Source organism: Candidatus Centipeda massiliensis (assembly GCF_900290285.1).
GTDB lineage: Bacteria > Bacillota > Negativicutes > Selenomonadales > Selenomonadaceae > Centipeda > Centipeda massiliensis.
In genome coordinates, this window is sequence record NZ_LT985754.1 from 449,857 (window position 1) to 507,527 (window position 57,671).

Here is a 57,671-nt window from a genome sequence, read left to right on the forward strand (position 1 = left end):
TCCAGATCCATACGACGGTGATGGACTGGAATGCGCACGAGCTTGAGGCGATGACGGACTTCGCCGTGGAGATCGGCGCAAAGGCGCACCACTTCTTCTTCCTCGTGCCGACGGGACGCGCGGAGACGATCGAGGAGGAGTCGCTGCGTGCAGAGGCGTATGAGGATGTCCTCTCGCGCATCATGAAGAAGCAGCAGACGGTGGACATCGAGCTGAAGCCGACGTGTGCGCCGCAGTTCCTGCGCATCGCCGACCAGCTCGGCGTGGATACGCGCTTTACGCGCGGATGTCTGGCGGGGCTGACGTACTGCATCATCAGCCCGCGCGGCAAGGTGCAGCCGTGTGCGTACCTCAACCGCGAGCTGGGCGACGTGCGCGAGACTCCGTTCGATGAGATCTGGGCGCGGAATGAGGTGTTCCAAGAGCTACGCACGCTCGACTACGGCGGCGGCTGCGGCTCGTGCAGCTACAAGAAGTCCTGCGGCGGCTGCCGTGCACGTGCCGCGTACTACCATGACGGCGACTTCATGGCGGAGGAGCCGTGGTGCCTGTATCACGGGCGGCGCGGTGAAGCATAGATAGACGTACGAAAACCCCCGACGAGTGTCGGGGGCTTTTGTGTGGAAAAATTTACTTGCACGTCGAACAAATGAATGTATAATAGAGACAGAGAACCCTCTGATAAGCTATGGCGGCTACATTCTTCACCTTCCCGATCCTGTAAGTGGGAGGTGTTGCGATATGAGTTACTACGAGTTCATCCTTGCGTTGATCCTCGTCACTGGCTACATTATCTGCGTGAAAAAGAAATAACCGCCCTACCTACCAAGCACGAGCGGTTATAACCGTGTAATGTGAAGAGGTAGCCGTCTTGTCACGGTTCTCTTTTTGTGTCTTTATTATATCAGATACGAGGCTGCGATGCAAGTCATTCCTTTACGCTCAGCGCACGCATGGCGTTGAAGATAGCGAGGACGGTGACACCGACATCGGCGAAGATCGCCGCCCAGAGCCCTGCCCAGCCGATTGCACCGAGGACGAGGACGATGCCCTTGATGCCGATGGCGAAGGTGATGTTCTGCCATGCGATGCGCATGGTCTTGCGTGCAATGTCGATGGCGGTCGCGATCTTTCGCGGCTCGTCAGTCATGAGGACGACATCCGCCGCCTCGATTGCCGCGTCCGAGCCGAGTGCACCCATGGCGATGCCGACATCGGCGCGTGCGAGGACAGGGGCATCGTTGATGCCGTCGCCGACGTAGGCGAGTGTTCTGCCCTCCTGCTGCGCTGCGAGACGTGTCTCTACCTGCGCGACCTTGTCCTGCGGGAGCAGCTCAGCATGGACGGTGTCGATGCCGAGGCGCTTGCCGACACTCGCGCCGATTGGGCGTGTGTCGCCCGTGAGCATAACGGTCTCACGGATGCCGCGCTCCTTCAGGGCGCGGATCGCCTCCGCCGCGTCCTCCTTGATCTCGTCTGCGACGTGGACGACACCTGCGAAGCGCCCGTCAATGGAGAGGTAGACCGCGCCCGTGTGGGGGACGGGAGGGATGTTTACCGTGTTCTTTGCTGTGAGGAGGTCATGTGTACCGAGCAGGATGAAATGCCCGTTGATATGCGCGGAGATGCCGCGGCCTGCGTTTTCCTCCATCGCGTGTACGTCCGTGTCCTCGGTTGTGCCGCCGTTGCCCGTGAAGGCACGGAGGATGGAGCGGCCGATGGGATGGGTGGAGTAGCGCTCGGCGTTCGCCGCGTAAAAGAGCACGTCTTCCTCTGCGAATCCCTCGGCGGGGATGACGCTCGCGACGTGGAAGCTGCCCTTTGTGAGCGTGCCGGTCTTGTCGAATACGACGGTGTCCGCCTTTGCCAGAGCCTCCAGGTAGTTGCCGCCCTTGATGAGGATGCCCGCGCGGCTCGCACCGCCGATCCCCGCAAAGAAGGAGAGCGGAACGGAAATGACGAGAGCACAGGGGCAGGAGATGACGAGGAAGGTGAGTGCGCGGTAGATCCACATGGAGAACGGATCACCCGTGACGAGCGGCGGGATGAGGGCAAGGAGCACTGCGCCGATGACAACGGCGGGCGTGTACCAGCGGGCAAAGCGCGTGATGAGCGTCTCGGTGGTCGCCTTCTTATCCGTCGCCTCCTCCACAAGCGAGAGGATGCGCTCGACGGTCGATTCCTCGTATGGGGTTGTGACCTCCACCTCGAGTACGCCGGTCTGATTGATGCAGCCGCTGATGATCTCGTTGCCCGCGCGTACTGCGCGGGGCATGGATTCACCTGTGAGCGCGGAGGTGTCGAGCAGCCCCTCGCCCTTTCGGATGATCCCGTCGAGCGGCACGCGCTCCCCCGGGCGGACGATGATGGTCTCGCCGACCTCGACCTCGTCGGGGAATACCTCCTCCTCCGCACCGTTGCGCAGGACGCATGCCGTGTCGGGACGGATGTCCATGAGAGAGGAGATGGAGCGGCGGGAGCGGTGAACGGCGTAGCCCTGGAACCACTCTCCGATCTGATAGAGCAGCATGACGGCAACGCCCTCGGAGTAGTCGCCGAGGGCAATTGCGCCGAGGGTGGCGACTGCCATGAGGAAGTTCTCGTCAAAGACGCGTCCTTGGCGGATGTTCACCGTCGCGCGCCAGAGAATGTCCCAGCCGATGAGAGCGTAAGCTGCGAGGAGGAGCACAACGCCAACGATTGTGTCTTCGAGGATCATTCCCGGGATGAAGAGTGCTGCTGCTCCGCCGATGCGCATGAGCATTCTCTTTTGCTTCTTCGTCATTGCTGTCTCCCCTTTCTCCGAATTAAGCCTCGAGTACGGCGTCCGGCTCGATGGTCTTGGCGATCTTCTTAATTTCTGCGACGATCTCGTCGAAGCGCGCGTCGTCCGCGTCGAGCGTCATGCGCTCGCTGAGGAAGTTGATGCGCACCTTGTTCACGCCCGCGATCTTTGCCGCAGCATCCTCAATCTCTTGAGCGCAGTGAGCGCAGTCGATATCGCGAAACTTGAATGCCTTTTTCATGGGTATCCGCTCCTTTATTTAAATGATATATGAACAACTATTCACATATTGTGATTATAAGGGAGGAGGAAGTGTTTGTCAACATGCAGTATTTTTATTTTTGCAAGAAAAAGTGGCTGCTGCACGAGCGCCCCTATCGGCTCGCTGCGTTCGCCACTTCCCCCGCTCTGGCGGGGGAAGCTGATATGCCGTGATTCACGTAACCAGCCTCCCCCGTCGAAACGGGGGAGGGGGACCGCGTAAGCGGTGGAAGGGGGGCTTGTAGCGCGATATCGCTGACATAATAACAAAGGCTGTCGCACGAAGCTAGAAAACTTCGTGTGACAGCCTTTTCTTTGAAGAATATCTTACAGCTTAAACTTCGACGCGATGTCGTTGAGCTTTGTCGCGGTCTGTGCGAGTGCCTCGGCGTTGTCGCTCACGTCATGCAGGCTCGCGCTCTGCTCCTCGGAGGCGGCGGCGACAGTCTCGGCGTTCGCACCGGTCTTTTCAGCGACGGCGCTGATGTTCTGGACGTTGCCGACGACATCCTGCATATCGTTCGCCGTGTGGTCGACCGCCTGGCTGATCTGCTCGATGTTCGCGCGGACATCTTCGAGGCGGCTGCGGATGGAGTCGAAGCTCTTTTCCGTTGCAATCGTGACTTCCTCGCTTGCCGCGGCCTTCTCCTCGGCGCTCTCGATGGCATTGGCGGCGACTTGAATGCTCTCGACCATCTTGGCAATCGTCTGCTCGATCTCGTTTGTGGCGGCAGAGCTCTGCTCCGCGAGCTTCCTGACCTCCTCGGCGACGACAGCAAAGCCGCGTCCTGCCTCGCCTGCACGCGCCGCCTCAATGGCCGCGTTGAGTGCGAGGAGGTTTGTCTGACCCGCGATTTCACGGATGGTAGTGACGACGTTCTTGATGGCATCGGAGCTCGTGACGAGCTTTTCAGAGACCTGTGCAATCTCGGTCATGGCGTTGCTGACAGTATCATTCTGCTGGACGAGCTGATGGATGTACTTCATACCCTGGTTCGCGTCGTCCACCGCGTCGCATGCGGTCTGGTTCGCATGGACACCGCTCGCGCTCATCTCCTCGGTGCGCGCGCTGACCTGCTCAATGGCGGTCGTAATCTCGCTGATGCTGCTGTTGTTGTGTACCGCATCGGAGGCGACATCCGTGATCGTGTGGGCGATGCTCTCGGAGACCTGCATCTGTGACTGGACAGAGTTCGAGAGGTCGCCGCTTGCCTTGGTGAGGTTGTCCGCCTCCGTCTGGATGGAGCGGACGATGTGGTGCAGCGCATCCTTCATTTCGAGCATTTCGTTTGCCATATCGCCGATCTCGTCGTTCCACAGCGCACGTGTGCCCTGGAACGAGAGGTCAAGTTTGCCGAGCTTGCCGACTTCACCGCGCAGCTTGGTAAGACGGCCGGCGAGTTTCCGTGCGTACCATGTCGCCGCCGCGCCAATCACGATAATGCCAACGATGCTGATGGTGAGCACGATCATAAAGATGTGATCGACGTTGCTGTTCAGCTTCTCAAGCCGCTGCTCCTGCACAGCAGTCTGGGTCTCGGCTGCCTTGTCAAAGAGTGCGTCGATCTCGTCTGTCTTCTTGCGCAGTTCGGTGGATGCCGCCGTCGCCGCCTCAATGTCGTTGCGCTGGTAGAGGGCGATGATGTTCTTCGTCTTCTCTGTATAGTCGTGCACTGCCTTGCGCAGTTCCTCGCCGCGTGCCTTCGCGTCGGCGTTGACCGCATTGTCGGCAAACGTGCTGAGATTCGCGTCCGCCTTCTTGAGCGCGTTCTCCGTATCCGTTGCACGGCTCGAATCGCGCGTGATGATGTAGCCGCGCAGCTCGCTCAGCCCTTGATGAAAGTCATCCTCCGCCTCAAGCAGCGTGATGCTGTTCTTGACCGTCACGGAAAGCAGATGCTGATAATCGGCACTCGTCGACTTGAACTCATAGAGTACGACGGCGAGCAGCACGATCATCAGTGCGATGACGCTGCCGACGAGTCCCGTGAGCTGCAGCCCGATGGGCATTCGCTGTCCCATAGTGATCTCCTCCTCATTCTTTTTCCCGTACCGCATGGCTGTTCCCGTGCAGTCACGCAGCATAAACCGTGTGCGTGGTTATTTTGCACCCGATGAGGCGCTATGTCAATGATTTTTTTAATCGAAAGAAAAAAATTTTAAAAAAAGGGGCTTTTCACTATTGCGTCCACGGCATGAATATGATAAATTTACTTCCGTAATTTCTGCTTTGACCGTGCATCGAGTGTCCGCTGAGGACAATGGGGGCGGTGCATGGCTGCGTTTGGAACGATTAGCCGACCTTGGTGGGGGAGCACCTCGGGACTTGGCCGGTTGATTAGTGTCTGCACGACGGAATTGTTTATCATAAAGAGAGATTGTGCATGGACGACCAAATGATAGCAGAAATATGGGCTGGCGCATTGTCAGCCTTTTTTTTGCCCAAAATACGGTACAATACTGTTGCATCACCCATGATTTGTCGATACCCATAATATAGGACGACATTGCATTACACGGAGGTAATGGTATGGCACTTTTTGAGGGAATTGGAAGAATCGGCGACTATGCGCAGATGAAGAACCTCAGGCGCGAGATGAAGTACCGCATCAAGACGGGGCAGAGCCTTGCACAGGCGATGGGGACGCCCGTACAGCCGAGCAGAGTGCGAGCGGATGAGGCGCAGAAGACGAACAAAAACAGCGACGCGAACCGCGAGCTGCAGATTCGGCAGAAGCTGCGGCAGGGACAGAAACTCTCTGCGACGGATAAGCAGTACCTGAAGGAGAACAACCCCGACCTTTATGAGAAGGTCGAGCGGATCGAGGAGCGCCGCGAGGTGCTCGCGCGTGCGCTGAAACGTGCCAAGACGAAGGATGAGGCGCTGCGTGCGGTCGCACAGGCGAACATCGCCGTGCTTGCCGAGATGAAATCGGGCAGCGGTGATGCGCCGAGCTTTCACGGCATCGGCAGCGGCTCCGCTGAGGGAAGTGCGCCCTCGCCCGTGATGACGGAGGGCGGTGCGGATGCTGCGGGAGATGCACTCGATGCACCGCTGACGGAGGGCGGCGCTGCCGCACCGACGAGTGGAGAGATGCAGGGGGCACTCGGTCGTGAGGCGCTCGGAGAGGAGGGCGCGGGCGCACAGACGGCACAGACGGCGGAGCATACGGCGGCTGCGGACGCCCATGACGCGGAGGCAGAGAAGAAGGGCTTCCAGCCGGGACCCTCAACGCGCGACCAGTACGGCAACCGCCGCGTACTCTCGCGCGCGGAGATGGAGAATATGCTTCGCCAGGCGCAGGAGTCCGGCAAGCTCACCCCGCTCGACAGCGAGAAGGTCTACCTCCTGCGCGCCCTGCAGCGCGAGTGGATGGAGTACGCGAACTCCGAGGACTATCAGAGCCTCCCCAATACCGCGCTCGACGCGGCAGAGGAGGAGGAGCGCGGCGTGCGCCGCAAGAGGTGCGCAGATACGGACATCATATCGATGCGCCCCGCACCGCGTCCTGCCGAGATCCTCGCTGCGCACCGCTACTATCATGCGGCGTACGGCGGGGAAGCATTTGAGGCAAAAGGATGATTTCTTTAGAAAGGATCCATTATGTTTACATTCAAAGGGGAGGGGTTCCCCGCTTTTCACGGTATTGTCCCGCAGATTCATGAGGAGGCGTTCGTCGCCCCGCAGGTGTTCCTCTCGGGCGATGTGCGCATCGGGCAGTATGCAAGCCTCTGGCCGGGCGTGGTTGCACGCGGGGATGTGGACTACATCTCCGTCGGATTTTGCAGCAACATACAGGATCTTACCTGCCTCCACGTCGCGGACGATGCCCCCTGCATCATCGGGGACTATGTGACGGTCGGGCACTGTGCGTGCATCCATGGCTGCGAGATCGAGGATCACGTGCTCATCGGCATGGGGGCGACTGTTCTGACGGGGGCGAAGATCGGACGCGGCTCGATTGTCGCGGCGGGTGCCGTCGTCAAGGAGAACGCCGTCATCCCGCCGAATTCGCTCGTGGCGGGCGTGCCTGCAAAGATCGTGCGTGAGAATATGGATCGCGTCGCGACCATCCACGCGCAGGCGCTCAAGTACAAATGCGAATGGTCTGTGGAGTACGGCGTCTATCCCGAGATTGGCGGGGAACGCTACCACGGCGAAAAGATCATCTGATGGCGGCGGAAGAGGATCTCGTCCGGCAGCCACACGGCAAAGAGCAGCAGATCAAGATGGAGATCGTCTCCATGATTCACGGCGGCGAGTCGCCCTACGATGTCATCTTTCACGTCGCCAAATGGCTTGAGCAGACATCGGGGGAGCCTGGCTATGCGCAGTATGTCGAGGATGCCATGCGCGCCGTGTACGGCTGTGCGCTCGAACATGTCCGCCCGATGGAGGACGAGCTGCACGATGTGGAGGCACGGCTCGTGCGCATCCGCGCCGCCTACGATAAGCCGGAGTTCACTGAGGAGGAGAAGAAGCGGATCCGCTTCGCCATTGACCTCCATGTGAAGAACATCGCGCGTCTCAAGGAGTGCATTGCACGCGCCAAGGCGAACGGTGAGGCAGCGGAGATCGTGAAGAATTAGGGAAGCACTGATAAATTCAGCACCACCGTCTTGGCACATCTTTTCCGCCCTCTCTTTGTCGACAAATCCTCCACATAGCCCTTGCTATGCGTCCGGTTTGTCTCCTTGACAGGACGAAAAATCTGCACCAACTCGGCGGACTTCATTTTATCAGCGATTCCCTAGGGAAACACTGATAAAATTATACATAAAAATCATAAAGCTCATACCTTGCGTGTATGAGCTTTTTTGTGATAAAATACAGGCACAGCCTACAAATTGTAGGATGATTTCGAGAACTGTTGAAGATGTCGGCAGGAGGAGAGTATCATGAAGATTTCTACCGTCAAGAAAGTTTTTGCGGTCGGGGCGATCCTTGCGGCGGCAGCAGTACTCCTTGCGGGGTGCAACGGTACCTCCGATGTGGAGGGGAAGAAGTTCCTCAACATCGGCACAGGAGGCACGGCGGGGACGTACTATCCGATTGGCGGCGCCATTGCGGAGGTGCTGAACAAGGAGATCCCGGGGATGAGTGCGAGCGCCCAGAGTACGGGCGCCTCCGTTGCCAACATCAATATGTTGGGCGACGGTGAAATCGACCTCGCGACGGTGCAGAATGACATTGCATACTATGCCGCACATGGGACGGAGATGTTCAAGGACAAGAAGGTCGACGGACTGCAGGGCATTGCCTCGCTCTATCCCGAGACCTGCCAGTTCGTGACGCTGAAGTCCTCTGGCATCAAGAGCCTTGCAGAGCTCAAGGGAAAGCGCGTTGCTGTCGGGGCGGTGGGCTCAGGGGTGGAGGCAAATGTGCGCCAGATCCTCGCAGCATACGGCGTGACCTATAGCGACATCGACGCGCAGTACCTGTCCTTCGCGGAGGGCGCGAGCGCGCTCAAGGACGGCAACGTGGATGTCGCCGTGCTCACGGCGGGCTATCCGACGGCGTCCGTGCAGGACATTGCCTCACAGAATCCCGTGCGGCTGCTCCCCGTGGAGGAAAAGATCGCGGACGATCTGATCGCGCAGTATCCGTTCTACACGAAGACGGTCATCCCTGCAGGAACGTATGCGGGTTTTGATGAAGAGGTGTCAAGCGTCGCTGTCATGGCGATGCTCGTCGCCGGCCCCACGGTGAATGCCGATCTCGGCTACAGCATCACGAAGGCGATCTTCGGGAATCTCGATCGCCTACAGGCTGCGCACGCCGTCGGCAAGCAGATCACGAAGGACACGGCAAAGGCGGGGATGTCCCTGCCGATGAACGCAGGTGCGGAGAGGTATTTCGACGGCAAATGAGTGCAGCCGTGCTGCGCGTCCTTCGACGGCGATGCGGAACTGTCTTGTATACCCATGTATACCATCATACAAGGAACCCCCTGCTTGCGTGCGGAGGGCTCCTTATGATAAGATACGTTTATTATCGCCGCATGCGACGATAGTTCGAGAACTTTTCATATTTTATCATGGAGGGAAAGAACATGAATATCTCTACCGTAAAGAAAATTTTTGCGGCAGGTGCGGTCCTTGTATTCTCTGCCGCGCTTCTCACCGGCTGCGGCGGCAATTCCGCCTCGTCGGGAGATAAGAAGTTCCTCAACATCGGAACCGGCGGCACAGCGGGCACCTACTATCCGATTGGCGGCGCGATTGCCGAGGTGCTGAACAAGGATATACCGGGCATGAACGCGAGTGCGCAGAGCACGGGCGCATCCGTTGCGAACATCAATATGCTGCGCGACGGTGCGGTCGACCTCGCGACGGTGCAGAACGACATTACCTACTACGCCGTGAACGGGACGGAGATGTTCAAGGACAAGAAGGTCGACGGCCTCCAGGGCATCGCCTCACTCTATCCTGAGACCTGCCAGTTCGTGACACTCCAGTCCTCCGGCATCAAGAGCCTCTCCGAGCTCAAGGGCAAGCGTGTCGCCGTCGGTGCGGCAGGCTCGGGCGTCGAGGCGAATGTGCGTCAGATCCTTGCGGCGTATGGCGTCAGCTATGACGATATCGATGCGCAGTTCCTCTCGTTCGCCGAGGGTGCCAGTGCGCTGAAGGATGGCAATGTGGATGTCGCCGTGCTCACGGCGGGCTATCCGACGGCGTCCGTGCAGGACATTGCCTCGCAGAACCCCGTGCGGCTGCTCCCCGTGGAGGAAAAGATTGCGGACAAGCTGATCGCGGAGTATCCGTTCTACACGAAGACCGTCATTCCTGCGGGCACCTATGCGGGCTTTAATGAGGATATTCCGAGCGTTTCCGTCATGGCGATGCTCGTCGCCGGCTCCACGGTGAATGCCGATCTCGGCTACAGCATCACGAAGGCGATCTTCGGGAATCTCGATCGCCTACAGGCTGCGCACGCCGTCGGCAAGCAGATCACGAAGGACACGGCAAAGGCGGGGATGTCCTTGCCGATGAACGCAGGTGCGGAGAAGTACTTTAACGAGAAATGAGAGCCTATGCGATAGCGCTTTGCGCAGCGGTTCTTCTCGTTGCGCTTGATATTTTGAGCGCACCGGCACTCTTTCTTCAGGCGGACGGAAAGAAGATCGTGCTCGCGCGGCAGATCCGCGATGAGGTACCCTTTACGATCCACTTCATCCACTCCGTGCAGAAGACTCCCGTCGAGGAGTTCCTGACCGCACACGCGGACGGGCATTTTCACCTCGCGGGCACGCGCTATCAGTCGCACGGCGTGGGACTGCCGTTCCTCTCCGAGGAGGGAACGTTTCGGCAGGAGGGGGACTACTTCGTCCTCGATATGGAACGCGACTACAAGGAGCTGAGTCTCCGCACGGGCGTCGGCACGGAGCTGACCATCACGGCGGGGGAGCGCACCATCCCTGTCTATGAGATGTACCCCGTCGGCACGCGCATCGATCTCGTTGTCGCACCGCTGTATACGTATTTTCTATGATGTTACCGAGGCTGCCGGTCGGCGGCCTCATCTTTCTTTTGTTGACCTTTTGCGAAATATTGTGGATATGAATCGAGCTTAGCCGGATGGGTGCGAAATCCCTAAGCAAAACCTAGAGAAGCAAGTGAGAAAAGTGTGCGGTACGCCCCCCTGTGGATTTTATTCGTTCAAGCGCAGCGCGTTTGGAATCCGCAGGTATTGGGGAATCACGAACGCAATGATGCTGTTCAGATTGGTGCAGATTTTCCGTCCTATCAAGGAGATAAACCGGAAGCATAGCGGTGGCTATGCTGAGGATTTATCGACGCAGAGAGGGCGAAAAAGATGTGCCAAGATGGACAACTGAATGCGTCCGTGATTCCCTCGCGTACAAGCGCACGATCACTTGCGCAACGAGGTTTCTGCGTGGGATTCGCACTTATCATGAACGATATCAAGGATGTGAACTCTCTATGACCGATCACAAGACTGCCGAAGCAGTCCTCAAGAAATACGACCGTGAATCGAATACCGTCCACTATGCGGGCTGGCCGAAGAAGATTGTCGCCGCCATCGCCATTACATTCTCTGTCTTTCAGCTCTATACGGCGACCTTCGGCGTGCTCGATGCCCAGCTGCAGCGCGCCATTCATCTCGGCTTTGGGTTGGCGCTCGCCTATCTCCTCTATCCCTTTCGCCGCGCATGGACGCGGGACAACTTCTTTCATCCCATCGACATCCTCTTTGCCGTCCTCGGCGCGGCGGCACCCGCCTACATCGTCATCCAGTACCGTGAACTCGTGACGCGTGCAGGCAGTGTATCAACGCCGGATGTCGTCGTGGGCGGGCTCGGGATCCTGCTCGTCATCGAGGCGACGCGGCGCGTCGTCGGGCTGCCAATGGTGACCGTTGTCCTCTGCTTCCTCGCGTATGCCTTCCTCGGTCCCTATATGCCGGGCGTTTTGGCGCACCGAGGTCTCTCGGTCGAGCAGCTTGTCAGCCACCTCTACTTTACGACGGAGGGCATCTTCGGCATCCCGCTCGGCGTCTCCTCTACGTTCATCTTCCTCTTTATCCTCTTTGGCGCATACCTTGAGAGCACGGGACTCGGCAAGTTCTTCATCGACCTCGCAAACGCCGTTGCGGGGTGGGCGAGCGGCGGTCCCGCGAAGGTCGCCGTTCTCTCAAGCGGTCTGATGGGGACCGTCTCGGGCAGCTCCGTCGCAAACGTCGTCGGAACGGGGTCACTTACCATCCCGATGATGAAGAAGCTCGGCTACCATCCGAACTTCGCGGGCGCCGTCGAGGCGGCGGCATCCACGGGCGGACAGCTCATGCCGCCGGTCATGGGGGCGGCAGCGTTCCTCATGGCGGAGTTTGTCGGCGTCTCCTACATCGAGGTGGTCAAGGCGGCAGCGATCCCCGCACTCCTCTACTTTACAGGCGTCTGGCTCGGCGTGCACTTCGAGGCAAAGCGGAAGAAGCTCAAGGGCATTCCGCGCAATGAGCTGCCAAACCCGCTGACCCTCATCAAGGAGCGCGGACATCTTGCGATCCCGCTCGTCGTCATCGTCTACCTTCTCGTCTCGGGCTACACGCCCATGCGTGCGGCACTGGTCGCCATTGTCCTTTCCATCGCCTGTGCCATGTTGCGCAAATCCACGCGCATGAAGCCGATCGAGATCGTCTACGGGCTTGAGCGCGGTGCGAAGGCGGTACTCGGCGTGCTCATCGCCTGTGCGGCGGCGGGCATCATCATCGGTGTCGTCACGAAGACGGGCGTCGGGCTGCGCCTCGCCTCCGGACTCATCGAGATGGCGGGCGGCATGCTGCTTCCCGCGATGTTCTTCACCATGATTACGGCAATCGTCCTCGGCATGGGCGTGCCGACCACGGCGAACTACGTCATCACCTCGACCATTGCCGCGCCCGCGCTCGTGCAGATGGGCGTGCCCATCCTCGCGGCGCACATGTTTGTCTTCTACTTCGGCATCATTGCCGATGTGACGCCGCCCGTCGCGCTCGCCGCTTATGCGGGGGCGGGCATCAGCGGAGGCAATGCGCTCAAGACGGGCGTACACGCGTCGAAACTTGCGATTGCGGCGTTTATCATTCCGTACATCTTCGTCCTCTCACCCGTCATTCTGATGGTCGACGCAACCCCGCTGACACTCATTGTCGCGACGCTCTCCGCGCTCGCGGGCATGATCGCCGTCAGCTCCGCACTCTGCGGCTTCCTCGCCGATCACTGTCGCCTGTATGAGCGCGTCCTGCTCATCGTCGCCGGCCTTCTCATGATCAAGCCAGGCGGCACGACCGATCTCATCGGCTGCGCACTCTTCGCCGTCATCCTTGCCATGCAGTATATGCGCGTGAAGAAGGCGGCGATATAAACTTCGTCATTGCACGATAAAAGAGCCTTTCCTGCATCGTGCGGGAAAGGCTCTTTGTGTGTTCTTTTTTAGTTTTTGTCGTTCGGTGTGATGTCGATCGGAGCGTCCTCAAGCACCTGCTGCTCCTCTTCGGGCTTACGCCTGCGGAGGAAGAAGAATGCACCCGCGCCGATGAGGATGACGACGAGGACGATGGTGCCGATGATCGCCGTTTTGTGCCAGAGGCGAAACGCGACCTCGATCTTCGACGACTCACCCGTCACGAGCGTCTTGCCGAGGTTCCATGTGAGCTGCTTGCCGTCGTTCTCCGAGCGGTCGGCGTTCGAGTTTGTGGGCACAACGGGCAGCGTCATCTGATACGTGAACGTGATGTTGCTCGCGAATGCACCCGCGCCGCCGCCGTTCTGGCTGCCCTCAAAGAGAAGGTCGAAGTTGTAGTCCGTGTAGAACAGGCTCTTGTTCACGGTGATGCCCGTATTCTTGCCCTCGTTTGCCTTGAAGAAGTCATTCTCCGCGAGCTTGTCGACCGAAGCGTAGTGCTCCGTGATCTCGTAGCCCGACATATTCTCCTTCGTCACGGGCGTGACCTGTGCGTCGGGATTCTTCGTCGTCGTCGCCGTCTTGCTCTGCTCGACAATCTCGGCGAGCATCGGCACACTGACGAGCGTGGTCTTGAGGTCGGCGCTGCCGTCCTCGTTGATAACGACATTTACGTCGCCGCTGAAGCAGCCGCTTGTGAGCGCGAGCGCACCGATCATCAGTGCCCCAAGCAGCGTGCGCATACGGTTTCTGCACGTTTCGATAAACATAAAATACCTCCCAAATATCTCCCAAACAAAGTCATTTTCATTCTACATGAGCGCATCGCATTTTGCAAGGTGACGATTGGCACAAAGTTTTTTTGCACAAGAGTTGACAAGAAAACATATATGTTATATATTTACACGCATATAAAAAATATATGTATTATAAAAGGGGGATGGGACAATGGCAGCGAACACGGGAGCAGGAAGCCACGGGCATGAGCACGCCCACGGTCACGATCATGTGCATGGGCATGCACACACCCACACGCATGACGGGCATACGCACGAACATCATCACCACGATCATGGCCATGCACATGGGCACAGTCATGACCACGATCATGCGCATGAGCACGGCACATGGCAGCCGCACACGCATGACGCGGCGCATCCGCACGTCCACGGCGGTGTGAACGACTACATGAAGGCGGTCTCGGACTACCGCAAGACGTTCCCGTCGAAGCAGGATGTTCTCGAACAGACACCCGATCCCGCCGTGCGCGAGATGTTGCTGCACATGGAGCAGATCGGCTGTGATACGGCGTTCGACCGCTTTGACAAGCAGCAGCCGCAGTGTGCGTTCGGCATGGCGGGGGTTTGCTGCAAGAACTGCAACATGGGACCGTGCAAGATCACACCGAAGAGCCCGCGCGGGATCTGCGGCGCGGATGCCGATCTCATTGTTGCCCGCAACCTCCTGCGCAGCGCGGCGGGCGGCGTGGCACAGCACGGTGCTCATGCACGCGAGGTTCTGCTCTCTCTGAAATTCGCAGCCGAGGGTAGGCTGAAGCTGCCTCTGCTCGGCGAAAAGCGCATCCGTGAGGTGTGCAAGGCGTTCGGCATCGAGACGCGCGGGCAGTCGACGAAGCGTCTCGCGAGCAAGCTCGCTGACGTGCTGCTTGAGGATCTTGCGCGTCCCGTTCCCGGTGAGTATCGTTCCATTGCGGCACTTGCGCCCGCCGAACGCAAGGAAGTGTGGGAGAAGCTCGACATTCTTCCCATCAGTGCGTACAACGAGGTGTTTGATGCGTTCCACCGCACAGGCTGCGGCACGGACGGCGACTGGCAGAGCACGATGAAGCAGTTCCTGCGCTGCGGTCTGGCGTTCTGCTACACGGGCGTGGTCGCGGCGAACATCGCGACGGATGCGCTCTTCGGCGTCGGGCATCGCGCGACCTCGAAGGTCAACGTCGGTGCGCTCAAAAAGGGCTGGGTCAACATCGCCGTCCACGGGCATCTGCCGACGCTTGTCAGCGAGATCGTCCGCATCGGCAAGACGGAGGAGTTTGTTCGGCTGGCAAAGGAGCACGGCGCGGAGGGCATCCAGTTCTACGGGATCTGCTGCTCGTGCCTTGCGGCGATGTACCGTTACGAGGGGGTGATTCCACTCTCGAACGCAGTTGGCGCGGAGCTGGTGCTCGGCACGGGGGCGCTCGATCTCTGGGTCGCTGACGTGCAGGACGTGTTCCCGTCCATTATGGATGTGGCACGCTGCTTTAAGACGACGGTTGTCACGACGAGCGATGCCGCGCGTCTGCCGGGCGCGGAGCACTACGCCTACGATCACCACCACTCCAATGTGGAGGACACGGAGAAGATCGCACGCAAGATTGTGACGCGCGCCATCGAAAGCTTTGCCGCACGGCGCGACATCCCTGTCTTTATCCCGGCATACGAGGTGACGGCAGAGATCGGATTCAGCGCGGAGTCCGTGCGCGAACGCTATAACGGCTACGGCGCGCTTGCGGAGGCGCTGAGGTCTGGGAAAATCCGCGGCATTGTGAACATGGTCGGCTGCAACAATCCGCGCGTCGTCTACGAGCGTGCGATTGTGGACATCGCCGAGGAGCTCATCAAGAACGATGTTCTCATCTTTACGAACGGCTGCGCCTCATTCCCCCTGCTGAAGCTCGGCTATTGCAGTCTGTCCGCACTCGAAAAGACGGGTGCAGGGCTGCGTTCCGTCCTCGGGGAGGATCAGCCGCCGGTCTGGCACATGGGCGAGTGCGTGGACAACACGCGTGCCTCGACCATCCTCGGAGGAGTGGCGGCGGAGGCAGGCGTTGCAATCAAGGATATGCCATACGCCTTCACCAGCCCCGAGTGGGCGAACGAAAAGGGGCTGGATGCCTCGCTCGCGTTCCGCCTGTTCGGCATCGACTCCTATCACTGCGTCGAGGCTCCGATTCACGGCTCGACGAATGTCATGAACTTCCTCAAGCGCGACACAAAGGAGACGCTCGGCGCAGTCATGACCGTGGATACGGATGCGAAGCGTCTTGCTGCGAAGATTCTCGCGGATCTTGACGCACAGCGCGCGGCACTCGGCTGGGCGGAATGCGCACCCATTGCAGCGGCGGCAGACAGCTCGGCGGAGCTTGCCGAGACGGCAGAGGAACTGGCGGAGGTCGGTGCATGAGGCGGCTCGTTCTCGCCGCATTCATACTCATCCTCTGTGCTGCGGCGTTCGTTGGATTCCGCTCAGCAGAGGAGCGCGACCCGCGCACCGTACGTATCGCCTATCTGCCGACCACCCATGCCCTGCCGCTCATCGCGCAGCAGGAGAGGGAGACGGCGGACGGTCCTGTGCGCGTGGAGCTGATTCGCTATGGCTCGTGGCCGGAGCTGATGGATGCGCTGAATACGGGACGCGTCGACGGCGCGTCCGTCCTCATCGAGCTTGCCGTCAAGGCTCGCGAACAGGGCATTGATGTGCGTGCAGCCACCCTCGGCCACAGGGATGGCAACATCATCGTTGCACTCCCCACGGTGCAGTCGGCGGAGGATCTGCGTGGCAAGGTCTTTGCCATCCCGCACAAGCAGTCCACGCACAAGCTGCTCCTCGACGAGCTGCTTACGCGCAGCGGCATGACCGAGGCGGATCTCACCGTTGTCGAGATGACACCGCCCGAGATGCCCGCCGCACTCGCGCAGGGACAGATCGCGGGCTACTGCGTCGCCGAGCCGTTCGGGACACAGGCGCTCCTGCTCGGTACGGGCCACATCCTCGCACGCAGCGACGAGCTGTGGGAGGACAGCCCGTGCTGCGCCCTCGTCTTTCACGGCGATTTTGCAGAGGAACACACGGAGCTCGCCCGCGCGGCGGTACGTGCCTACCTCGATGCGTCGGAGCACTTGACGGAGCATCCGGAGGAGCAGGCGAAGATCGCAGGGCACTTTCTCAAGACGCAGCCCGATGTCCTCGCCGCCTCCTTCGACTACATCTCCTACGAGAGTCCCATCCTCAGCCGTGCCGCGTATGACGATCTTGCGTACCGTATGAGGGCGGAGGGGCTGATCGCGCGAATTCCCTCCTATGAGGAGTTTGTGGATCAGCGATTATTGCCGTAAATGAAAGGACTGTAGCCTATGCAGACACTGCGTCACCTCCTCGGCGGCGCCGCCGTCACCATTCTCCTCTGGCAGATTCTCTGTACGGTCGGCGACTGGAATGAGGCGCTGTTTCCATCACCGCCGAGAACTCTCGCGGGACTTGGTGAGCTGATTGCGAGCGGCGTACTTGCCTACGATATCGCCGCGAGCCTCCTCCGCTTCGCCGTTGGCTACCTCTCCTCCGTCCTCATCGCACTCGTGCTTGGACTGGTGCTTGGATGGTACAGTCGCGTCTGGGCGTATCTCAGTCCCATTGCACAGGTGCTGCGCCCCGTCTCGCCCGTCGCATGGCTGCCGTTCATCGTCCTTTTCTTTGGCATCGGCGAGGCACCTGCGATTGCCATCATCTTCCTCGCCGCATTCTTCCCTGTCCTCCTTTCGACCATTGCCGCCGTACAGAAGATCGAGCCCGTCTACCTGCGCGTTGCGCAGAACTTCGGCATCGGGCAACCACAGCTTTTCACAAAGATCCTGCTGCCCGCCGTATTCCCGCAGGTTGCAACAGGACTGCACCTCGCGCTCGGTACAGCGTGGGTCTTTCTCGTCGCGGGCGAGATGGTCGGTGCACAGTCGGGGCTCGGCTTCCTCATCATCGACGCGCGGAACAACCTCCGCGCCGACCTTCTGATGGCGGCGATTCTCGTCATCGGCGTGCTCGGGCTGGCGCTGGACAGTGTCATGGGGCTGGCGGAGCGTCGGCTCTATCGGCGTTGGGGCATGGGAGGAAAGGCATGAGCTACATTGAGATCGCGGATGTTTCCCGCGTTTACCACAAAAATGGAACGGAGTTCCACGCCCTCCACCATGTGAGTCTCGCGATTGAGCGCGGCGAGTTTATCTGCCTGCTCGGTCCCTCGGGCTGCGGCAAGTCGACGCTCCTTGCGGCACTTGCGGGCTTTGACCGCGTGACGAGCGGCAGCATCCGCATTGCGGGCGAGGAGGTGTGTGCGCCGCATATCAAGAACGTCACCATTTTTCAGAACTACGGGCTGCTCCCGTGGCGCACAGTCGAGAAAAACGTGGAGCTGGGACTTGAGAGTCTCAGTACGCCGCCTGCAGAGCGCACGGAAATTGCGCGGAAGTATCTCGCTGTCGTCGGGCTCGAACACTTTGCACACAGCCATCCGCCCGAGCTCTCGGGCGGGATGCAGCAGCGTGTCGCCATCGCTCGGGCACTTGCCGTCGATCCCGACATCATCTTTATGGACGAGCCGTTCGCCGCGCTCGACGCGATCACGCGCATGGGACTTCAGGACGAGATCTCGGCGATCTGCCGCAACGAGGGAAAGACCATCATCTTTGTCACGCACGACATTGACGAGGCCGTTGTCCTCGCCGACCGCGTCGTTGTCATGACACCGAACCCGGGGCAGGTGCGCTGTGTCATTCCTGTCGACCTCCACGGTCGTCGCGACCGCACGAGTGCCGATTTCCTCCGGATTCGCGACCGCATCTTCGCCGCATTCGAGATGAAGCCGAAGGATGGCACCGAATACTATATATGATAAAAGTCCTATATTTTTTCATATTATAGAAGGAAAAACGACAGGGACAGCGAATAGTAAGGGAGAAGAAAAGCAACCATAGAGGATAGGGAAGGATGGAAAATATGTCGATGAGAATACAGAGTCAGGCACAGGCCGCCTACGTTGCAACACAGCAGGCACTCGCCCCGCTCACGGGGAAAAAGGCGGAGGCAGTCAAGACTCCGGACGAGCCGCAGAAAGCCGCCGGCGGGCTGAACGCTCCCGCATACAGCGTCGAGATCAGTGATGCGGCGCGTGAGAAGTACGCTGCCGCACAGCGCGGCGCGGCGGCGGAAGACCAGCAGGGCGCGAGCACGACAGCAAAGCCGACGCTGACGGCACCAGACGGGGCACGCGCCGCCAAGACGGCACCGGTAGCTGCAAACAATGCAAGCGCTGTGAAGGCGCAGGAAAATCCGACCGATGAGCAGGAGCAGCCTGTGCCCGCCGATGACGATGCGGCGGCGGAGGTCGGCGCTCCGAACGAAGAGGATGGGGACAAGCAGAGCAGTCCGCTCGAAGCACGCCTCCAGAAGCTGCGCAAAAAACTCGCCGACGCCAAGCGCGCCGCTGTCCCCGACGACGAGAAGAAGTCACGCGTCGCAGAGATCAAGCGTCAGATTCAGACACTCGAAGGACAGATTGCCGCACAGAAGAGCCACGGTGCGTGATGTTTCTCGGTTAGCTGTGCGGTGCTGCACAGGTGACCGCGGGGGCTGGGGCTGTTGCGCGAAGTTTTCTAACTGCGTGCAACAGCCCCTCGTGCAATTTACCGCCGATCCGCAGGAGAAGCTGCCGCAGATCGTCTACTGGCTCATGGGCTCGCTTGCAAGTGTCAAGTTCGATGGGCTGCTGCTCATCCTGCCCGCGTATCTTGCGGCACTCACGCTGCTGTTCCTCTATCGTTGGCGCATCAACATCCTCGGCATGGGCGAGCAGGAGGCACCGTCGATGGACGTTGCCGTTCGGCGTGACCGCGCCGTCATCATTCTCGCCGCGACGCTCGTCACTGCGCTCGTCGTCAGCATCTCCGGCATCATCGGCTGGGTCGGCATCACTCATCTCGCGGAGCAGCCCTATACGAACATCTCGGGCGGCGAGCGTCAGCTCGTCCTGCTTGCGGCGGCGCTTACGCAAAGCCCTGCGTTCCTCATCCTCGACGAGCCGACGGCGCACCTTGACTTTGGCAACGCACACCGCTTCTTGGGTCTCGTCCTGCGCCTCCACGCGCAGGGCATCGCTATCCTGATGACGACGCACTTCCCCGATCACGCGCTTTACCTCGCGGCGGAGACACTTGTCTTAAAAGATAAGACCCTCTGGAAGCACGGCGCTGCGGCGGATGTCATCGACGAGGAGGGCATGACCGCGCTCTACGGACTGCCCGTGCATATCGGTCAGATCGGCACGCGCACGGTCTGCGTCGGCGGGGATATTGCGTGAAGTTCGCGTCTTGAAATTTGAAATGTGCTGTGCTATACTATGCCTAGGCAAGGACGAACTGATACAGGCGTCACAAACGACGAAGCCCCCGTAAGAAAGGCGATTCTTACGGGGGCTTCTCGCACATTTATGGGGCGTGCTCACCTTGGGCTAGCTACTCAACGAAGGCAGCTGTCTAGCCACTGGCAAATATAATAGGCTATTATACTTGCTATGACGGCCTGCGCAAAGGTACGAACTGACATGACATCACCCCCTCTGCTACTTGAGTGTTGGGGCGAGTAGCATGAACAGTATAGCACAATATTTATTGTCGAGAAAGGAGGAGGATACCTCATGGCACACGATGATGAGCCGAAGATGCTCTTTCCCGAGATATATGATCGTCGGCATTTGAATGCGCTGTATCGTGAGATTCCTCTTACGGACAACAAGTCGCGTTTGCTGCGGAAGTATTTTAATGCGATGGCGAATCTCTACGGCATTATCACGCTGCGTGAGGCACTTGCGGTCATTCGGCATTTCAGTCCGCGCACGCCTCTGACGGATGAGGAGTTTCTTGCCTTTGCGGAGATTGCCCGCCACGAGTGCGAGGAGTACTGGATTTTGGGGCTCGATGAGCTCTATATTGATGCGCCTGTGAGCGATCCGCTCGACCGTGAGATCATCCATCTGCTGCTGTTTGACTCGGAGGATGACCGCTATCATGCAACGCTGAGGAATCAGGTGGACAAGCCCCTGTACATGCCGGAGAGCAAAGAGGCACTGCTCGCCTATGATCGTCTGTTTGACATTGACCAGACGCCGCAGCAAACAGCGTTCTCTGATTTCCTAAGGGCACGTATGCCGTCCGACTGGTCGGCGGCTGAGCGCAGGCACGTCCTTTATGATATTTTTGATATGCTTCGGATTGATGTCGATACGAACAGTCTGGTCAGCTTCATGGATGATCTGGGCATCCATGTGATGAACGAGAAAGATGTCGAGCACTTTGCGGAGCTCTATATGGACTGTGTGAACAATACCCGTCTCTTTGCAAATCGCGGATATACGCCGCATGAACTTGCCGCGATGCAGCCGGCGGATTACTACGAGCAGCCGCAGACGGTATCCATCGGTCCGCAGATGCGTGCGATGCTTGCCAGCGGCGATATGACCGTGGAGGATTTGCGGCAAGAGTTCCTCACGGTGGATCTTCCGCATGAAAATATACGCAAAGCGTTTCTGGCGGAACTTGATGCGGTTGCGGCGGAGCTTGACGTGTTGAAAAAGAAGGAGAAGGTCGGGCGCAACGAGCCCTGTCCCTGCGGCAGCGGAAAGAAGTATAAAAACTGTTGCGGCAAATAATGTGTACATTGGTGCAAGAAAATTTCACAAAACGAAAATATGCCCTTGACACGGATGCTGACGATGTAGTATGATACAATGACCTATTGAATAAGAATGGGGTTTTGTGCGCCTTTTTTCGGGGAGGGTCAGCCTTCGCGGCTCGTGTTAGAAAGGATCATGGAGCAAGGTATTCGGATGGTTGCCTTGTTCTTTTTGTGTCTTTTCAATAAGGTGCGCAAATGCCATTGTGATAATCCAGCGAAAGGGTGACAGCGTTCATGTTCAATCCTGTGTCGGTCGGCCGTCGCACCCGGTACAGCTACGCGCGTATCAAGGAAGTTATGGAGATGCCGCATCTCCTCGACATCCAGCGCACAAGCTACCAGTGGTTTTTGGAGGTGGGACTCGCGGAGATCTTCCGCGATATCTCGCCTATTCAGGATTTCTCGGGGAATCTGATCCTTTCGTTTGAATCATTTGCGCTCGGCGAGCCGAAGTACGATCTCGACGAGTGCAAGGAACGTGACGTGACCTATGCCGCGCCCCTGCGCGTGAATGTGCGCCTTGTGAACCGCGAGACGGGCGAGATCAAGGAACAGGAGGTCTTCATGGGCGATTTCCCGCTCATGACGGATACGGGCACGTTCATCATCAACGGCGCGGAGCGCGTCATCGTCAGCCAGCTCGTCCGCTCGCCCGGCACCTACTACGGTGTCGAGATCGATACGACGGGCAAGGAGCTGTTCAACGCGACGATGATTCCGAACCGCGGCGCGTGGATCGAGCTTGAAACGGATGCGAACGATGTGGTGTCCGTGCGCATCGACCGCACGCGCAAGATGCCCGTGACGTATCTGATTCGTGCGCTCGGCTATGAGAGCGATGCGGAGATCCGTGCGCTCTTCGGCGACGACCCGCGTATCCTCGCGACGCTTGAGCGCGATACGGATGAGGTCAAGACGCGCGGCAAGGCGGTCATCGAGATCTACCGCCGTCTGCGTCCGGGCGAGCCGGCGAACGAGGACAATGCACGGCAGCTGCTTGAGGTGCTGTTCTTTGACCCGCGCCGCTACGATCTCGCGACGGTTGGGCGCTACAAGCTGACAAAGAAGCTCGGGTGGCGCCGCCGCCTCCTCGGTAAGGTGCTGGCAAATCCGGTCATTGACAAGGAGACGGGCGAGATCGTCTTCCCAAAGGGCGAGCCGATTACGCCGGAGATGGTCGACGCCGTGAGTGCAGAGCGCGAAATGGCGCTCTTTGGCGAGGGCGAGATCGTCGCCTTTGATGTGCAGAAAGCGGATGGCGAGATCCATCGGATGCTCTGCGCGCCGACGCGTGATTACCAGTATCGCACGATCACGCGCGAGGATATCATGGCGGCGATCAGCTACCTCTTGGGGCTGATGGATAAATTCGGAAATACGGATGACATCGACCACCTCGGCAACCGGCGCGTCCGTGCGGTCGGGGAGCTGCTGCAGAATCAGTTCCGCATCGGTCTGTCGCGCATGGAGCGCGTTGTGCGTGAACGCATGTCGATCCAGGAGACGGAGAGCATTACGCCGCAGGGGCTGATTAACATTCGCCCCGTTGTGGCGGCGGTGAAGGAGTTCTTTGGCTCCTCGCAGCTCTCGCAGTTTATGGACCAGCACAACCCCCTCTCGGAGCTGACGCACAAGCGCCGCCTCTCGGCACTCGGCCCCGGCGGCCTCTCGCGTGAGCGCGCGGGCTTCGAGGTGCGCGACGTGCACAACTCGCACTATGGGCGTATGTGCCCCGTCGAGTCGCCGGAAGGTCCGAACATCGGCCTGATCGGTTCGCTCGCGAACTATGCGCGTGTAAACCAGTTCGGCTTTATGGAGACTCCGTACCGCCGCGTGGACAAGGAGAACCGCTGCGTGACGGACGAGGTGCGCTATCTGACGGCGGACGAGGAGGACGAGCTCATCATCGCGCAGGCGAACGAGCCGCTCGATGAAAATGAGTTCTTCGTCAACGAGCGCGTTACGGCGCGCTGCCACGAGGAGACGGGGCTGCACCCGCGTGACCGCGTGGACTATATGGACGTGTCACCGCGTCAGGTCTTTTCGATTGCGACGGCGATGATCCCGTTCCTTGAGAACGACGATGCGAACCGTGCGCTCATGGGCGCGAACATGCAGCGCCAGGCGGTTCCCCTGCTCAAGACGCAGGCACCGCTCGTCGGTACGGGCATGGAGTACAAGGCTGCGTGCGACTCGGGCGTCATGGTGCTCGCAAAGCACAGCGGCGTCGTGAGTGAGGTCACGGCGAATACGATCACCGTCCGTACGGATGAGGGCGCGTTCGACAACTATAAATTGCAGAAATTTGTCCGCTCGAACCAGGCGACGTGCATCAACCAGAAGCCGCTCGTCTATGTGGGTGACCGCGTGGCGGAGGGGCAGCCCATCGCCGATGGACCCTCGACCGATAACGGTGAGCTGGCACTCGGCTACAACATCATCGTTGCCTATATGCCGTGGGAGGGGTACAACTACGAGGACGCGATCCTCCTCAGTGAGAACCTCGTCAAGCGCGACCTCTACACCTCGATCCACATTGAGGAGTACGAGTGCGACGCGCGCGATACGAAACTCGGCCCCGAGGAGATCACGCGCGACATTCCGAACGTTGCAGAGGACGCGCTCAAGGATCTCGATGAGGAGGGCATTGTATCCATCGGCGCCGATGTGCGCCCCGGTGACATCCTCGTCGGCAAGGTCACGCCGAAGGGCGAGACGGAGCTGACGGCAGAGGAGCGTCTCCTGCGTGCGATCTTCGGCGAGAAGGCGCGCGAGGTGCGCGACACCTCCCTGCGCGTCCCGCACGGTGAGGCGGGCAAGATCATCGATGTGAAGATCTTTACCCGTGAGAACAACGACGAACTCCCGCCGGGGGTCAACCGTCTCGTGCGCGTCTACATCGCGCAGAAGCGCAAGATCTCCGTCGGTGACAAGATGTCCGGCCGCCACGGCAACAAGGGCGTTGTCTCGCGCATCATGCGTCAGGAGGACATGCCGTTCCTGCCGGACGGCACACCCGTGGACATCGTGCTGAACCCGCTCGGCGTGCCGTCGCGTATGAACATCGGTCAGGTGCTCGAAACGCATCTTGGCATGGCGTGCCGCGTGCTCGGGCAGCGCATCAAGGCGGGGGATCCGACGGTGGAGGGTGACCTTCGCACGGCGGGCTATGATTTTGATCAAAACGGGATGCCTGTGCCCGACGTGGCGGGCATCCACATCGCAACGCCCGTCTTTGACGGCGCAAGCGACGACGATGTATTCGGCACGATTCGCGCGGCGGGACTGCCCGACGACGGCAAGACGGTGCTCTACGACGGCCGCACGGGCGAGCCGTTTGAGAACCGCGTCACGGTCGGCTGCGTCTATATGCTGAAGCTGCATCATCTTGTTGATGATAAGATTCACGCGCGTTCCACGGGACCGTACTCGCTCGTCACGCAGCAGCCTCTGGGCGGCAAGGCACAGTTCGGCGGACAGCGTTTCGGCGAGATGGAGGTCTGGGCGCTTGAGGCGTACGGTGCGGCATACACCCTGCAGGAGATCCTGACGGTGAAGTCCGACGATGTGGTCGGCCGCGTCAAGGCGTATGAGTCCATCGTCAAGGGCGACAACATCCCAGAGCCCGGCGTTCCCGAGTCCTTTAAGGTGCTCATCAAGGAGCTGCAGGCGATCGGCCTTGATATCAAGGTGCTCAACGAGGACGCGAAGGAAATCGCGATCCGCGACGAGGAGGACGAGGACATCGGGGAGAAGGCACGCAGCCTCGACCTCGATGTTGCGGGGGTCGATGAGAACGCCGCTGCACCGCCTCCGCCCGCAGACTCCTATGACGAGGAGGATGAGGAGGAGGTCTCGGACGACGATATCATCGCGCACATTGGCAGCGAGGATGATCCCGTGGATGATATGGATTCGCTCATACATGACAGACTGGATGACATCGATCTGCCGAGTGAGGATGATCTATAAGGAAGCACTGATAAATTCAGCCCATCATCTTGGCGCATCTTTTTCGCCCTGCCTGTGTCAACAAATCCTCCACATAGAACAGTGACTATGCGTCCGGTTTGTTTCCTTGGCAGGACGAAAAATCTATCGCCAATCTGAAAGACTTCATTTTATCAGCGATTCCTTGAAGGGAGTGGCATCTGTTGCTGGATGTAAACAATTTTGACTCAATGCGGATCGGACTCGCTTCCCCCGACAAAATTCGTGAGTGGTCGCACGGCGAGGTAAAGAAGCCGGAGACGATCAACTATCGCACGCTCAAACCCGAGCGCGACGGTCTCTTCTGCGAGCGCATCTTCGGACCGACACGCGATTGGGAGTGCCACTGCGGAAAGTACAAGCGCATCCGCTACAAGGGGGTCGTCTGCGACCGCTGCGGCGTCGAGGTGACGCGTGCGAAGGTGCGCCGTGAGCGCATGGGGCATATCGAACTCGCTGCGCCCGTCTCGCATATCTGGTATTTCAAGGGCATCCCGAGCCGCATGGGACTCATCCTCGATGTGTCCCCGCGCTCTTTGGAAAAAGTCCTCTATTTCGCCTACTACATCGTCATTGATGCGGGTGAAACCGATCTCAAGAAAAAGGAACTGCTCTCCGAGCGCGAGTACCACGATGCGCTTGAGAAGTACGGCAATACGTTCCGCGTCGGCATGGGCGCGGAGGCGATCAAGGAGCTGCTGGAAGAACTCGATCTTGAGAAGATGAGCGAGCAGCTCCGAAACGATGTGAAGACGACCTCCGGACAGAAGAAGGTGCGTGCGATCCGCCGCCTTGAGGTGGTGGAGGCGTTCCGCAAGTCCGGCAATCGCCCCTCGTGGATGATTATGGACGTTGTGCCGGTCATCCCGCCCGATCTGCGCCCGATGGTGCAGCTCGACGGCGGGCGCTTTGCGACCTCCGACCTCAACGATCTCTACCGCCGCGTCATCAACCGCAACAACCGCCTGCGCCGTCTGCTCGACCTCGGTGCGCCCGACATCATCGTGCGCAACGAGAAGCGGATGCTGCAGGAGGCGGTGGACGCGCTGATCGACAACGGCCGCCGCGGCCGCCCCGTCACGGGACCCGGCAACCGTGCGCTGAAATCCCTCTCGGATATGCTCAAGGGCAAGCAGGGGCGGTTCCGTCAGAACCTCCTCGGCAAGCGCGTCGACTACTCGGGGCGCTCCGTTATTGTCGTAGGCCCCGAGCTGAAGCTGCATCAGTGCGGTCTGCCGAAGGAAATGGCGCTCGAACTCTTTAAGCCGTTCGTCATGAAGAAACTGCAGACGGACGGTGCGGCGCACAACATCAAGTCGGCAAAACGTATGGTCGAGCGTGCGCGTCCCGAGGTCTGGGACGTGCTAGAGGATGTCATCAAGGAGCATCCCGTTCTGCTCAACCGTGCACCGACGCTGCATCGCCTCGGGATTCAGGCATTCGAGCCGGTTCTCACCGAGGGGCGTGCGCTGAAGCTGCATCCTCTCGCGTGCACGGCGTACAACGCGGACTTTGACGGTGACCAGATGGCGATTCATCTGCCGCTGTCGGCGGAGGCGCAGACCGAGGCGCGCGTGCTCATGCTCGCGGCGAACCACATCCTCGCACCGAAAGACGGCAAGCCCATCATCGTACCATCACAGGACATGGTGCTCGGCTCGTACTACCTCACGAAGGTGCGCCCCGGTGCGAAGGGCGAGGGCAAGGTCTTTACGGGCATTGCAGAGGCTCTGCTCGCCTATCAGGAGAAGGTGCTTGACCTGCAGGCGGAGATTCGCGTGCAGATCGCGGGCTATGGACTCGTCCGCAGCTCTCTTGGACGCCTTATCTTCAGCGAGATTCTGCCGGAGCCGCTGCGGCACTACCGGCAGAATGCCGAGACGGGCGAGTGGAGCCTCGGCGTTCTCATGAACAAGAAGGAGCTGGGGAGGCTCGTTGCAAACTGCTATGACCACTTCGGCGCGACCAAGACCGCCGAGGTCATCGACAATGTGAAAAATCTCGGCTACCACTACGCCTGCATTGCGGGCATGACGGTCGCCGTCTCCGATGTCATCGTGCCGCCGAAGAAGAAGGATATCATTGCGGAGACGCAGAGCGTTGTCAACAAGGTTGAGCGCCAGTTCTCGCGTGGTCTGATCACGGAGGACGAACGCTACAGGAAGGTCGTCCAGCTCTGGACAAAGGCGACGGACGATGTCGCGGACGCGATGATGGACAATATGGATCCGTTCAACCCCATCTTCATGATGGCGGACTCGGGCGCACGCGGCAACAAGCAGCAGATGCGCCAGCTCGCGGGGATGCGCGGACTCATGGCTGACCCGTCCGGCAAGATCATCGACCTGCCGATCACGGCAAATTTCCGTGAGGGACTCACGGTTTCCGATTACTTCATCTCCTCGCACGGGGCGCGCAAGGGACTTGCCGATACGGCTCTGCGTACGGCGGACTCGGGCTATCTGACGCGCCGTCTCGTCGACGTGGCACAGGATGTCATCGTCCGCGAGGAGGACTGCGATGTGTCTGCGATCAACCTTCTGCAGGTGCGTGCACGGCTCGCGGAGTCTGCATTTGACGCACTTGAGCTGCTCGTGGAGAGCCTGTTGGGGCGCCTCCTTGCGGCGGCGATCTACGATCCCGAAACGAAGGAAGTCCTCTATCCGCAGGATACCGTCCTTGACGATGAGGTCTTGGAGGGGATTGGCGAGCGCGATATCCGTGAGATCATGGTGCGCGGCTCCTCCGTGAGCGTGGAGGGCGCGGTCAGCAATGCGATGGTCACGGAGAGCATCACGCTCGGTGAGCCGGATGTGAAGAAGCGCAAGAAGGTGCGCGCAGCGATCATCCGTGAACTCAGCGGCAAGGAAGTCGTGCGCGATGCTGTGCTGGATGACGGTACAGTGCTCGCAGCCGAGGGGGATCTGCTCACGGATAAGATGGTGGATGCCATCATCAACTCGGAGCTGCATGAACTCCACATCCGCAACAACAATGTGCGCGGCATCGAGGTCGAGGCGATCACGGAGGGCACGGGGGTCATCGAGTCCCTTGCTGACCGCATCGTCGGACGCGTGCTCGCCGAGGACATTGTGGACGAGGCGACGGGCGAGACAATCGCCCATATCAACGACCCCGTAGACGAAGAGCTTGCGAAGCGGATTGAGGGCGTGCGCAAGCGCGTCGCTATCCGCAGCGTCCTGACCTGCAAATCCCAGTTTGGCGTCTGCATGAAGTGCTACGGACGCGACCTTGCCAACCAGGCGGAGGTCGAGATCGGTGAGGCGGTCGGCATCATCGCCGCGCAGTCCATCGGCGAGCCGGGCACGCAGCTCACGATGCGTACGTTCCACTCGGGCGGTGTCGCGGGTGACGATATCACGCAGGGTCTGCCGCGCGTCGAGGAGCTTTTCGAGGCACGCAAGCCCAAGCACAACGCGATCATCGCGGAGAACGAGGGCGTCGCCCACATCGACGACACGGGCAAGGGCATGCGTACGGTCACGATCACGCCCGAGGGCGGCGTGCCGCGCGAGTACTCCGTACCGTTCGGCGCACGCATGGCTGTGCGCGACGGCATGGAGCTGAAGATCGGCGACAAGATCACCGAGGGGTCCATCAACCCGCACGATATCCTGCGCGTCTGCGGCCTGCAGGCGACCCAGCGCTACCTCGTCTACGAGGTGCAGAAGGTCTACAAGTCGCAGGGCGTTGAGATCAACGACAAGCACATCGAGGTCATGGTGCGGCAGATGCTGCACAAGGTCAAGATCGAAGAGTCCGGCACGACGGAGTTCCTGCCCGGTGAGTACATCGAGATCAACGCATTCGAAGCGGCGAATACCAAGGCAATCGAGGAGGACGGTGAGCCGGCTGTGGCGAAGCCCATCCTGCTCGGCATCACGAAGGCGTCGCTCGCGACGGACTCCTTCCTCTCGGCGGCATCCTTCCAGGAGACCACGCGCGTCCTCACAGACGCCGCGATCAAGGGAAAGATCGATCCGCTCGTCGGACTCAAGGAGAACGTCATCATCGGCAAGCTCATCCCCGCAGGTACGGGCATGACCCGCTACCGCAACCTCGAAATCGTCGACTTTGCGCCGCAGGTCACGGAGGAGGCCGAGGAGGAGGAGATCGTCGAAGAGGTACACGAGGAAGTCGATCTCTCGCGGCTGGAGCATCTGACGAACTGAGCTGTTGCAATTTGATGGCGGAAGTGTTATAATTCGTCTAGAAACAACGACATGATGCGTTTCTGCGTCAACACGAAAAACCGGCAGGTGCGACTGCCGGTTTTTCTATGCCTGTTTTTTGCAGGGTGGGCTTAGCTCCCTAGGTTGGTTGCCTACACATTGCCTCCATCCAACCATTTGCAAATGTAATGTGCGATTACACTTGCCGCGATAGAGACGAGCAACGACATGAGTACGTCCATTGTAGTCAACCCCCTCTCCGTGCCCGTATCGGGGATGGCAACGCGCATAGTATAACATGGGGAGTCTTTTTTGTCATGAGCAAAGTTGGTTAACCGTTTTTATAAAACAAGTTGACGAATCTCTGCTTACACTGTAAAATACACAGCGTAAAAAGGAGCGATTCTAATGAAAACACGTGATGATTCATTCTTTTCCGTCCGCAATACGACACGCATGGCGCTTTGTATCGCGCTGATCTGCGTGAGCGCGTACATTGCAATCCCCGTGCCGTTTATGGCACCACTCACGATGCAGACCTTTGTCATGTGCCTTACGGCGCTTGTGCTCACACCGCGTCAGACGGCGGCTGTCCTCGTGGGGTACACAGTGATCGGTGCCATCGGGCTGCCCGTATTCGCGGGCGGTGTCGGCGGACTCGGTATCATTCTCGGACCGCGCGGCGGCTTCTTCATCGGCTTCCTGCTTGCGTACACGCTCATGAGTATGCTGAAGGGGCGTGAGCCGTCCTTTGCACGCTATGCGCTCGTCGGTACGCTCGTGAGCGTGCCCGTCACCTACCTCATCGCTACGCTCTGGCTGACAGTTCTGTTTGGGGACAAATTCGCGGGGATCGTTGCCGCATTTATGGCACTCGTCCAGTACATCCCGGGCGACCTCATCAAGGCGGCCGCGGCGGCAGCGCTCGGTGTGACATTGAATCGACGCTTGCGCTATTTGTAAATCTATAAGAAAACAGGCAGTACTGCCGTACGAGGTTTTCGGCCTCGTGCGGCGGTATTTTTTTGAAAACAATGCTGTATAGGATGTATTGAGATATAACAATAAAATGTCTTGTGGGGGGGGACTTCAGTGTTATAATGGATACTGATAACTCCCCGAGGGATGATGGATGGGAGAGGGACAAAATTTGGCGCGATGTGGGACGACGTACCGCAGAGCGAAACGGAGGAGGGATTTTTGAACGCCACGAAAGAATTACATCGAATCCTCGAAAGGATGGGGAAATATGAACGGACTCACTGTATCGAAAAAGATCATCCTGAGCTTTTCTATTTTGATTGCGCTCTTTGCTGGATTTGCAGTCTATGCAAACCATACGGGCAAGCAGCTGAACAACGCTACGACGGAGCTCATGGACTGGACGAATGCACTCTCTATCACCGCACGCATCGAGACCACTTCTGTGGAGTCGCGCAGACTGGCAACGGGCTGGGCACTGGCGGAGGATCCGCAAATCAAGGCGTCGGCATATGATCGCATGCAGAAGACACGTACGAAGGTCAATGATCTGTTTGCTGAGTATGACAAGATGTTGAACGAGACAGAGTACGACTCTGAGGAAGAGCGCCGCGCGGATCGTGAGACCTATGAGCAGGAACTCAAAGGATGGAAGGACTATCTGGCTGCGAGCAAGGAAGCCGAGTCTCTCTTCTTGGCAGGGAAGAACGCCGAGGCTGTCGCTCTCATGACGGAAAAGGTCAGCCCTACTTATCTTAAGTTCTCGGATGCAATCGCCAAGGACGAGGAGAACTGCATTAGGATGGTGCAGCAGGTCAAGGCGGAGAGCGACGCGACCTATAACAGTGTAGTCATCACGACGATTGCTGTTGCCGCCTTCGTGATTCTTGCGGCAGCAGTTTGTGGGTTCTTCCTGCTTCGCACGATATCTACGGCGGTCGATATGGTACTCATCTCGCTCCGCAAGGTCGCGCAGGGCGATCTCAGCGTTCATCTGCCGACGGATTCGGGCGATGAGTTCGCCCAGATGGCATCCGAGTGCAACAAGATGCTCGAAAATATCCGCGCAATGACGAAGACAATCCAGAAGACGGCGGTATCCGTCTCCGAGTCCTCGGAGACACTGACAAGCACGTCCGAGCAGTCTGCACAGGCGACGCAGAATGTTGCGCAGTCCATTACGGAGGTTGCGGAGGCGGCACACGTACAGATGGACTCTGTCGCGGAGGCAAAGAATCAGGTGCATGCCTTTACGCGCGGATTGACGGAGGTGGCAGCAACGATCGAGAACGTCGCCGCCGATATCGAGCAGACCTCGCAGAAAGCCGAGGAAGGGAACAAGCTCGTTATGGCGACGGTCGAGCAGATGAATACAATCGCGGATACGGCCATCACGTCCTCAGATGTCGTGGCAAAGCTCGGTGAACGCTCGAAGGAGATTGGCAATATCGTCGAGGTCATCTCCGGCATCTCGGGACAGACAAATCTGCTCGCGCTCAACGCGGCAATCGAGGCGGCACGTGCGGGTGAGCACGGGCACGGCTTTGCCGTCGTCGCCGAGGAGGTGCGAAAGCTCGCCGAGGAATCGCAGCACGCATCGAAGCAGATTGGTGACCTCATCCATACGATTCAGGAGGAGACGGAGCACGCCGTCGCTGCGATGGAGACAGGTCGCGAGGAGGCGGAGAAGGGACGCGAGAACGTCACGGCGACGGGTGAGGAGTTCTCGGAGATCCGTTCGATGATACAGCGCATCCAGGAGAACTCAGGCAGCATCGAGAAGACCATGGAGGATCTGAGTCAGCGCGCGGTCAAGATTGACGATGCGACGGGACAGATCCATGCTGCAGCATCGAAGGTGGCGGCAGAATCTGAGAATGTCTCGGCGGCGACCGAGCAGCAGGCGGCAGGCATGCAGGAGATCGCGGCGAGTGCGCAGGGACTTTCGGATATGGCGCATGAGCTCAATGCGGCGGCGGCAAAGTTCAAGACCTGAGGGATTCGGACAATCAAAAAGGGGCAGCTGCACGAAGATTTTCTTCGTGCAGCTGCCCTTTTCACTGGGGATCTCAGCTCTTCGGTGTCATATCCTCCGCCGTAAGCGTGCCTTTCTTTGCACGGTCGGCGAACTCCGCCGTTGCCGTGAAGAGTACGTCGGTGGAGCTGTTCAGGGCAGTTTCGCAGGAGTCCTGCAGCACGCCGATGATGAAGCCGACGCCGACGACCTGCATGGCGATGTCATTGCTGATGCCGAACGAGGAGCAGGCGACGGGGATGAGGAGGAGGGAGCCCCCCGCAACGCCCGAGGCTCCGCACGCGCCGATGGTGGCGATGAGGCAGAGCAGGAGCGCGGTCGGCAGATCGACATGGATGTTCAGCGTATGTGCGGCGGCGAGCGAGAGAATCGCAATCGTGATTGCCGCACCGCTCATGTTGATGGTTGCGCCGAGCGGGATGGAGATGGAGTAGACCTCGGGGTTGAGTCCGAGGCGCTTGCAGAGTTGGAGGTTGACGGGAATATTCGCCGCAGAGCTGCGCGTAAAGAAGGCGTAGATGCCGCTTTCACGCAGCGTTGTAAAGACGAGCGGGAACGGATTGCGGTGAATGTGCGCCCAGACGATGATGGGGTTCATGATGAGTGCGACGGAGAAGAATGCGCCGAGCAGGACGGCAAGCAGCTGCAGATAGCTGATGAGGGCATCCACGCCGCTCGTACCAACGGCATCTGCCACGAGTCCCATGATGCCGAACGGGGCGAAGCGGATGACCCAGAGAACGATCTGCGTCATGACGACGGCAAAGTCGCGCACGGTGTTTTTCGTGGTCGGGCTTGCCTTTTGGAGGGCAATTCCCGCGAGGACGCTCCATGCGAGAATGCCGATGTAGTTGGCGTTTGCAATGGCGTGGAGCGGGTTGTCAACGACGTTCATGATGAGGTTGTGCACGACCTCGACGATACCGCTCGGCGGTGCAATGGTCGCCTCCGCCACAACGAGGTGAAGCGTCGAGGGGAAGGCAAAGGAGAAGCCGACGGCGACGACCGACGCGAGGAAGGTCGCGATGATGTAGAGGCGTACGATGGGCTTCAGTGCCGCGCCGGAGCCGACGGTGCGCTGCGCCATTGCGTTCATGACGAGAACGAAGACGAGGATCGGCGCGACCCCCTTCAGGGCGCGGACGAAGACATCGCCAAGTACGGCGACGACTGGGATGAGCGCGGGCGCGTAGAGCGCGATGAGGATACCGATGATGAGTCCGACCGCGATGAGCTTGATGAGTGCCGTTTCGCGGTACTTGCGGCTGATGTTGCTGAGCAAGTGGATTCCTCCTTTTGTTGGATAAAAAATATGCCCCATTATAGCAGAATGGGGCATATTTGTCACTCTTTTGCTCGGGTATACTTGTTTACGTCTGTTTTTCCTTGCAGGTGCTATTCCGCTATCGTCTTCAACTCTTCAAGAAATCTCCCCACTGCATCCTGCCACGGCGGGAGACGATGGAAGCCCGCATCGTCGAGGGACTTCTTGCTGAGGCGGGGGTTCTTTGGGCGCGCTGCCTTGGTCGGGTACATGTGCGAGGGGACGGAGGTGACGTTCACGTCCTTTCCTGCCTGACGGAAGATCTCGGCGGCGAATTTTGCCCACGAGCAGAAGCCCTCGTTCGTCGCGTGGTAGATGCCGTATTTCTCCGATTCGAGCATATCCGCGAGCAGCGGGGCAAGGTCGCGCGTGTAGGTGGGCGAGCCGATCTGGTCGGCGACGATGGAGAGACTCTTGTGCGTCTTCGCGAGGTCGAGCAGGGTCTTCACAAAGTTTTTGCCATGTGCGCCGAACACCCACGAGATACGCACGATGAAGTAGTTCTCAAGATGCTGCTGCACCGCCTCCTCGCCCGCAAGCTTCGATGCGCCGTAGACGTTGTGCGGAGCGGTCAGCGCATTCGTCTCGTACGGTGTATCGCCCGTACCGGGGAAGACGTAGTCCGTGCTGATGTAGAGGAGCTTTGTGTCCCGTTCGCGTGCGAGCCGTGCGAGGATCTCAGTGCCCGCCGCATTGACCTTGCGGCAGAGCGACGGTTCATCCTCCGCCTTGTCCACGGCGGTGTATGCCGCCGCATGGAGGATGGCATCCGGCTCCACTGCCTCAAGGACGGCACGCATGACGTTCTCGTCGGAGAGAGGAAAGAGTTTGGAGGAGACGCCGTGCACCTCGTGCCCGCGTGCTCTGCACTCCTCCACGCAGTCATGACCCAGCTGTCCTGTGGCTCCCGTGATGAGGATTTTCATAGCAATCCGCCTTTCTTTTTCTTTTTTACCATTGTACCATAAAAGGCGCTGTCTGTGTACTGCACAGATGGCGCCTTTTATGTACTTATTCCCTTATGGTCGGAATGCTGAGCGTGATCGTCGTCCCCTCATCGACGGCACTTTTGAGTGTGATCTTGATGCCATGCTGCTCGGCAATCCAGCGCGCGATGGAAAGTCCAAGGCCGGAGCCGCCCGTCTCCTTCGCGCGTGAGGAGTCCACGCGGTAAAAGCGGTCGAAGATGCGTGTCTGATGCTCGGGGGCAATGCCAATGCCGTCATCCGCGAGCGTCACGGCGATCATCGTCCCGCCTGCAGTCAGAACGGAATAGGCGTGGATGTGACCGCCTGGAGGCGTGTATTTGAGGCTGTTTTCGAGGAAGATGCGCAGGAGTTGACGCAGGAGCACGGGATCGGCGCTCACAACGGCGGGATCGTTGCGACCGAGTGTTACCTCGTGCGAGGTCGTGACGATCTCCATCTTTTCCATCGTATCTGCAAGGAGCTGTGCAAAATCGACCTCCTCCTTGTTGACCGCCTGCCGCCTCTGGTCGGCGCGCGCGAGGAAGAGCAGCTTTTCGATGAGCTGCTGCATATTCTCAGCCTCGGAGCGGATGGCAGTGATGCCCTCGTCGAGGATGCTCTTATCCTCGCGCCCCCAGCGCGAGAGCATGTCGGAGTATCCGAGAATGACGGTGAGCGGTGTGCGCAGCTCATGCGAGGCGTCGGAAACGAAGCGCTGCTGCTGCGTAAAGCCCTCCTGCAGGCGGTCGAGCATGCGGTTGAACGTGCGCGCCAGCTCGGAGAGTTCATCGCGTGCGCGGGGGACATCGAGACGCCGCCCCATCTGTTCGACCTCGATGCTGCGTGCCGTCCATGTGATCTCGCGGATCGGCGTGAGGATGCGCCGGCTGATGAAATGTCCCGCCAGCAGCGCGAGTACGAAGCAGACGGCAACCGTATAGAAGAGAAGCCGCTGCAGCGAGTTAAAAAAGTCCTTTTCCGTCGTGATCGTGCGAAAAAAATGAATCTGATAGGGGATGCCGCCATACTCGACGCTGCGCCGCGCATGATAGACCGTGCCGCCCTGAAACTCGGAGACCTCCATCTCTGGATTTGCCCAGATCGGCGTTGCGATCCGCCCCTTCTCAATCGTTTCGATGGACGGGAAATGGGCGTCCGTATCGAGCACCACACGCCCTGCGCCGTCCGTGATGCGTATGATGACACCGGGGATGACGGGTCCCTCAACCCAGAACTTTGCCTCTGTGACATAGCCGTTTTCGATGTTGCTCATCACATGGCGGATGCTGCGGTCGAGATCGACCTCCGCCTGCCGATAGAAATAGGTGTACGCGCCAATCCCCAGAATCGCCGTCGACAAGATGAGCACGAAAAAGAGGATTGCCGCGTACATTATCGTGATCTTTGTGGAAATACGAACATAAAAGTGACGGTCGATCCAGCGGCCAAAACGCGTTTTAGTCGCGGACAACATACCCGACGCCCCGCACGGTGTAGATGTACTTCTTGTGGAAGCGGTCATCTAGCTTGGCGCGCAGGTAACGGATGTAGACGTCTACCACGTTGGTCTCGCCTGTGTAGTCGAACCCCCATACCTCCTGCAGGATCTGGTCGCGCGTCAGCACGGTGCGCTTGTTGCGCAGGAGGTACTCGAGGAGATCGTACTCACGCTTCGTGAGGGCGACGGTCTCACCGTCCACCTGCACCTCGTAGCGCGAGAGGAACATGATGAGGTTCTTCACCGTGAGGCGGTCGGACGCGTCCTCCGTGGAGATGTCGCGGCGGCGCAGCGCGTTGCGGAGGCGTGCGAGCAGCTCGGGTACGGCGAACGGCTTCGTGATGTAGTCGTCTGCGCCGATGTCGAGCCCCTCGACGCGATCCTCCACGGCGTCGCGTGCCGTCAGCATGATGATGGGCACGTTTGAAACCGTGCGCACGCGGCGGCAAATCTCAATGCCGTCCATGCCGGGCAGCATGACATCGAGCAGAATGATGTCGAAATTCTCCTGAATGATGCGCTCATAAGCGCGTGTGCCGTTGCCCTCCGTCTCCGCCTCGAAGCCTTCGTGTTCGAGTTCCATCTGCAGGAACCGCGCAATGCGCACCTCATCCTCAACCACAAGCACCCGTGTCTTTTTCTCGTCCATAATATCCCCCTCGCTTGACTTCTAATGTTATGTTCTTACTATATACGAATGGGAGAGAAATGAAAAGGTCAAGATGAGAAATATAATCGAACTTTTAGTCGCGCACGGCTTTTATAAGGCGCGCTTGACAATGTGCCGTCTGTGCGCCACAATGGGAAAAACAGATCGGAGGTGCGACAGTGGAACAGACAGGACGGCTCTATCTCTGCGCGACGCCCATCGGCAATCTTGGCGACATCACCTATCGCGCGGTCGAGACATTGCGTGCGGCAGATCTCATCGCCGCCGAGGATACGCGGCACACGCGCGGTCTCCTCGCGCACTACGGCATCCATACGCCCATGACGAGCTACCACGAGCACAACAAGGAGGAAAAGGGCGCGGAGCTGATCGAGCGGCTCCGCGCGGGGGCAATGGTCGTCTGCGTCAGCGATGCGGGACTGCCGGGCATCGCCGACCCCGGCGGCGACCTCGCGCGGCGTGCCATTGCGGAGGGCATCCCGGTCACGCCGCTGCCGGGCGCGAACGCCGCACTCTCCGCGCTCATCTGCGCGGGGCTGCCGCTTGAGGGGTTCACCTTTGTCGGCTTCCTCCCGCGCAAGGAGAAGAAGCGGCGCGAGGAGCTTGCACGTCTCGCCGCCTACCCCGAGACGCTCATCTTCTACGAGGCACCGCATCGCCTGCGTGAGACCCTTGCCGCACTCGTCGCGGGGCTTGGCGAGAAGCGGCAGGCATGCGCCGCGCGTGAGCTGACAAAGAAGTTCGAGGAGTATCGCCGCACGACCCTCGGCGAACTTCTTGCATACTATGATGAGCACGAACCGCGCGGCGAGTTCGTCCTCATCGTCGCGGGTGCGGACGAAAGCACCGCTGCGGCGGATACGGCAGCGGAGATGACCCTCATGGAGCGCTACGAGACGCATATCGCCAAAGGTTTGGACAAGAAGGAAGCCATGCGGCGCACCGCGCAGGAGCTTGGCATCGCGCGACGGGATGTGTATCAGGCGCTGCTGGCGGAGGATGCGGAGTGATGCGCAGGAAGATATGACCGGAGGAGGTGGACTGTGCTTTTTATCTGCAAGATCGACCGCTCCATTCATTCCGTCATTTCGTTCTGGCACATTGGCGAGGTGACATGGGAAAAACACTGAGAAATAAAGGAAGCATTGATAAATTCAGCACCGCCACCTTGGCGCATCTTTTTTGCCCGCACTTCGGCGGAAAATCCGGTGCAGTGCACCACTCTGCGTCCGGTTTTCCGCCTTGTTCGGACGAAAAAATCTACGCTAATCTGAGGGTCTGTTTTATCAGCGATTCCACAGATTGAAAGTACGGCGTCTCTGTGCTACTATATAAGGAAAAATGATCGAAACGAGGCATGATTTATGAGTGAAAAGCACCCCTTTTACATCACGACACCGATCTACTACCCGAGCGCGAAGCTGCACATCGGGCACGCCTACTGCACGACGGTCGCGGATACGATCGCACGGTTCAAGCGGCTCGCGGGCTACGATGTGTTCTTTCTGACCGGCTCGGATGAGCACGGGCAGAAGATTCAGCAGGCGGCGGAAAAGGAGGGCGTGACGCCCATCCAGTACGTCGACCGCATCGTCGCGGGTTTTCAGGAGCTGTGGCGGCTGCTCGGCATCTCCTACGACGACTTTATCCGCACGTCGGAGGAGCGTCATTACAGGCTCGTGCAGCACATCTTTCAACAGATCTACGATCAGGGCGACATCTACAAGGGAGCGTACAAGGGACTCTACTGCACGCCGTGCGAGAGCTACTGGACGAAGCTGCAGCTGGACGAGAACGGCTGCTGCCCCGACTGCCACCGCCCCGTACAGGAGGTCGCGGAGGAGGCGTACTTCTTCTGCATGAGCAAGTACGCGGATCGTCTGCTTGCGTACATCAACGAGCATCCGGACTTTATCCAGCCCGTCTCGCGCCGCAACGAGATGATCGCGTTCATCGAGCAGGGGCTTGAGGATCTGTGCGTTTCGCGCACCTCGTTCGACTGGGGCATCCCCGTGCCGTTTGACCCGAAGCACGTCGTCTACGTCTGGTTCGACGCGCTCACGAACTACCTCACGCCGATCGGCTACATGGATGACAAGGCGAAATTCAATCACTACTGGCCGGCGGACGTACATCTCGTCGGCAAGGAGATCGTGCGCTTCCACACGATTATATGGGGCTGTATGCTGATGGCACTCGCGCTTGATCTGCCGAAAAAGGTGTACGGGCACGGCTGGCTGATCGTGGATGGGGCAAAGATGTCGAAGTCCGTCGGCAACGTGGTCGATCCGATCGCGCTCATCGAGGAGTTCGGCGCGGACGCCGTGCGCTACTTCCTGCTGCGCGAGATCACGCTCGGGCAGGATGGAAACATCTCGCGCGACGCGCTCATCGGGCGCATCAACTCCGATCTGGCGAACGATCTCGGCAATCTGCTGCACAGAACACTCTCGATGGCGAAGAAATATCGTCAGGGTGTGATCCGAAAGAGCGCGGGGCGCACGGATTTCGATGCGGCACTGGAGGAGATGGCAGCGGCGACCGTGCGTGACTACACGGAACAGATGGAGCAGATGGAGCTGTCTGCGGCGATCAAGACGGCGTGGGCGCTGATCTCGCGCACGAACAAATACATCGACGAGACCGCGCCGTGGACGCTCGCCAAGGACGAGGCGCGGGCGGCGGAACTTGATTCCGTGCTCTATCATCTCGTCGAGTCGCTGCGCATGACCAGTATCCTGATCGCACCGTTCCTGCCCGCGACCGCGCGCCGCATTCATGAGCAGCTGGGCTGCACCTCGGACTTTGCAACGGTGCAGCTTGCGGATACCGCGTGGGGCGGCACGGAGGACGGACATACGGTCGGCACGGCGGAGCAGCTTTTCCCACGCATTGAGATCGAAAAATGATGACATTCATTGATACGCACGCCCATCTCTATGACGAGCGCTATGACGAGGATCGCGCGGAGATGATTGCACGCGCCGAGGCGGCGGGGGTCGCGCAGATCATCAGTATGGGTGACACGATGGCGGCGTCTGCACAGGTCGTCGCCGACGCAGAGCAGTATCCCGCACTCTACGCCGCCGTCGGCATCCACCCCGAGAGTGCGTGCGTGCTGACGGACGCGGAGCGTGTACAGCTCCTTGCATGGGCGCAGCACCCGAAGGTCGTTGCCATCGGTGAGATCGGGCTGGACTACTACTGGGAGAAGGATCCGCAGGTGCGTGCCGTGCAGCGCGAGCTCTTTGTCACGCAGCTTGAGATTGCACGTACGGCGGGACTGCCCGTCTGCATCCACGACCGCGAGGCGCACGGGGATACGCTCGCGATCCTAAAGGCGGAGGGGCGTGATCTCACGGGCGTGCTCCACTGCTACTCGGGCAGCCTTGAGACGGCGCGCGAGCTGTGGAAGATGGGCTACTACATCGGCATCGACGGCCCTCTGACGTTCAAGAATGCGGCAAAGCTGCCGGACATTGTGCGCGAAGCGCCGCAGGAGAGGCTCCTCATCGAGACGGACAGCCCCTACCTCGCGCCCGTACCGAAGCGCGGCAAGCGCAACGAGCCCGCCTACGTCGTGCACGTCGCGGCGAAGATCGCGGAGCTGCGCGGCGAGTCCGTCGAGGAGGTCGCACAGTATACGACGGAGAACGCGCGGCGGCTGTATCCGAAGCTCGCAGAGGCGTGACGGCTCTCGGCAGAGGCACCCCTACCGTCACGCCTGCGGCGTGCCACTTCCCCCGCTTTGGCGGGGGAAGCTAAGGAAGCACTGATAAATTCAGCCGCGCCATCTTAGCGCATCTTTTTTGCCCGCTTTTCGTTAGCAAATCCTCCACATAGCTTTGGCTATGCGTCCGGTTTGCTGCCTCAATCGGACGAAAAAATCTACGCCAATCTGACGGACTTCATTTTATCAGCGATTCCCTAAGCTGCCGGAACTCCAAGCCTCCCCCACCGCAGCAACGTGCCGTCCCAATATACCCATCCTTTTGAAACAAAATTCATACACCTTTCTTGTTTTTTCGTAAACCATCGCCCTGTGTGTGGAGACGTTCTCCGCATGCAGGGCTTTTGCATGGGACGATTTTCCTTACAAGTGGCGAGGAAAAGGAGAAAACCTCTCTCAATTTTATATCGAATCCCATTTTTCATGAAAAATTCAGCTTGAAGTGGGAAAATGCTATCCGTAAAGGGGGGGTTCTATGCAGTGGCAGAACCTTGGAAAGTTGATTCGGACAAAGAAAAACACAATGTTCTGTGCTACGCTTGCGGGTATGATGATACTTTCAAGCGGCTTTACGATGAACGGTCTTCCGAAGAATATGCAGCGCGTGAGCGTGCATGTGGACGGCGAGACCATCACCGACATGACGGTGCAGACGAGACCCACTGATATTTTTGAGAAGCTCGGCATAACGCTCGGCGCGAAGGATACCTACGAGGTGTTCCACAGCGCGGATCAGCGTCATACAGAGATTTCCGTACGCCGTGCCGTGCCCGTGCACATCACATTCTGGGACGATACACAGCAGGTCTTGACCAGTGGACGTACCGTTGCTGATGTCATGGCGGAGTACGGCTATAACCCACATGAGGTCGACGTGACGCCGGAGGCAGATACGCCGGTCACGGCAGATCTCGCGATTATACTGACGGAGAACGAGCAGGCTGCCGAGCAGCGTCGTGCACGCGAGCGTGAGGCAGACCGCGTCAGCCGCGGCATCCCGCGCTACCGTGCGGCATACACGATGCACGCATCGGCGTATCTCCCGGGTGACGGGGGCGGCAGCGGCGTCACGGCGACCGGCATGGTCGCGCGCCGTGGTGTGGTTGCGGTCGATCCGAACGTCATTCCGCTCGGCTCGCGCCTCTACATCCCGGGATATGGCGAGGCAATCGCCGCCGATACGGGTGGTGCGATTGTCGGAAATACGATTGATCTCTGCATGGAGAGCTATGATGAGGCAATCCAGTTTGGACGCCGCTCCGTCGAGGTCTATGTCATCGACTGATGATTTGCAGACAGTGGATCACTGTGCGATAATTCGCGCAGTGATTCTTTTTTTGTTGACAAAGGAAGTTTTTAGTGATACTATTCTATCGTACCATAAAAATTACATATTGATTTCGGATCAAGTGCAGAGGTTCTGCGTGCAGAGCCTCAGATGCTTCATAGGGAATCCGGTATAAGCCGGAGCGGTCACGCCACTGTAACAGGGAGTGATTCCGCGCGCCGACACCCGTCGGCAGTCACTGGGGAGAAATCTCTGGGAAGATGCGGAAGAACGATGAACTGAAGCCAGGAGACCTGCTTGATTAACAATCACCGATTGACCTGCGAGTGATGGGGATGGAGATTTTGCGGATTCGTTCGCCTCAAGAGAGAGTTTGGCACCGATTGACCAGACCGTATGGGGAACTGAGTAACGATACCGGAAAAGCCCGTTCTGCACACCGTGTGGAAGGGGCTTTTCCTTTTCCATACACACGGTGCTGCAGAGCGATCCTGAGGAGATCTGTGTGCATGTGCTGAGAATCCCGTGCATAGAGATTTCCCCGGGATGAGGGAGTATGCGCTCCTTGGGGAAACATTGCTCATCTTTTCAGTTCTCGTTTTGCCTTCTATATGGAGGCTGCGCTCTGAGGGTGGAAGCTCAGAGCGCTTTTTTTTAGGGTTAGCAATACTCTGTGTTTATCTTTTTTCCCCTGTCGGCTTCAATACGCTTCCGCGTAGCTCTTCTACGCGTTCAGCGCATTTCATGGACAGGGAAAAAATCTCGCCCACATCGTATTGCTTTATTCATAATGTTGGGAGTCTATCTCAGCACAGCCTTCCCGCAATAAATTAAAGGAGGACGTACTATGCCGGAAGAAAAAGAGCGGTCGAGTGACGAAGAGCTTCAGAAGCTTCTGAAGAAATCAGCGGACATCGAGGACTTCCCCGACGTTCCACTCGATGAATTCACGCCGCCCACAGACGAGGAGTGGAAAGCCGCGTGTGAGGCACTCCTCAAGGGTGCGCCGTTCGAGAAAAAGATGTTCACGAAGACCTACGAGGGCATCACCTTCGACCCGATGTATACGCGGAAACATACGGAGGAGATCCTACCGAAGAGCGTTATGCCCGGCATGGGGGACTATCTGCGCGGCATCGATGCGGCGGGCTATATCGGAAAGCCATGGGGGATTGCGCAGGCGTGCGATGAAACTCTGCCGTCTGAGAACAACGAACTCCTGCGTCATGAGAACGACAAGGGCGCGACGATCTATCACATCGTCCTTGACAATGCCTCGCGTACAGGTGTGGATGCACGTCAGGCGGAGCATGTCGGCGACACGGGGACGAGCGTGACGACGGTCGAGGATATGCACACCCTGCTCGATGGACTTGACCTTGCGAAATTCCCGCTCTATGTCTATGTGGGTGCAAATGCCGTGCCCCTTCTCGCGCTCGTGGCGGCGGCACGCCGCGCGGCGGGTGAGGATGTGGGGAAACTGCACGGCATCATCGGAGCCGACCCCATCGGTGCGCTTGTGACGGACGGGAAGCTTCCCGCCTCCCTTGAGACGCACTATGACAGCCTCGCGGCGGCGGCGCGCTGGGCGGTGAAGAACGCGCCGCGTCTGCGGACGGTGTTTGTGCGCAGCGATGTCTACAGCAGCGGCGGCGCAAACGATGTGCAGGAGGTTGCGACGTGTCTTGCGACGGCGACGGCATACGTGCGTGCACTGTGCGAACGTGGGCTTACGGTTGACGAGGCAGCGTCGCAGATTGCATTTTGCTTCTCCATGGGTGCGAACTTCTTCCTGCAGATCGCTAAACTGCGCGCCGTACGTCCGCTCTGGGCACAGATTGTAAAGGCGTTCGGCGGCAGTGCGGAGGCGCAGAAGATGCACATCCATGCACGCCCCGCGCTGTTTTTCAAGACCGTCTATGATCCCTACGTCAATATGCTGCGCAACACGACGGAGATCTTCTCGGGGGTTGTGGGCGGCATCGACTCGTTCGAGAGTACGCCGTTCGATGAGCCGATCCGCAAGGGCGATGAGTTTTCGCGCCGCATTGCACGCAACATCCAGATCATGCTCCAAGAGGAGTTTGGGCTCCTCCAGCCGATTGACCCCGCCGGCGGCTCGTGGGCAGTCGAGACACTGACGCGCCAGATGAAGGAAAAGATCTGGGCAGAGTTCCAAGAGATTGAGAAGCAGGGCGGCATCGTCACGGCGCTGCGCAGCGGCACTGTGCAGGAGGGCATTGCCAAGGTGCTTGAGAGCCGCTTTAAGAGTGCGGATCTGCGCAAGGATCGCATTGTCGGCAACAATATGTACCCGAACATGACGGAGACCCTGCTTGAGACGCGTCCTGAGGACACGGCGGCGCTCAAGGCGCAGCGCACGGCGGATATCGAGGCGTATCTCTCGGACATCGACACGAAGCACTTGGGCGAGGCGCTTGCGGCGCTCAAGGGAGCGCTCAGCGTTGAGAATGCGACCGAGGCGGCGCTTGCGGGGGCAACGATTGCAGAACTCGCAGCGGCGGTCACGGAAGGGAAGGGCGCAGAGCAGGTCACGGCGATTGCGCCGCACCGTTGGAGCGAGCGCTTTGAGGTGCTCAGGAAGCGCACGGAGGACTACAAGGCGGAGAAGAACGACAACGTGAAGATCTTCCTCGCGAACATGGGACCCATCCCGCAGCACAAGGCGCGCGCGGACTTTACCACGGGTTTCCTGCAGGTCGGCGCGTTCGAGGTGCTCACGAACGACGGGTTCAAGACGGTGGAGGAGGCGGCAGACGCGGCGCGTGCGAGCGGTGCGGATGCGGTCGTGATCTGCTCCACGGATGCGACCTACCCCGAGATCGTTCCCGCACTCGCGCCGAAGCTCCACGAGGTGCTGCCGAATGTGCGCGTGTTCCTCGCGGGCGCTGCACCGAAGGATCTGCTTGAAACGTACAAGGAAGCGGGCATTGACGAATACATCTCCGTCCGTGCGAACTGCTATGAGGTGCTTGAGAGCCTTCAGAAAAAGAAAGGGATGATTGCGTAATGGCAGGCTTTACGAACCCGGATTTCACGGGGATGAGCCTCGGCGAAAGCCCGTCCGCAGACTCCAAGGAGTGGCGCGCCCTCTTCGAAGGGGCGACGGGGCGGACGTTTGAGGCGCTCACGCACAAGACGATGGAGCGCGTGCCCGTGAAACCGTTCTACGATCACGATGTCTATGCGTCGATGAACCACCTCGACTTTGCGAGCGGCATCCCGCCGTGCCTCAGAGGCCCGTACTCCACGATGTACGTATTTCGTCCGTGGACGGTGCGTCAGTACGCGGGCTTCTCGACGGCAGAGGAGTCGAACGCATTCTATCGGCGCAACCTCGCCGCAGGTCAGAAAGGTCTTTCCATCGCGTTCGACCTCCCGACCCATCGCGGCTACGATGCGGACAACCCGCGCGTCGTCGGCGACGTGGGCAAGGCGGGCGTTTCCGTCTGCTCCATGCTGGACATGAACATCCTGTTCTCTGGGATACCGCTCGATCAGATGTCCGTTTCCATGACGATGAACGGCGCTGTTCTGCCGATCCTCGCCTTCTTCATCGTTTCGGGCGAGGAGCAGGGCGTTGACAAGAAGATCATGGCGGGCACGATCCAGAATGATATTCTGAAAGAGTTCATGGTGCGCAACACCTACATCTACCCACCGGAGATGTCCATGCGCATCATCGGCGACATCTTTGAGTACACGACGAAGTACATGCCGAAGTTCAACAGCATCTCCATCTCCGGCTACCACATGCAGGAGGCAGGAGCACCTGCGGACATCGAGCTGGGCTACACGCTCGCGGACGGTCTTGAGTACATCCGCACGGGCATCAAGGCGGGGCTCGCCGTCGACGACTTCGCAAAGCGTCTTTCGTTCTTCTGGGCGATTGGCAAGAACTACTTCATGGAGGTCGCAAAGATGCGTGCGGCGCGCGTCCTCTGGGCGAAGATCGTCAAGTCGTTCGGCGCGAAGAACGACAAGTCGATGGCACTCCGTACGCACAGCCAGACCTCGGGGTGGTCGCTGACGGCGCAGGATCCATTTAACAACATTGCACGCACGGCGATGGAGGCGATGGGCGCGGCGCTCGGGCACACGCAGTCGCTCCATACGAATGCGCTCGACGAGGCGATTGCGCTGCCGACGGACTTCTCGGCACGTATCGCACGAAATACGCAGCTCTACATTCAGGATGAGACGAGCGTTTGCAAGATCATCGACCCGTGGGGCGGCTCCTACTATGTCGAGTCCCTCACGAACGAGATCATCCGCCGCGCGTGGGCGCACATTCAGGAGGTCGAGTCTCTCGGTGGCATGGCAAAGGCAATCTCGACGGGGCTGCCGAAGATGCGCATTGAGGAGGCGGCGGCACGCCGTCAGGCACAGATCGACTCCGGGATCGAGAGCATCGTTGGCGTGAACAAGTATCGCCTCGAAAAGGAAGACCCCCTGCAGATCCTTGCCATCGACAACACGGCGGTGCGTCAGGCGCAGGTGGAACGCCTTGAGAAGCTGCGCGCGGAGCGCAATGCGGACGATGTGCGCCGCTGCCTTGAGGGCATCACGAAGGCGGCGGAGACGCGCGACAACGGCAACCTGCTCGAAGCGGCGGTCGATGCGGCACGTGCACGCGCCTCGCTCGGCGAGATCTCCGATGCGGTGGAGAAGGTCTCCGGTCGCTTCCAAGCAGTCATTCACACAATCTCGGGTGTCTACTCCTCCGAGTTCACGGACAAGACCGAGCTTGACCACGCCCGCGAGATGGCGGACGAGTTCGAGGAGCTCACGGGGCGCCGCCCGCGTATCTTCGTCGCGAAGATGGGACAGGACGGACACGACCGCGGACAGAAGGTCATCGCGTCCTCCTTCGCCGACATGGGCTGGGATGTCGATGTGGGACCGCTCTTCCAGACGCCGGCTGAGACAGCGCAGGATGCAGTTGACAACGATGTGCACATGGTCGGGTTCAGCTCCCTCGCAGCGGGGCACAACACGCTCCTGCCGCAGCTCGTCGATGAGCTGAAGAAGCTCGGTCGCGACGATATCATGGTCTGCATCGGCGGCGTTATCCCCGTGCAGGACTATGACAACCTCTACGAGCACGGCGCGGTCGCGATTTTCGCACCGGGCACGAACATCCCCGAGGCGGGCATCAAGCTCCTGACCCTTCTCATCGCACGCGCGAAGGAAGAAGCTGCGGGCTGAGGAGATATTGGGAGTCGAGGAGCGCCCCTATCGGCTCACTGCGTTCGCCACTTCCCCCGCTCTGACGGGGGAAGCTAAGGAAGCACTGATAAATTCAGCACTGCCATCTTGGTGCATCTGTTTTCGCCCTGCCTGTGTTGACAAATCCTCCACATAGCCTCTGCTATGCGTCCGGTTTGTCTCCTTGGCAGGACAAAAAATCTGCACCAATCTGACAGACTTCATTTTATCAGTGATTCCCTAATTTGCCGAGCCCCCAGCCTCCCCTGCCGCAGCGGGGGAGGGGAACCACGCGCAGCGTGGTGGAAGGGGCGCTTTGAACGATGAATCCGACATGAATACGGGGCTGCTCTGTACGAACTGAAAAAGTTTCGGCGAGCAGCCCTGTTTTGTGCTATGAAAGGAGGCTTTATGAGCGAAAAATATACCACAGAACGACCCGACTGGGTACCCGAGGATGCCGACTGCAAGTTCACGACAAGCGTCATGGGCGGCATCGAGGGCATCAAGGATCTGACCGTCGGCAATATCAACCCGAAAATCTTGAATGGCACGGGGATGCCGCGCCGCAAACTCATCCTCTCCGAGGACGACTATGTGGAGGGCGTCGCGCGCGGCGACCGCATGACGCTCTCGCGCGCGATCACACTTATCGAGAGCAACAGCAGCAAGCATTTTAAACTCGCCCAGCGCGTCCTGCAGCGGCTCCTGCCAAAGACGGGCAACGCGCTGCGCATCGGCATCACGGGCGTTCCCGGCGCGGGCAAGTCGACGATGATCGAGGCGTTCGGCAATATGCTCTGCGATGCGGGACACCGTGTCGCCGTGCTCACCGTCGACCCGACGAGCTCCGTCACGAAGGGATCGATCCTCGGCGACAAGACGCGCATGGGCACGCTCTCACGCCGCCCCGAGGCGTTCATCCGTCCCTCGCCTGCGGGCGGCACCCTCGGCGGCGTCGCGCGCAAGAGCCGTGAGACGATGCTTCTCTGCGAGGCGGCGGGCTACGATGTCATCATCATCGAGACGGTCGGTGTCGGGCAGTCCGAGACCACCGTGCGCTCGATGGTTGATTTCTTCCTGCTCGTCGTACTGACGGGTGCGGGCGATGAGCTGCAGGGCATCAAGAAGGGCATCATGGAGCTTGCGGACGCCATTGTCATCAACAAGGCGGACGGGGACAACCTCGTCAAGGCGAAGGTCGCGCGCGGACAGTACGAGCGCATGATCGAGTTCATCCGTCCCGCGACGCCGGGCTGGGAGACACACGCCTACCTCGCCTCCGCCATCGAAAAGACGGGGCTTGCCGAACTCTGGGAGGTCATCCGCATCTTCCGCGACAAGACAACCGAAACGGGCATCTGGAAGAAACGGCGCGACGGGCAGCTGCTCGACTGGATGAACAGCATGATCGATGAGCACCTGCACAACCTCTTCTTCGAGGATGCCATTGTGCGCGGACGGATGCCCGAGGTAAAGGGAGCCATCCTCTCAGGCGAGATCTCGCCGACACAGGCGGTCGCGGAGCTGCTCAGCGTATTCGACGTACATCGCGCGGCAGGGCGGCAGGTCGACCTCTTTACGAATTGAGAACAGCCTCCCCCGTTTGCTGACCTGTCCGCGAAGCAAGCCCGAAGGGCACAGCTGATCGGGTAACAGGTCGTATGGGAAAACGTCCCAAGAACACGAGCGTTAGCGATGTGTGATTGGTTGACGTTGACCGCTACGGGGGAGGGGGACCGCGTAAGCGGTGGAAGGGGGACTTAGATTGCACAAACGCATCTGCCTCTCGGGCGCGGATATGTACGAGCTTGAGGAGGTCTTTACGGGGCGGCGCGGCATTACGAGCGTCCGCACGGGCTACATCAACGCCGCGCCCGATGCCCGCCATGAGGATGTGGCAACGGGTGCGGCGGGCGGACGCATGGGGGTCGAGATCTGCTATGATCCGAAGAAGATCGACATTTCTCAGCTCCTCGACCTGCACTTTGCCGTCGTCACGCCCTACAGCATCGACGGGCAGGGCTATGTGCGCGGCAGTATGTACCGTGCGGGCGTCTTCTACGAGAGCGCGGAGGACGAGCCGCAGGTCGCCCTCTATCTCACGTTTCTCGCGGGCAAGGGGCGCTGTCCCGCCACGGGCGAGCACCTGACGCTCAACGATCCGAACAGCAGCGCGGCGGCGCGGCGTGTTCTCCATGCGACCATGGAGCGGTTGACCTCGTTTCAGCCGGCGGCGGACGAGTATCAGGGCTATCTCGCGCGGCACCCCGAGACGGAAACCTACATCGACCTCGCGCGTCTGCGCGAACTTGTGAAACTGTGAATGTGTCTGCTGCATGGAGTGAAAAACTTCATGCGGCAGCCTTTTTTATAGAATCTATCGTGCAAGTATAATAGAAAAAGGCACTATGATAAAAGTTACGGACAAAAGAAGATACAGTACTCCACGCAGCGCGCATCCGTAACAGCTGCCATAGATAAAAAAATATATGTTTCTCCTCAACGTCTTATGATATAATCAGTAGAAATAAAAGATGTTTACCGCGTGCGGCGAAGTTGCGCGCGATCTAGTGGGAGGAACGGATATGAGCATACGCAGCAAATTACAGTCGATTCTGATTCTGCTCTTCGTATTTATCGTGGGGCTGGTCGGGATGAACTTCTTCACCTTCAACGAGCTCAAGGGGGACTCGCCGGCGGTCAACGCCTCCGGCTCCCTGCGTATGCGCGCCTATCAGCTCGCATGGGGGGCGGCACGGCTCGTCTCGGCAGATGAGAGCGATGCACAAACGCTGCGCACCTCGATGCAGAAGGATCTTGCGGACTACGACAAGATCCTCGCCGGACTCGCGCAGGGCGATGCGGCGATGGGGCTGACTGCGCCCTCCGATGAGGAAGTGCAGCGGCAGCTCGCCGCCGTGAAGCCGCTGTGGGAGGAATATCGCAGCAACGTACGCGGCGTCATCGAGGGCACGGACGAGGAGGCACGCCGTGCCGCAGAAGGGAAGGTGGCGCAGGAAGTGGCGCCCTTTGTCGCGGAGGTCAACAAACTGGTCGTCGCCTACGATGCCGCAAGTCAGACAAAGATCGAAACCTCCAAGGATATCCAGCTTGGCGTGATTCTCCTCGCCATTTTTGTGGTGGGCGGCGCACTCTGGCTGATTCTCACGCAGATCCTGCGCCCGCTGGCGGCACTGACGGACTCGTTTCATGACATTTCCGAGGGGGCGGGCGATCTGACGCAGCAGCTCCATGCGGGGCGCGATGATGAGATTGGGCGGATCGTCCTCTACTTCAACACCTTCACCGGAAAGCTGCGCACGATCATGCGCGGCGCACAGGAGAGTGCGGCGGAGGTCGCACACCTTGCCGGCACACTCTCGAAGGCGAGCGGGGAGAACAGTCAGGCGGTCGAGCAGGTTGCCGGCTCCGTGACGAACGTCGCAGGACAGGCGAACGCACAGAACGGCGATATACAGACACTCGCGGACAATGTGACACAGATCGCGGAAAACATGGCGCAGATGCTTGCCTCTGCCGAGCGCTCCGCCGCACTCTCGGCGGACTCCGAGGAAAAGGCGGCAGACGGGCGGAATGGTGCGGAGCGCGTCACCGCGCAGACCAACGACCTGCGCGAGATCGTCATGACGATGGATCGGAACGTACAGGCATTGACCACCTATGCGGAGGAGATCAACCAGATCATCGAGCTCATCAAGGGACTCTCGGGGCAAACCAACCTGCTCGCGCTCAACGCCGCCATTGAGGCGGCACGCGCGGGCGAGAGCGGGCGCGGCTTCGCCGTCGTTGCGGAGGAGGTTCGGAAGCTCGCCGAGAACTCAAGCCTCGCAGCGGACGATGTCACGGCGAAGATGGAGAGCATCCGCCGGCAGGTACATGAGACACAGGCGGCGAATGAGGAGCTTGTCGCCGCGCTTGCAAAGATCACAGAGGCAGTTGGCACGGTGCGTTCCTCGCTCAATGATATCGCCGCAAGTTCCGAGGAGAGCCGCAGGGCAGCCGCTGAGATCGTGCGGCTGAACCAGATGGCATCGGAGGGGGCGCGGAGTGCTGCGGACACCTCTGGACACGTCGCGACAGCAGCGAAACAGATTGCGGGACTCTCCGAGGAGTCGGCGGCCGCCATTGAGGAGCAGAGCGCGACCATGGAGCAGGTCGTTGCCACCGCTGAACAGCTGTCCGGACTGTCGGCGAAGATGGATGGACTCGTCGGCAAGTTCAAGGTATGACCGCAGAGATATTCTAATTCGACTGGATTTGATCGAGAGTCTATTGAATACGTATCTTTCTGCGCTATAATAGAAGAGAGAACTTTTTAGAACGAGAGGGAAAAATGTCAATCCATAATAAATTGCGAATTACACTCGTTGCTCTCTTTGTCTTCATCATTGGACTGGTCGGGCTGAACTTCGCGACCTTTGCACAGCTGGACGGCGATGCGCCGGCGGTCAACGCCTCCGGCTCGCTGCGCATGCGTGCGTACCAGCTTGCATGGCTGTCGGCGCGCATGGTGTCCGCCGATGCGGGCGAGGCTGCGGAGCTTCGCCGCACGATGATGGCACAGATCGAGATGTACGACCGCATCCTTGCGGGGCTGCGGAGGGGAGATGCCGAACTCGGACTCCGACCAGCGTCGGACGAGGCTCTCAAAGAACAGCTGCGCACGCTGCAGCCCCTCTGGGAGGAGTACCGCACGCATGTATTTGCTGTCGCGGGGGCTGTGGGGGCGGAGGAGAAGTATGAGACCAATGCCGCCGTTGCCGCCGAGGTCGAGGACTATGTGACCGAGGTGGACAAGCTCGTTTCAGCGTACGACAATGCCAGTCAGGCAAAGATCAGCGTTTCCAAGAAAATCGGTGTGGGTGTGATTGTCCTTGCATTCCTCGTGTTTGCCGTTTCCTCCTACTGCATTATCATGGAGGTGCTGCGGCCGATTGCGGCTCTGACCGTTTCGTTCCGTGAGGTGGCGGGCAGGGAGGCGGATCTTACGCAGCGGCTCACCGCCAAGCGACTGGATGAGATCGGGCGCATCGTGCAGTCGTTCAACACATTTGTTGGCGAACTGCGCCAGATCATGCGGAGTGCACAGGCGTGTGCGACCGAGGTGGCGGGGCTGTCGGATACCATGTGGCGGGCGAGCGTCGAGAACAGCAAGGCGGTCGAGTACAACGCCGTTGCCATTACAAATGTTGCCGCGCATGCAAGCGAACAGGACGAGAACATACAGCTGCTTGCCACAAGCGTCAATGGCATCTCCGCACATCTGGCGGAGATGCAGGCGCTCACGCAGGCGGAGAATGTGAACCGTACGGCACTCCTCACCTCCATTGAGGCGGTGCGCGCCTGTGCGCAGGTCGCGGCAGCGGCAGCCGAGGAGGTCGCAAAGGCTGCGCACGAGATCGCGGAGAATACAACGGATGCTGCGTCTGCCGTCGAAGAGGAGACCGCCTCCCTCGATGCCTTTGCCGCAACTGCCGAGCATCTCAAGAGGCATGCAGGTGAGCTGGATGAGCTGGTTGGGCGGTTCAAGGTATAACTATGCCGCTGAAGAAATTCGGCAGTTTTCTTGCGATTTTTTGAAAACAATGTACGATTGGAAATGATTGCAAAGGGCTCCAATCTCTCGCTTGGGAAGGTGCGTGAACTTGGCAGAGTACACAGCCTGCTCTGAGCTTTGCGTCAAAACACGAACAAATGAAAATCCCGTCTTGCCGTGATTGGCAGGACGGGATTTTGTTATGGATCAGGCACTAAGGAAGTACTGATAAACTCAGCACCAATACAGCGGACTTCATTTTATCAGCGATTCCCTAAAAAAACCGTTTTGTGCTATAATGACGCTGTAAGAAAATAAGTGCGATGAATGACACGGTGGAGGAAAACGTGATTAACATTCGTAAACTGGAAAGCGAACTTTGGGCATCTGCAGACCTCCTGCGCGCCGGCTCAAAGCTCACATCGAATGAGTACTGTATGCCCGTCTTGGGGCTCATCTTTCTGCGCTATGCCTACAGCAGATTCAAGACGACCGAGGTGGAGATACAGCGAAACAGACCCACGCGCGGCGGGCGCACCATGCCTGTGACGGCAAGTGATTTCATCGCAAAGAGTGCGCTCTACCTGCCGCAGGAGGCACAGTATGACTACCTGCTCCACCTGCCCGACGATATAGCGGCGGCGGGGCTGCGGAACAGGGACGGGCATATCATGACGAGTCTCGGCGAGGCCGTCAACAATGCGATGCTCCTCATCGAGGAGCAGAGTGAGCAGCTCACGGGCGTACTCCCGAAGAGCTACACGGACTTCTCCGACGCGATCCTCGCGGAGCTGTTGCGGATCTTCAACAACGCCGCCTTGGATGAGATCGGCGGCGACATCCTCGGGCGCATCTACGAGTACTTCCTCAACAAATTCGCGAAGAACATCGCCTCGGACGACGGCGTATTCTTCACACCGAAATCCCTCGTCAAGATGATCGTGAACGTCCTCGAACCGTCGCGTGGCGTTCTGCTCGATCCTGCGTGCGGCTCGGGCGGGATGTTCATCCAGTCCGGCGACTTTGTCAGTATGGCCGGTATGAACGCAAACAGTGTCATGACCTTCTATGGACAGGAAAAAGTGACGTACAACGCGCAGCTCTGCCTGATGAACATGGCGGTGCATGGACTGACGGGCGTGATCCGGTCGGGCGATGCGGCGAACAGCTTTTATCACGACGCGCACAGGCTTAACGGAGCGTGCGACTATGTGATGGCAAATCCGCCGTTCAACGTGGACAAGGTCAGCGCGGAGTCCTGTGAGAATGCGGGGCGTCTGCCGTTCGGAATGCCGGGCGTGAACAAGGAGAAGAACGTCGGGAACGCGAACTACCTCTGGATCTCGTATTTCTACAGCTATCTGAACGATCACGGCCGCGCGGGATTCGTCATGGCATCCTCGGCGACGGACAGTCAGGGCAAGGATAGGGACATACGTGAGCGGCTCGTCCGCACGGGCCATGTGGACGTGATGATCAGCGTCGGCAACAACTTCTTCTACACAAAGTCACTGCCATGCTCGCTGTGGTTCTTTGACAAAGGGAAAGCAGATGCCCTGCGCGACACCGTCCTCTTCATCGATGCACGCAGCTACTATACGGTCGTTGACCGCACGCTGAACGAGTGGTCGGTGTGGCAGCTGAAAAATCTGAACGCCATCGTGTGGCTCTATCGCGGGGAGCGGGAGAAATACAGTGCCCTGCTCGCGGAATACCGTGCGGCACTTGGCAGCGACGCGCCCTTTGCAGAGCAGATCCATGCGTGCGCGGAGGAGATCAAGGCACTCCGTACGGAGGCAAAGCGGGCGGTGGATGCCGCCGAGCGGCGCACGAAGAAAAAGATACAGGCGGAATACGATGCCCGCCTTGCCGTGCTGACGGAGCGACAGATAGTCGCGCAGGAGGCACTCTGGCTCTATGAGAAATTCGGCGAAGGGGAGTACCGTGATGTCCCCGGGCTGTGCAAAGTCGCGTATCGGACGGAGGAGGCACGGGGCGCGGATGCGGACGGCGCGTGCATCGAGGAAAAGGGCTGGTCACTGACTCCGGGCGCATACGTCGGCGTTGCACCCACCCCGGACGATGGCGTGGATTTCGCGGAGCGCATGACGGAGATCCATCGCGAACTGCTGCACCTGCAGGCGGAGTCGAACGAGCTGATGGACAAGATCGCGCAGAATATGAGGGCGATGGGGCTATGAGTTGGAAAAGGGTAAAACTGGGCGATGTGTGCTCAAAAATAGGAAGTGGTGCAACCCCTAAAGGTGGCTCAACGGTTTATATCAAACAAGGTGTCTCGCTAATCCGAAGTCAAAATGTGTATAACCTTTTCTTTGATTATAATGGTCTGGTTTATATAAATGAGGAGGCTGCTCACAAACTTAAAGGAGTTACGATAGAAGAAAATGATGTGTTGCTGAATATTACTGGAGATTCGGTTGCTCGCACATGTATTGTTCCAATAGAAGTAATGCCAGCAAGAGTCAATCAGCACGTAGCGATCGTTCGACCAAAGAGCAATATACTCAATCCCCTTTTTTTGAATTATTATCTTGCCAGTCCATTTATGCAGGCGTTTATGCTTGGTCTAGCAGTCGGAAAAGGTGCTTCCAGAAATGCTATGACAAAAGATATGATAGCAGGTTTTGAAGTGCCATGCCCATCGATGGATATTCAATTAAAGATAGTGGAGATATTGAAGTCCTATGACAGGCTTATCGAAAACAACCGAAAGCAAATCGTACTTCTTGAGGAAGCCGCGCAGCGTCTCTATCGGGAGTATTTCGTAGACTTGCGTTTTCCGGGGCATGAGGATGTGAAGGTGATTGACGGCGTGCCCGAGGGGTGGACACGAAAAACAGTTCTTGATTGTCTTGAAATGAGTATTGGTGGTGGTTGGGGTAAAGAAAGCGTTGTTGGCAGAAATGTTATAGCGGGTAAAGTTATTAGAGGAACTGATATTAACGATGTTAAATCCGGTGAATATGTAAATGTCCCTTTAAGATATCATACAGAAAATGATACCAAAAAACGTGCGTTAAAGGCAAACGATATCGTTTTTGAAATATCCAACGGAAATATCGACAACATCGGCAGAAGTCTGTTGATTGATGACTTGATTTTGGGTAACTGCGGTGAAAACACTATATGTGCAAGTTTTTGTAAATTGTTCAGACCGTTAGATCGCCTTCATGCCTTGTTGCTCTATTTAGAAATTCAAGATATGAATGCGAGCGGAAGAATGATGCTTTATAAAAAACAAGGCTCAAATGGGATTAACAACTTTGCGTTTAATGATTTTATTTCTCATGAAGTCCTTGTTCCCAATAAACCTTACCATTTGTTGTTAATAGGGAGGATGATTGAAAAGACCAGTATTGTACGAGAGCAGCTATCTTTATTAAAGCAAGCCCGTGACCGCTTGCTCCCCAAACTGATGCGCGGGGAGCAAGCGGTCTGAGGAGAGGAGGGATCCCGCGATGAGCTATGAGTACTCCGAGAATCGGCTTGTGCAGGAGAGTGCGGGCAATCTGCTCCGCGATGAGCTGGGGTGGGAGGTTGCGTTCGCCTACCATACGGAGAAGTTCGGCGCGGATGGTACGTTCGGCAGGGAGAGTGCGCGGGAGATCCTTTTGCGCCGCTATTTCCGTGCGGCTCTCGGGCGGCTGAATCCGTGGCTCACGGCCGCCCAGATGGATGAGGCACAGGAGACTCTCGAAAAACGGCTGTCGACTGCCTCGCTCCTGCAGGTGAACGAGGAGAAGTATTTCCTCATCCGTGACGGCATCCCCGTCACGGTGAAGAAGCGCAGCGGCGAGACGGAGACGAAACGCGCTGCGGTGATTGATTTCGGGAATGCGGAGAACAATTCCTTTCTCGCCATCAAGGAGCTGCGGATTCACGGGGACATCTACCGCAGGCGGACGGACATCGTCGGGTTCGTGAACGGCATTCCACTCCTCTTTGTCGAGCTGAAGAAGACGACGGTGGATGTGCGGAGTGCCTACGATGATAATTATACGGACTATCTGGACACGATCCCGCATCTCTTTTACTACAATGCCTTTCTGATGTTCTCGAACGGGACAGAGGCAAAGGTCGGTACGCTCGGCAGTCCGTTCGCGTTCTTCCACGAGTGGAAACGTCTCGCAGAGAAGGATGCGGGCAGTGTGGCTCTTGCGACGATGCTGCGCGGGATCTGCCGCAAGGAGAACTTCCTCGATCTCTTTGAGAATTTTATCCTGTACGACCACTCCGCGGGGCATACGGCAAAGATTCTGGCACGCAATCATCAGTATCTCGGGGTGAATGAGGCGATGAAGGCGTACGCAGATCGCACGCTGAATGATGGCAGGCTCGGTGTGTTCTGGCATACGCAGGGTTCGGGCAAGAGCTATTCGATGCTGTTTTTCGCAAAGAAGGTGCGGCGCAAGATGGCGGGGACGCCGACCTTTGTCGTGCTGACGGATCGCGAGGAGCTGAACCGCCAGATCAGCGATACGTTCGCCAGCTGCGGCGTGCTCGGGCGGGACGGCAAGGCGGCGCAGTTCATCGCGACGAGCGGGGATGATCTCGCGGCAAAGCTGCGCGGGAATCCGAGTTTTATCTTTACGCTGATCCAGAAGTTCAACCGACCCGATGCCGCGCCGATCTATCCGGCGCACGATGTCATTATTATGTCGGATGAGGCGCACCGCAGTCAGTACGGGATCTTTGCGGAGAATATGATGCGGATGCTGCCGACGGCGGCGCGG

42 protein-coding genes, 1 pseudogene and 1 riboswitch (2 of these 44 only partly in view) are annotated in these 57,671 nt (G+C 58.9%); of the genes and pseudogenes, 32 read left to right on the forward strand and 11 right to left on the reverse strand.

The window, feature by feature from the left end; translation table 11 throughout:
- Positions 1–578: the end of a putative heme d1 biosynthesis radical SAM protein NirJ2 gene (gene nirJ2 / locus C8273_RS02240; RefSeq protein WP_199821004.1), read on the forward strand. 595 nt of this gene lie to the left of the window's left edge; 578 of the gene's 1,173 nt are visible here — the last part of the coding sequence; its start codon lies off the left edge, out of view; the stop codon is at positions 576–578.
- Between the two features lie 350 nt (positions 579–928).
- Here nirJ2 and C8273_RS02245 read toward each other — a convergent pair whose 3' ends face one another.
- The 3 genes from C8273_RS02245 to C8273_RS02255 form a co-directional block, all read right to left on the reverse strand.
- Positions 929–2,785 (reverse strand): heavy metal translocating P-type ATPase, encoded by a 1,857-nt coding sequence (locus C8273_RS02245; RefSeq protein ID WP_106626201.1) that lies wholly within the window; start codon positions 2,783–2,785, stop codon positions 929–931.
- Positions 2,786–2,807: 22 nt separating this feature from the next.
- Complete coding sequence (locus C8273_RS02250; RefSeq protein WP_106626202.1) at positions 2,808–3,026, reverse strand: cation transporter; 219 nt, start codon at positions 3,024–3,026, stop codon at positions 2,808–2,810.
- A gap of 347 nt (positions 3,027–3,373) precedes the next feature.
- Positions 3,374–5,068, reverse strand: coding sequence for a methyl-accepting chemotaxis protein (locus C8273_RS02255; protein ID WP_106626203.1), 1,695 nt, complete (start codon positions 5,066–5,068; stop codon positions 3,374–3,376).
- A 508-nt stretch (positions 5,069–5,576) separates the two neighbouring features.
- Between C8273_RS02255 and C8273_RS02260 the strand changes: the two genes are divergently transcribed.
- The 3 genes from C8273_RS02260 to C8273_RS02270 are packed head-to-tail and all read left to right on the forward strand — an operon-like array spanning position 5,577 to position 7,636.
- A complete protein-coding gene (locus tag C8273_RS02260) occupies positions 5,577–6,629 on the forward strand; it encodes a hypothetical protein (RefSeq protein WP_106626204.1) in 1,053 nt (350 codons plus the stop codon).
- A gap of 21 nt (positions 6,630–6,650) precedes the next feature.
- Positions 6,651–7,220, forward strand: coding sequence for a gamma carbonic anhydrase family protein (locus C8273_RS02265; RefSeq protein ID WP_106626205.1), 570 nt, complete (start codon positions 6,651–6,653; stop codon positions 7,218–7,220).
- Entirely contained in the window at positions 7,220–7,636 is a 417-nt protein-coding gene (locus C8273_RS02270) for a hypothetical protein (RefSeq protein ID WP_106626206.1), read from the forward strand. The genes C8273_RS02265 and C8273_RS02270 overlap by 1 nt, the downstream gene beginning before the upstream one ends.
- On the opposite strand, the gene C8273_RS12950 is transcribed toward C8273_RS02270, so the two are convergent.
- Complete coding sequence (locus C8273_RS12950; RefSeq protein ID WP_234343797.1) at positions 7,633–7,782, reverse strand: secretion protein HlyD; 150 nt, start codon at positions 7,780–7,782, stop codon at positions 7,633–7,635. The genes C8273_RS02270 and C8273_RS12950 overlap by 4 nt on opposite strands.
- A 163-nt stretch (positions 7,783–7,945) precedes the next feature.
- Between C8273_RS12950 and C8273_RS02280 the strand changes: the two genes are divergently transcribed.
- From C8273_RS02280 to C8273_RS02300, 4 genes are all read left to right on the forward strand, one after another.
- A complete protein-coding gene (locus tag C8273_RS02280) occupies positions 7,946–8,917 on the forward strand; it encodes a TAXI family TRAP transporter solute-binding subunit (protein ID WP_106626207.1) in 972 nt (323 codons plus the stop codon).
- Positions 8,918–9,099: 182 nt separating this feature from the next.
- On the forward strand, positions 9,100–10,074 hold the full coding sequence (locus C8273_RS02285; RefSeq protein ID WP_106626208.1) for a TAXI family TRAP transporter solute-binding subunit: 975 nt from the start codon (positions 9,100–9,102) through the stop codon (positions 10,072–10,074).
- Entirely contained in the window at positions 10,071–10,538 is a 468-nt protein-coding gene (locus tag C8273_RS02290) for a DUF1850 domain-containing protein (RefSeq protein WP_106626209.1), read from the forward strand. Before C8273_RS02285 ends, C8273_RS02290 begins: the two co-directional genes overlap by 4 nt.
- A 452-nt stretch (positions 10,539–10,990) precedes the next feature.
- Positions 10,991–12,910: a TRAP transporter permease gene (locus C8273_RS02300; protein ID WP_106626210.1), complete on the forward strand. Its 1,920-nt coding sequence runs from the start codon at positions 10,991–10,993 to the stop codon at positions 12,908–12,910.
- A 68-nt stretch (positions 12,911–12,978) separates the two neighbouring features.
- On the opposite strand, the gene C8273_RS02305 is transcribed toward C8273_RS02300, so the two are convergent.
- On the reverse strand, positions 12,979–13,692 hold the full coding sequence (locus tag C8273_RS02305; protein WP_106626824.1) for an EGFR-like transmembrane domain-containing protein: 714 nt from the start codon (positions 13,690–13,692) through the stop codon (positions 12,979–12,981).
- Between the two features lie 205 nt (positions 13,693–13,897).
- Here C8273_RS02305 and cooS point away from each other — a divergent pair, with 205 nt between their 5' ends.
- The 11 genes from cooS to C8273_RS02370 all read left to right on the forward strand — a co-directional run bounded on the left by cooS (position 13,898) and on the right by C8273_RS02370 (position 32,611).
- Positions 13,898–16,135 (forward strand): anaerobic carbon-monoxide dehydrogenase catalytic subunit, encoded by a 2,238-nt coding sequence (cooS, locus tag C8273_RS02310; protein ID WP_106626211.1) that lies wholly within the window; start codon positions 13,898–13,900, stop codon positions 16,133–16,135.
- Positions 16,132–17,067 carry an ABC transporter substrate-binding protein gene (locus C8273_RS02315; protein ID WP_106626212.1) on the forward strand — a complete coding sequence of 312 codons (936 nt, stop codon included), beginning with the start codon at positions 16,132–16,134 and terminating at the stop codon, positions 17,065–17,067. Before cooS ends, C8273_RS02315 begins: the two co-directional genes overlap by 4 nt.
- Before the next feature lie 18 nt (positions 17,068–17,085).
- Complete coding sequence (locus tag C8273_RS02320) at positions 17,086–17,844, forward strand: ABC transporter permease (protein ID WP_106626213.1); 759 nt, start codon at positions 17,086–17,088, stop codon at positions 17,842–17,844.
- The gene (locus C8273_RS02325; RefSeq protein ID WP_106626214.1) at positions 17,841–18,614 is read left to right on the forward strand and encodes an ABC transporter ATP-binding protein; all 774 of its coding nucleotides are present in this window, start codon (positions 17,841–17,843) and stop codon (positions 18,612–18,614) included. The genes C8273_RS02320 and C8273_RS02325 overlap by 4 nt, the downstream gene beginning before the upstream one ends.
- Before the next feature lie 104 nt (positions 18,615–18,718).
- Positions 18,719–19,306: a FlxA-like family protein gene (locus C8273_RS02330; RefSeq protein ID WP_159060729.1), complete on the forward strand. Its 588-nt coding sequence runs from the start codon at positions 18,719–18,721 to the stop codon at positions 19,304–19,306.
- A gap of 76 nt (positions 19,307–19,382) precedes the next feature.
- Positions 19,383–20,078 carry an iron chelate uptake ABC transporter family permease subunit gene (locus tag C8273_RS12955; protein ID WP_234343799.1) on the forward strand — a complete coding sequence of 232 codons (696 nt, stop codon included), beginning with the start codon at positions 19,383–19,385 and terminating at the stop codon, positions 20,076–20,078.
- Positions 20,079–20,414: 336 nt separating this feature from the next.
- Positions 20,415–21,425, forward strand: a complete 1,011-nt coding sequence (locus C8273_RS12960) for an SEC-C metal-binding domain-containing protein (RefSeq protein WP_234343801.1) — start codon at positions 20,415–20,417, stop codon at positions 21,423–21,425.
- A 260-nt stretch (positions 21,426–21,685) separates the two neighbouring features.
- Positions 21,686–25,423, forward strand: coding sequence for a DNA-directed RNA polymerase subunit beta (rpoB, locus tag C8273_RS02345; RefSeq protein WP_106626216.1), 3,738 nt, complete (start codon positions 21,686–21,688; stop codon positions 25,421–25,423).
- A gap of 209 nt (positions 25,424–25,632) precedes the next feature.
- Positions 25,633–29,634, forward strand: coding sequence for a DNA-directed RNA polymerase subunit beta' (gene rpoC, locus C8273_RS02360; RefSeq protein ID WP_199821006.1), 4,002 nt, complete (start codon positions 25,633–25,635; stop codon positions 29,632–29,634).
- Between the two features lie 408 nt (positions 29,635–30,042).
- A complete protein-coding gene (locus C8273_RS02365) occupies positions 30,043–30,597 on the forward strand; it encodes a biotin transporter BioY (protein WP_106626218.1) in 555 nt (184 codons plus the stop codon).
- 286 nt (positions 30,598–30,883) lie between these two features.
- Positions 30,884–32,611 carry a methyl-accepting chemotaxis protein gene (locus C8273_RS02370; RefSeq protein WP_106626219.1) on the forward strand — a complete coding sequence of 576 codons (1,728 nt, stop codon included), beginning with the start codon at positions 30,884–30,886 and terminating at the stop codon, positions 32,609–32,611.
- A gap of 73 nt (positions 32,612–32,684) precedes the next feature.
- On the opposite strand, the gene sstT is transcribed toward C8273_RS02370, so the two are convergent.
- The 4 genes from sstT to C8273_RS02390 form a co-directional block, all read right to left on the reverse strand.
- On the reverse strand, positions 32,685–33,932 hold the full coding sequence (gene sstT, locus C8273_RS02375) for a serine/threonine transporter SstT (protein WP_106626220.1): 1,248 nt from the start codon (positions 33,930–33,932) through the stop codon (positions 32,685–32,687).
- A 113-nt stretch (positions 33,933–34,045) separates the two neighbouring features.
- Positions 34,046–34,900 (reverse strand): dTDP-4-dehydrorhamnose reductase, encoded by an 855-nt coding sequence (rfbD, locus tag C8273_RS02380; protein WP_106626221.1) that lies wholly within the window; start codon positions 34,898–34,900, stop codon positions 34,046–34,048.
- Positions 34,901–34,985: 85 nt separating this feature from the next.
- Entirely contained in the window at positions 34,986–36,416 is a 1,431-nt protein-coding gene (locus tag C8273_RS02385) for a sensor histidine kinase (RefSeq protein ID WP_106626222.1), read from the reverse strand.
- A complete protein-coding gene (locus tag C8273_RS02390; RefSeq protein WP_106626223.1) occupies positions 36,400–37,089 on the reverse strand; it encodes a response regulator transcription factor in 690 nt (229 codons plus the stop codon). Before C8273_RS02390 ends, C8273_RS02385 begins: the two co-directional genes overlap by 17 nt.
- A gap of 179 nt (positions 37,090–37,268) precedes the next feature.
- On the opposite strand from C8273_RS02390, the gene rsmI reads away from it, so the two are divergent.
- The 3 genes from rsmI to C8273_RS02410 all read left to right on the forward strand — a co-directional run bounded on the left by rsmI (position 37,269) and on the right by C8273_RS02410 (position 40,801).
- Positions 37,269–38,120 carry a 16S rRNA (cytidine(1402)-2'-O)-methyltransferase gene (gene rsmI, locus C8273_RS02395; RefSeq protein ID WP_106626224.1) on the forward strand — a complete coding sequence of 284 codons (852 nt, stop codon included), beginning with the start codon at positions 37,269–37,271 and terminating at the stop codon, positions 38,118–38,120.
- A gap of 354 nt (positions 38,121–38,474) precedes the next feature.
- On the forward strand, positions 38,475–40,019 hold the full coding sequence (metG, locus tag C8273_RS02405; RefSeq protein WP_106626226.1) for a methionine--tRNA ligase: 1,545 nt from the start codon (positions 38,475–38,477) through the stop codon (positions 40,017–40,019).
- A complete protein-coding gene (locus tag C8273_RS02410) occupies positions 40,016–40,801 on the forward strand; it encodes a TatD family hydrolase (protein ID WP_106626227.1) in 786 nt (261 codons plus the stop codon). The genes metG and C8273_RS02410 overlap by 4 nt, the downstream gene beginning before the upstream one ends.
- Positions 40,802–40,871: 70 nt before the next feature.
- Here C8273_RS02410 and C8273_RS12965 read toward each other — a convergent pair whose 3' ends face one another.
- Positions 40,872–40,985 carry a secretion protein HlyD gene (locus C8273_RS12965; RefSeq protein ID WP_106626817.1) on the reverse strand — a complete coding sequence of 38 codons (114 nt, stop codon included), beginning with the start codon at positions 40,983–40,985 and terminating at the stop codon, positions 40,872–40,874.
- 330 nt (positions 40,986–41,315) lie between these two features.
- Here C8273_RS12965 and C8273_RS02420 point away from each other — a divergent pair, with 330 nt between their 5' ends.
- The 3 genes from C8273_RS02420 (at position 41,316) to scpA (ending at position 47,357) form a co-directional block, all read left to right on the forward strand.
- Positions 41,316–42,125 (forward strand): G5 and 3D domain-containing protein, encoded by an 810-nt coding sequence (locus tag C8273_RS02420; RefSeq protein ID WP_106626228.1) that lies wholly within the window; start codon positions 41,316–41,318, stop codon positions 42,123–42,125.
- Positions 42,126–42,230: 105 nt separating this feature from the next.
- A riboswitch (cobalamin riboswitch) is annotated at positions 42,231–42,443 on the forward strand.
- A gap of 532 nt (positions 42,444–42,975) precedes the next feature.
- A complete protein-coding gene (locus tag C8273_RS02425; RefSeq protein ID WP_106626229.1) occupies positions 42,976–45,159 on the forward strand; it encodes a methylmalonyl-CoA mutase family protein in 2,184 nt (727 codons plus the stop codon).
- Entirely contained in the window at positions 45,159–47,357 is a 2,199-nt protein-coding gene (gene scpA, locus C8273_RS02430; protein ID WP_106626230.1) for a methylmalonyl-CoA mutase, read from the forward strand. Before C8273_RS02425 ends, scpA begins: the two co-directional genes overlap by 1 nt.
- 74 nt (positions 47,358–47,431) lie before the next feature.
- On the opposite strand, the pseudogene C8273_RS13410 reads toward scpA, so the two are convergent.
- Positions 47,432–47,582, reverse strand: a pseudogene (locus tag C8273_RS13410) (secretion protein HlyD).
- A gap of 186 nt (positions 47,583–47,768) precedes the next feature.
- On the opposite strand from C8273_RS13410, the gene meaB reads away from it, so the two are divergent.
- The 7 genes from meaB to C8273_RS02475 all read left to right on the forward strand — a co-directional run.
- Complete coding sequence (meaB, locus tag C8273_RS02440) at positions 47,769–48,947, forward strand: methylmalonyl Co-A mutase-associated GTPase MeaB (protein ID WP_106626231.1); 1,179 nt, start codon at positions 47,769–47,771, stop codon at positions 48,945–48,947.
- A 178-nt stretch (positions 48,948–49,125) separates the two neighbouring features.
- Positions 49,126–49,683, forward strand: coding sequence for a peptide-methionine (S)-S-oxide reductase (locus C8273_RS02445; protein WP_106626232.1), 558 nt, complete (start codon positions 49,126–49,128; stop codon positions 49,681–49,683).
- Between the two features lie 262 nt (positions 49,684–49,945).
- Positions 49,946–51,610 carry a methyl-accepting chemotaxis protein gene (locus tag C8273_RS02450; RefSeq protein WP_106626233.1) on the forward strand — a complete coding sequence of 555 codons (1,665 nt, stop codon included), beginning with the start codon at positions 49,946–49,948 and terminating at the stop codon, positions 51,608–51,610.
- A 104-nt stretch (positions 51,611–51,714) separates the two neighbouring features.
- Positions 51,715–52,917 (forward strand): type IV pili methyl-accepting chemotaxis transducer N-terminal domain-containing protein, encoded by a 1,203-nt coding sequence (locus C8273_RS02455; protein WP_106626234.1) that lies wholly within the window; start codon positions 51,715–51,717, stop codon positions 52,915–52,917.
- 347 nt (positions 52,918–53,264) lie between these two features.
- Complete coding sequence (locus C8273_RS02465) at positions 53,265–55,118, forward strand: type I restriction-modification system subunit M (RefSeq protein WP_106626825.1); 1,854 nt, start codon at positions 53,265–53,267, stop codon at positions 55,116–55,118.
- Positions 55,115–56,377: a restriction endonuclease subunit S gene (locus C8273_RS02470; protein WP_106626235.1), complete on the forward strand. Its 1,263-nt coding sequence runs from the start codon at positions 55,115–55,117 to the stop codon at positions 56,375–56,377. The genes C8273_RS02465 and C8273_RS02470 overlap by 4 nt, the downstream gene beginning before the upstream one ends.
- A 19-nt stretch (positions 56,378–56,396) precedes the next feature.
- Positions 56,397–57,671 carry the 5' portion of a type I restriction endonuclease subunit R gene (locus C8273_RS02475; protein WP_106626236.1) on the forward strand. 1,866 nt of this gene lie beyond the right edge of the window, so only the first 1,275 of its 3,141 coding nucleotides appear in the window; its start codon is at positions 56,397–56,399; its stop codon lies off the right edge, out of view.

Excerpts from the sequence above, each read along its gene's own strand:
- C8273_RS02245 (WP_106626201.1), bottom strand. The coding sequence starts at position 2,785 with ATGACGAAGAAGCAAAAGAGAATGCTCATGCGCATCGGCGGAGCAGCA.
- C8273_RS02250 (WP_106626202.1), bottom strand. The coding sequence starts at position 3,026 with ATGAAAAAGGCATTCAAGTTTCGCGATATCGACTGCGCTCACTGCGCT.
- C8273_RS02255 (WP_106626203.1), bottom strand. The coding sequence starts at position 5,068 with ATGGGACAGCGAATGCCCATCGGGCTGCAGCTCACGGGACTCGTCGGC.
- C8273_RS02260 (WP_106626204.1), top strand. The coding sequence starts at position 5,577 with ATGGCACTTTTTGAGGGAATTGGAAGAATCGGCGACTATGCGCAGATG.
- C8273_RS02265 (WP_106626205.1), top strand. The coding sequence starts at position 6,651 with ATGTTTACATTCAAAGGGGAGGGGTTCCCCGCTTTTCACGGTATTGTC.
- C8273_RS02270 (WP_106626206.1), top strand. The coding sequence starts at position 7,220 with ATGGCGGCGGAAGAGGATCTCGTCCGGCAGCCACACGGCAAAGAGCAG.
- C8273_RS12950 (WP_234343797.1), bottom strand. The coding sequence starts at position 7,782 with ATGAAGTCCGCCGAGTTGGTGCAGATTTTTCGTCCTGTCAAGGAGACA.
- C8273_RS02280 (WP_106626207.1), top strand. The coding sequence starts at position 7,946 with ATGAAGATTTCTACCGTCAAGAAAGTTTTTGCGGTCGGGGCGATCCTT.
- C8273_RS02285 (WP_106626208.1), top strand. The coding sequence starts at position 9,100 with ATGAATATCTCTACCGTAAAGAAAATTTTTGCGGCAGGTGCGGTCCTT.
- C8273_RS02290 (WP_106626209.1), top strand. The coding sequence starts at position 10,071 with ATGAGAGCCTATGCGATAGCGCTTTGCGCAGCGGTTCTTCTCGTTGCG.
- C8273_RS02300 (WP_106626210.1), top strand. The coding sequence starts at position 10,991 with ATGACCGATCACAAGACTGCCGAAGCAGTCCTCAAGAAATACGACCGT.
- C8273_RS02305 (WP_106626824.1), bottom strand. The coding sequence starts at position 13,692 with ATGCGCACGCTGCTTGGGGCACTGATGATCGGTGCGCTCGCGCTCACA.
- cooS (WP_106626211.1), top strand. The coding sequence starts at position 13,898 with ATGGCAGCGAACACGGGAGCAGGAAGCCACGGGCATGAGCACGCCCAC.
- C8273_RS02315 (WP_106626212.1), top strand. The coding sequence starts at position 16,132 with ATGAGGCGGCTCGTTCTCGCCGCATTCATACTCATCCTCTGTGCTGCG.
- C8273_RS02320 (WP_106626213.1), top strand. The coding sequence starts at position 17,086 with ATGCAGACACTGCGTCACCTCCTCGGCGGCGCCGCCGTCACCATTCTC.
- C8273_RS02325 (WP_106626214.1), top strand. The coding sequence starts at position 17,841 with ATGAGCTACATTGAGATCGCGGATGTTTCCCGCGTTTACCACAAAAAT.
- C8273_RS02330 (WP_159060729.1), top strand. The coding sequence starts at position 18,719 with ATGTCGATGAGAATACAGAGTCAGGCACAGGCCGCCTACGTTGCAACA.
- C8273_RS12960 (WP_234343801.1), top strand. The coding sequence starts at position 20,415 with ATGGCACACGATGATGAGCCGAAGATGCTCTTTCCCGAGATATATGAT.
- rpoB (WP_106626216.1), top strand. The coding sequence starts at position 21,686 with ATGTTCAATCCTGTGTCGGTCGGCCGTCGCACCCGGTACAGCTACGCG.
- rpoC (WP_199821006.1), top strand. The coding sequence starts at position 25,633 with ATGCGGATCGGACTCGCTTCCCCCGACAAAATTCGTGAGTGGTCGCAC.
- C8273_RS02365 (WP_106626218.1), top strand. The coding sequence starts at position 30,043 with ATGAAAACACGTGATGATTCATTCTTTTCCGTCCGCAATACGACACGC.
- C8273_RS02370 (WP_106626219.1), top strand. The coding sequence starts at position 30,884 with ATGAACGGACTCACTGTATCGAAAAAGATCATCCTGAGCTTTTCTATT.
- rfbD (WP_106626221.1), bottom strand. The coding sequence starts at position 34,900 with ATGAAAATCCTCATCACGGGAGCCACAGGACAGCTGGGTCATGACTGC.
- C8273_RS02385 (WP_106626222.1), bottom strand. The coding sequence starts at position 36,416 with ATGTTGTCCGCGACTAAAACGCGTTTTGGCCGCTGGATCGACCGTCAC.
- C8273_RS02390 (WP_106626223.1), bottom strand. The coding sequence starts at position 37,089 with ATGGACGAGAAAAAGACACGGGTGCTTGTGGTTGAGGATGAGGTGCGC.
- metG (WP_106626226.1), top strand. The coding sequence starts at position 38,475 with ATGAGTGAAAAGCACCCCTTTTACATCACGACACCGATCTACTACCCG.
- C8273_RS02410 (WP_106626227.1), top strand. The coding sequence starts at position 40,016 with ATGATGACATTCATTGATACGCACGCCCATCTCTATGACGAGCGCTAT.
- C8273_RS02420 (WP_106626228.1), top strand. The coding sequence starts at position 41,316 with ATGCAGTGGCAGAACCTTGGAAAGTTGATTCGGACAAAGAAAAACACA.
- C8273_RS02425 (WP_106626229.1), top strand. The coding sequence starts at position 42,976 with ATGCCGGAAGAAAAAGAGCGGTCGAGTGACGAAGAGCTTCAGAAGCTT.
- scpA (WP_106626230.1), top strand. The coding sequence starts at position 45,159 with ATGGCAGGCTTTACGAACCCGGATTTCACGGGGATGAGCCTCGGCGAA.
- meaB (WP_106626231.1), top strand. The coding sequence starts at position 47,769 with ATGAGCGAAAAATATACCACAGAACGACCCGACTGGGTACCCGAGGAT.
- C8273_RS02450 (WP_106626233.1), top strand. The coding sequence starts at position 49,946 with ATGAGCATACGCAGCAAATTACAGTCGATTCTGATTCTGCTCTTCGTA.
- C8273_RS02455 (WP_106626234.1), top strand. The coding sequence starts at position 51,715 with ATGTCAATCCATAATAAATTGCGAATTACACTCGTTGCTCTCTTTGTC.
- C8273_RS02470 (WP_106626235.1), top strand. The coding sequence starts at position 55,115 with ATGAGTTGGAAAAGGGTAAAACTGGGCGATGTGTGCTCAAAAATAGGA.